The organism is Nitrospira sp. CR1.1, assembly GCA_014055465.1.
Lineage (GTDB): Bacteria > Nitrospirota > Nitrospiria > Nitrospirales > Nitrospiraceae > Nitrospira_A.
Window position 1 is genome coordinate 115,343 of record WIAF01000008.1, and the last position, 57,671, is coordinate 173,013.

The 57,671-nt window shown below is 58.9% G+C and carries 52 protein-coding genes and 1 pseudogene (2 of these 53 running past the window's edge); 23 read left to right on the top strand and 30 right to left on the bottom strand.

Going from position 1 to position 57,671, the window contains the following annotated elements:
* The 8 genes and pseudogenes from GDA65_14580 to GDA65_14615 form a co-directional block, all read left to right on the top strand.
* On the top strand, nucleotides 1-675 hold the final stretch of the coding sequence (locus tag GDA65_14580; protein MBA5863918.1) for a long-chain fatty acid transporter. The gene continues 714 nt to the left of window position 1, outside the view; 675 of the gene's 1,389 nt are visible here — the last part of the coding sequence; its start codon lies off the left edge, out of view; the stop codon is at nucleotides 673-675.
* Nucleotides 676-2,728: 2,053 nt separating this feature from the next.
* Nucleotides 2,729-3,010 carry a hypothetical protein gene (locus GDA65_14585; protein MBA5863919.1) on the top strand — a complete coding sequence of 94 codons (282 nt, stop codon included), beginning with the start codon at nucleotides 2,729-2,731 and terminating at the stop codon, nucleotides 3,008-3,010.
* Nucleotides 3,011-3,434: 424 nt separating this feature from the next.
* Nucleotides 3,435-5,318, top strand: a pseudogene (locus GDA65_14590) (TonB-dependent receptor plug domain-containing protein).
* A gap of 43 nt (nucleotides 5,319-5,361) precedes the next feature.
* Nucleotides 5,362-7,362, top strand: a complete 2,001-nt coding sequence (locus GDA65_14595; GenBank protein MBA5863920.1) for a TonB-dependent receptor plug domain-containing protein — start codon at nucleotides 5,362-5,364, stop codon at nucleotides 7,360-7,362.
* Nucleotides 7,363-7,392: 30 nt separating this feature from the next.
* Nucleotides 7,393-10,515, top strand: coding sequence for a PAS domain S-box protein (locus GDA65_14600; protein ID MBA5863921.1), 3,123 nt, complete (start codon nucleotides 7,393-7,395; stop codon nucleotides 10,513-10,515).
* 9 nt (nucleotides 10,516-10,524) lie between these two features.
* Nucleotides 10,525-11,541, top strand: coding sequence for a hypothetical protein (locus GDA65_14605; GenBank protein MBA5863922.1), 1,017 nt, complete (start codon nucleotides 10,525-10,527; stop codon nucleotides 11,539-11,541).
* Nucleotides 11,541-13,853, top strand: a complete 2,313-nt coding sequence (locus GDA65_14610) for a GAF domain-containing protein (GenBank protein ID MBA5863923.1) — start codon at nucleotides 11,541-11,543, stop codon at nucleotides 13,851-13,853. The genes GDA65_14605 and GDA65_14610 overlap by 1 nt, the downstream gene beginning before the upstream one ends.
* A 244-nt stretch (nucleotides 13,854-14,097) precedes the next feature.
* Nucleotides 14,098-16,830, top strand: a complete 2,733-nt coding sequence (locus GDA65_14615) for a PAS domain S-box protein (GenBank protein ID MBA5863924.1) — start codon at nucleotides 14,098-14,100, stop codon at nucleotides 16,828-16,830.
* A gap of 44 nt (nucleotides 16,831-16,874) precedes the next feature.
* Here the strand turns inward: GDA65_14615 and GDA65_14620 are convergent, their stop codons facing one another.
* The 8 genes from GDA65_14620 to larC all read right to left on the bottom strand — a co-directional run bounded on the left by GDA65_14620 (nucleotide 16,875) and on the right by larC (nucleotide 25,437).
* Nucleotides 16,875-17,636: a 2OG-Fe(II) oxygenase gene (locus GDA65_14620; protein MBA5863925.1), complete on the bottom strand. Its 762-nt coding sequence runs from the start codon at nucleotides 17,634-17,636 to the stop codon at nucleotides 16,875-16,877.
* Between the two features lie 50 nt (nucleotides 17,637-17,686).
* A complete protein-coding gene (locus GDA65_14625) occupies nucleotides 17,687-18,409 on the bottom strand; it encodes a hypothetical protein (GenBank protein ID MBA5863926.1) in 723 nt (240 codons plus the stop codon).
* A complete protein-coding gene (locus GDA65_14630) occupies nucleotides 18,406-20,847 on the bottom strand; it encodes a DNA translocase FtsK (GenBank protein MBA5863927.1) in 2,442 nt (813 codons plus the stop codon). The genes GDA65_14625 and GDA65_14630 overlap by 4 nt, the downstream gene beginning before the upstream one ends.
* A gap of 97 nt (nucleotides 20,848-20,944) precedes the next feature.
* Complete coding sequence (rsmA, locus tag GDA65_14635; protein MBA5863928.1) at nucleotides 20,945-21,751, bottom strand: ribosomal RNA small subunit methyltransferase A; 807 nt, start codon at nucleotides 21,749-21,751, stop codon at nucleotides 20,945-20,947.
* Nucleotides 21,752-21,766: 15 nt separating this feature from the next.
* The gene (locus tag GDA65_14640; protein MBA5863929.1) at nucleotides 21,767-22,093 is read right to left on the bottom strand and encodes a hypothetical protein; all 327 of its coding nucleotides are present in this window, start codon (nucleotides 22,091-22,093) and stop codon (nucleotides 21,767-21,769) included.
* A gap of 12 nt (nucleotides 22,094-22,105) precedes the next feature.
* A complete protein-coding gene (pdxA, locus tag GDA65_14645) occupies nucleotides 22,106-23,149 on the bottom strand; it encodes a 4-hydroxythreonine-4-phosphate dehydrogenase PdxA (protein ID MBA5863930.1) in 1,044 nt (347 codons plus the stop codon).
* A complete protein-coding gene (locus GDA65_14650) occupies nucleotides 23,139-24,152 on the bottom strand; it encodes a sodium:calcium antiporter (GenBank protein MBA5863931.1) in 1,014 nt (337 codons plus the stop codon). Before GDA65_14650 ends, pdxA begins: the two co-directional genes overlap by 11 nt.
* A gap of 58 nt (nucleotides 24,153-24,210) precedes the next feature.
* A complete protein-coding gene (gene larC, locus GDA65_14655) occupies nucleotides 24,211-25,437 on the bottom strand; it encodes a nickel pincer cofactor biosynthesis protein LarC (GenBank protein MBA5863932.1) in 1,227 nt (408 codons plus the stop codon).
* A 205-nt stretch (nucleotides 25,438-25,642) separates the two neighbouring features.
* Here larC and GDA65_14660 point away from each other — a divergent pair, with 205 nt between their 5' ends.
* Complete coding sequence (locus GDA65_14660; protein ID MBA5863933.1) at nucleotides 25,643-26,158, top strand: hypothetical protein; 516 nt, start codon at nucleotides 25,643-25,645, stop codon at nucleotides 26,156-26,158.
* Between the two features lie 37 nt (nucleotides 26,159-26,195).
* On the opposite strand, the gene larB is transcribed toward GDA65_14660, so the two are convergent.
* Nucleotides 26,196-26,978, bottom strand: coding sequence for a nickel pincer cofactor biosynthesis protein LarB (gene larB / locus GDA65_14665; protein ID MBA5863934.1), 783 nt, complete (start codon nucleotides 26,976-26,978; stop codon nucleotides 26,196-26,198).
* Nucleotides 26,975-28,000 carry an NAD(P)H-dependent glycerol-3-phosphate dehydrogenase gene (locus GDA65_14670; protein MBA5863935.1) on the bottom strand — a complete coding sequence of 342 codons (1,026 nt, stop codon included), beginning with the start codon at nucleotides 27,998-28,000 and terminating at the stop codon, nucleotides 26,975-26,977. The genes larB and GDA65_14670 overlap by 4 nt, the downstream gene beginning before the upstream one ends.
* 121 nt (nucleotides 28,001-28,121) lie before the next feature.
* Here GDA65_14670 and GDA65_14675 point away from each other — a divergent pair, with 121 nt between their 5' ends.
* Complete coding sequence (locus GDA65_14675) at nucleotides 28,122-28,487, top strand: zinc-ribbon domain-containing protein (GenBank protein MBA5863936.1); 366 nt, start codon at nucleotides 28,122-28,124, stop codon at nucleotides 28,485-28,487.
* A gap of 32 nt (nucleotides 28,488-28,519) precedes the next feature.
* Here GDA65_14675 and GDA65_14680 read toward each other — a convergent pair whose 3' ends face one another.
* From GDA65_14680 to truD, 3 genes are all read right to left on the bottom strand, one after another.
* Nucleotides 28,520-29,320, bottom strand: a complete 801-nt coding sequence (locus tag GDA65_14680; protein ID MBA5863937.1) for an amidinotransferase — start codon at nucleotides 29,318-29,320, stop codon at nucleotides 28,520-28,522.
* Nucleotides 29,317-30,561: a TIGR00300 family protein gene (locus GDA65_14685; protein MBA5863938.1), complete on the bottom strand. Its 1,245-nt coding sequence runs from the start codon at nucleotides 30,559-30,561 to the stop codon at nucleotides 29,317-29,319. The genes GDA65_14680 and GDA65_14685 overlap by 4 nt, the downstream gene beginning before the upstream one ends.
* A 102-nt stretch (nucleotides 30,562-30,663) precedes the next feature.
* Nucleotides 30,664-31,713 carry a tRNA pseudouridine(13) synthase TruD gene (gene truD, locus GDA65_14690; protein MBA5863939.1) on the bottom strand — a complete coding sequence of 350 codons (1,050 nt, stop codon included), beginning with the start codon at nucleotides 31,711-31,713 and terminating at the stop codon, nucleotides 30,664-30,666.
* A gap of 123 nt (nucleotides 31,714-31,836) precedes the next feature.
* Between truD and GDA65_14695 the strand changes: the two genes are divergently transcribed.
* Together GDA65_14695 and GDA65_14700 are read left to right on the top strand one after the other, a co-directional pair.
* On the top strand, nucleotides 31,837-32,493 hold the full coding sequence (locus GDA65_14695) for a hypothetical protein (protein ID MBA5863940.1): 657 nt from the start codon (nucleotides 31,837-31,839) through the stop codon (nucleotides 32,491-32,493).
* The gene (locus GDA65_14700; protein ID MBA5863941.1) at nucleotides 32,490-33,323 is read left to right on the top strand and encodes a hypothetical protein; all 834 of its coding nucleotides are present in this window, start codon (nucleotides 32,490-32,492) and stop codon (nucleotides 33,321-33,323) included. The genes GDA65_14695 and GDA65_14700 overlap by 4 nt, the downstream gene beginning before the upstream one ends.
* A gap of 32 nt (nucleotides 33,324-33,355) precedes the next feature.
* Here GDA65_14700 and GDA65_14705 read toward each other — a convergent pair whose 3' ends face one another.
* Nucleotides 33,356-34,000 carry a hypothetical protein gene (locus GDA65_14705; protein MBA5863942.1) on the bottom strand — a complete coding sequence of 215 codons (645 nt, stop codon included), beginning with the start codon at nucleotides 33,998-34,000 and terminating at the stop codon, nucleotides 33,356-33,358.
* An 88-nt stretch (nucleotides 34,001-34,088) separates the two neighbouring features.
* Between GDA65_14705 and GDA65_14710 the strand changes: the two genes are divergently transcribed.
* Together GDA65_14710 and GDA65_14715 are read left to right on the top strand one after the other, a co-directional pair.
* Nucleotides 34,089-34,547: a MarR family transcriptional regulator gene (locus GDA65_14710; GenBank protein ID MBA5863943.1), complete on the top strand. Its 459-nt coding sequence runs from the start codon at nucleotides 34,089-34,091 to the stop codon at nucleotides 34,545-34,547.
* On the top strand, nucleotides 34,544-35,302 hold the full coding sequence (locus GDA65_14715) for an MBL fold metallo-hydrolase (GenBank protein ID MBA5863944.1): 759 nt from the start codon (nucleotides 34,544-34,546) through the stop codon (nucleotides 35,300-35,302). The genes GDA65_14710 and GDA65_14715 overlap by 4 nt, the downstream gene beginning before the upstream one ends.
* 59 nt (nucleotides 35,303-35,361) lie before the next feature.
* Here GDA65_14715 and GDA65_14720 read toward each other — a convergent pair whose 3' ends face one another.
* The 4 genes from GDA65_14720 to GDA65_14735 are packed head-to-tail and all read right to left on the bottom strand — an operon-like array spanning nucleotide 35,362 to nucleotide 38,718.
* Nucleotides 35,362-36,222, bottom strand: coding sequence for a hypothetical protein (locus GDA65_14720; protein ID MBA5863945.1), 861 nt, complete (start codon nucleotides 36,220-36,222; stop codon nucleotides 35,362-35,364).
* A gap of 26 nt (nucleotides 36,223-36,248) precedes the next feature.
* On the bottom strand, nucleotides 36,249-37,028 hold the full coding sequence (locus tag GDA65_14725) for an ABC transporter (protein MBA5863946.1): 780 nt from the start codon (nucleotides 37,026-37,028) through the stop codon (nucleotides 36,249-36,251).
* Between the two features lie 29 nt (nucleotides 37,029-37,057).
* The gene (locus GDA65_14730; GenBank protein ID MBA5863947.1) at nucleotides 37,058-38,038 is read right to left on the bottom strand and encodes an ATP-binding cassette domain-containing protein; all 981 of its coding nucleotides are present in this window, start codon (nucleotides 38,036-38,038) and stop codon (nucleotides 37,058-37,060) included.
* Entirely contained in the window at nucleotides 38,029-38,718 is a 690-nt protein-coding gene (locus GDA65_14735; protein MBA5863948.1) for a Lon family ATP-dependent protease, read from the bottom strand. Before GDA65_14735 ends, GDA65_14730 begins: the two co-directional genes overlap by 10 nt.
* 205 nt (nucleotides 38,719-38,923) lie before the next feature.
* Here GDA65_14735 and GDA65_14740 point away from each other — a divergent pair, with 205 nt between their 5' ends.
* The 4 genes from GDA65_14740 (at nucleotide 38,924) to GDA65_14755 (ending at nucleotide 41,788) form a co-directional block, all read left to right on the top strand.
* Nucleotides 38,924-40,036 (top strand): carotenoid 1,2-hydratase, encoded by a 1,113-nt coding sequence (locus GDA65_14740; protein MBA5863949.1) that lies wholly within the window; start codon nucleotides 38,924-38,926, stop codon nucleotides 40,034-40,036.
* A 73-nt stretch (nucleotides 40,037-40,109) separates the two neighbouring features.
* Nucleotides 40,110-41,159: a hypothetical protein gene (locus tag GDA65_14745; protein ID MBA5863950.1), complete on the top strand. Its 1,050-nt coding sequence runs from the start codon at nucleotides 40,110-40,112 to the stop codon at nucleotides 41,157-41,159.
* Between the two features lie 20 nt (nucleotides 41,160-41,179).
* Complete coding sequence (locus GDA65_14750; protein ID MBA5863951.1) at nucleotides 41,180-41,494, top strand: hypothetical protein; 315 nt, start codon at nucleotides 41,180-41,182, stop codon at nucleotides 41,492-41,494.
* Nucleotides 41,495-41,497: 3 nt separating this feature from the next.
* Nucleotides 41,498-41,788, top strand: a complete 291-nt coding sequence (locus GDA65_14755) for a hypothetical protein (protein ID MBA5863952.1) — start codon at nucleotides 41,498-41,500, stop codon at nucleotides 41,786-41,788.
* A 16-nt stretch (nucleotides 41,789-41,804) separates the two neighbouring features.
* Here GDA65_14755 and GDA65_14760 read toward each other — a convergent pair whose 3' ends face one another.
* Nucleotides 41,805-42,284 (bottom strand): hypothetical protein, encoded by a 480-nt coding sequence (locus tag GDA65_14760; GenBank protein ID MBA5863953.1) that lies wholly within the window; start codon nucleotides 42,282-42,284, stop codon nucleotides 41,805-41,807.
* A gap of 107 nt (nucleotides 42,285-42,391) precedes the next feature.
* Here GDA65_14760 and GDA65_14765 point away from each other — a divergent pair, with 107 nt between their 5' ends.
* A complete protein-coding gene (locus GDA65_14765) occupies nucleotides 42,392-42,748 on the top strand; it encodes a hypothetical protein (protein MBA5863954.1) in 357 nt (118 codons plus the stop codon).
* 265 nt (nucleotides 42,749-43,013) lie between these two features.
* Here GDA65_14765 and GDA65_14770 read toward each other — a convergent pair whose 3' ends face one another.
* On the bottom strand, nucleotides 43,014-43,634 hold the full coding sequence (locus GDA65_14770) for a hypothetical protein (protein ID MBA5863955.1): 621 nt from the start codon (nucleotides 43,632-43,634) through the stop codon (nucleotides 43,014-43,016).
* A gap of 253 nt (nucleotides 43,635-43,887) precedes the next feature.
* Here GDA65_14770 and GDA65_14775 point away from each other — a divergent pair, with 253 nt between their 5' ends.
* Nucleotides 43,888-44,571, top strand: coding sequence for a methyltransferase domain-containing protein (locus GDA65_14775; protein ID MBA5863956.1), 684 nt, complete (start codon nucleotides 43,888-43,890; stop codon nucleotides 44,569-44,571).
* A gap of 53 nt (nucleotides 44,572-44,624) precedes the next feature.
* Here GDA65_14775 and GDA65_14780 read toward each other — a convergent pair whose 3' ends face one another.
* The 6 genes from GDA65_14780 to GDA65_14805 form a co-directional block, all read right to left on the bottom strand.
* Complete coding sequence (locus tag GDA65_14780) at nucleotides 44,625-45,410, bottom strand: hypothetical protein (GenBank protein ID MBA5863957.1); 786 nt, start codon at nucleotides 45,408-45,410, stop codon at nucleotides 44,625-44,627.
* Nucleotides 45,411-45,534: 124 nt separating this feature from the next.
* A complete protein-coding gene (locus tag GDA65_14785; GenBank protein ID MBA5863958.1) occupies nucleotides 45,535-45,738 on the bottom strand; it encodes a hypothetical protein in 204 nt (67 codons plus the stop codon).
* A gap of 150 nt (nucleotides 45,739-45,888) precedes the next feature.
* Nucleotides 45,889-47,187 carry an ATP-binding cassette domain-containing protein gene (locus tag GDA65_14790; protein MBA5863959.1) on the bottom strand — a complete coding sequence of 433 codons (1,299 nt, stop codon included), beginning with the start codon at nucleotides 47,185-47,187 and terminating at the stop codon, nucleotides 45,889-45,891.
* Nucleotides 47,188-48,045 carry an ABC transporter permease gene (locus GDA65_14795; GenBank protein MBA5863960.1) on the bottom strand — a complete coding sequence of 286 codons (858 nt, stop codon included), beginning with the start codon at nucleotides 48,043-48,045 and terminating at the stop codon, nucleotides 47,188-47,190.
* A gap of 379 nt (nucleotides 48,046-48,424) precedes the next feature.
* Nucleotides 48,425-48,826: a hypothetical protein gene (locus GDA65_14800; protein MBA5863961.1), complete on the bottom strand. Its 402-nt coding sequence runs from the start codon at nucleotides 48,824-48,826 to the stop codon at nucleotides 48,425-48,427.
* A 288-nt stretch (nucleotides 48,827-49,114) separates the two neighbouring features.
* Complete coding sequence (locus tag GDA65_14805; GenBank protein MBA5863962.1) at nucleotides 49,115-49,471, bottom strand: DUF1499 domain-containing protein; 357 nt, start codon at nucleotides 49,469-49,471, stop codon at nucleotides 49,115-49,117.
* Between the two features lie 471 nt (nucleotides 49,472-49,942).
* Between GDA65_14805 and GDA65_14810 the strand changes: the two genes are divergently transcribed.
* The 3 genes from GDA65_14810 (at nucleotide 49,943) to GDA65_14820 (ending at nucleotide 52,631) form a co-directional block, all read left to right on the top strand.
* Nucleotides 49,943-51,118: an LL-diaminopimelate aminotransferase gene (locus GDA65_14810; GenBank protein MBA5863963.1), complete on the top strand. Its 1,176-nt coding sequence runs from the start codon at nucleotides 49,943-49,945 to the stop codon at nucleotides 51,116-51,118.
* Between the two features lie 95 nt (nucleotides 51,119-51,213).
* Complete coding sequence (gene folK, locus GDA65_14815) at nucleotides 51,214-51,777, top strand: 2-amino-4-hydroxy-6-hydroxymethyldihydropteridine diphosphokinase (protein ID MBA5863964.1); 564 nt, start codon at nucleotides 51,214-51,216, stop codon at nucleotides 51,775-51,777.
* On the top strand, nucleotides 51,774-52,631 hold the full coding sequence (locus GDA65_14820; protein ID MBA5863965.1) for a pantoate--beta-alanine ligase: 858 nt from the start codon (nucleotides 51,774-51,776) through the stop codon (nucleotides 52,629-52,631). Before folK ends, GDA65_14820 begins: the two co-directional genes overlap by 4 nt.
* An 84-nt stretch (nucleotides 52,632-52,715) precedes the next feature.
* Here GDA65_14820 and GDA65_14825 read toward each other — a convergent pair whose 3' ends face one another.
* The 4 genes from GDA65_14825 to GDA65_14840 form a co-directional block, all read right to left on the bottom strand.
* Nucleotides 52,716-53,225, bottom strand: a complete 510-nt coding sequence (locus GDA65_14825) for a hypothetical protein (GenBank protein MBA5863966.1) — start codon at nucleotides 53,223-53,225, stop codon at nucleotides 52,716-52,718.
* Nucleotide 53,226: 1 nt separating this feature from the next.
* Nucleotides 53,227-53,655, bottom strand: a complete 429-nt coding sequence (locus GDA65_14830; protein MBA5863967.1) for a nucleotide pyrophosphohydrolase — start codon at nucleotides 53,653-53,655, stop codon at nucleotides 53,227-53,229.
* Nucleotides 53,652-55,067 (bottom strand): DNA recombination protein RmuC, encoded by a 1,416-nt coding sequence (rmuC, locus tag GDA65_14835; GenBank protein ID MBA5863968.1) that lies wholly within the window; start codon nucleotides 55,065-55,067, stop codon nucleotides 53,652-53,654. The genes GDA65_14830 and rmuC overlap by 4 nt, the downstream gene beginning before the upstream one ends.
* A gap of 94 nt (nucleotides 55,068-55,161) precedes the next feature.
* Nucleotides 55,162-57,671: the 3' portion of a hypothetical protein gene (locus GDA65_14840; GenBank protein ID MBA5863969.1), read on the bottom strand. Its footprint extends 121 nt past the window's final position; 2,510 of the gene's 2,631 nt are visible here — the last part of the coding sequence; its start codon lies beyond the right edge, outside the window; it ends in the stop codon at nucleotides 55,162-55,164.

Consider the following 57,671-nt stretch of genomic DNA (forward strand, 5'->3'; position numbering starts at 1 on the left):
GAGGGCAAGCCCCTCGTCAACATCGGCATGGTCTATCGCAGTCAGGCCACCTTCCATCTCACCGGAAACTTTTTGGTCAATGGCACGTCAATCGCCAACACGGCCGCCACCTTTGTCCTGCCGCAGGTCTTCTCCGGCGGCATCGCCGTCTGGCCGGTGCGCACGCCGGATCGCGAATGGAAGCTGGAATTCGATGTGGACTATGTCGGCTGGAAATCGAACCGGACCCTCGATATCCATTTATCCAACGGCGCCCTGCTTCCCTTTCCACAAAATTGGCAAAGCGGCTATACGGCGATGGTCGGAACCGAATATCGGTGGCTTCACCTGCCCGCCCTGCCGGATTGGGACATCGCCCTGCGGGCGGGATACATGAATCAGCAGACCCAGATTCCTGACCGCACCTTCAATCCAGGCGTCCCTTCGGCCAACTCACATATTCCTTCGGTCGGCATCGGATTCGCCTGCTATGCCAATGGGTCGTTTCTCGGGCTGATACGGTGTGGCGATTTGGGGATAGGTCCGCTCAAACCAAAACTATTCGCCATCGATCTGGCGTACCAAGCCGCGCTGTATGAGGTGCGAACCGTCGCCGGCAATCAAAATCCCACCGTCGACGGACGCTACGATACCCTCATTCACGCCGGCTCACTCTCCTTGCGCTTCAACTACTAAGCAATTGGCCCTTACCTATGTGGGCCGCTCATGGATTGTCCTGACATGCTGGGCACTCGACGGCACAGTGATTGCTCTATTCACGTATCGACAGAAGCACCTTTGGAAACCAGTCACCAAGCGCACCGTGCGCAAGCACATCGCGGCGTGGCGTAGAGCCGGTTCCCGTCGCCGGTTGTGTTCAACCGCCCGTATCTCACGCTTCCTGGATTGTGCCCATCCAGCGCTGAGTAGACCGCCTTCATCTCCACGCCATCTGCCGCGTCTTCGTCCCTAACGGAGACGCGGCACCTTTTTCCTTTGTCTATTCGAGTGACGGGTCTCTGTCGATCTCTTTGGCTCTTTCGAGTTTCGAATTCCTCCGCCTACCCTATCCGCAGCTTTCGAACAAGAAGTTCAATGGGCGAATTCGTATCGCATTCGATACGTCACGAATCCGATCCGATACACCTTTCGGCTTTACGTATACTTGCGCAGGAACTATTCGATCCTACCTTGGCGCGGGATGTCGTGAAAATATCTACAGATCTTCCCTCCGCACGTTCGTAGTTGAAAGTCTTGCCATTCATGGCACAGGCTTTGCGCATCGGGTAGCCCATACTCGCTTCTCTGCGGATGGCTCACCGACGAGCGAACCCACCTCCAGGAGGTGTCATCATGGTCGCACTCTTCTTTCTTCTACTCGGGGGCCTCGTCCTTCTCATCGCTGCCGGTCGCATCTGGATGAATGCAACTCCCGGAACCGTGAAGAAGACCAATTCGTCGGTAGCCGACAACCCAACTGTAGCCGAGCCGCGGCATACGGCCTGAGACAACGCTTTATGCCGAAATGACTACTGACTTCATGGCACTCTTCTATGCCGCGGTGATGGAAAACCTGAATTCGAGTCTGGCTGTACGCGCTAGCACGGTACGTGGTCGACCACGCTGGTGTTGTACCAATCTGAGGGAGAGTTTCCGGCATAATCGCCTTCTGACGGGGGAAAGAAGAGGCCGTGAAACGTCCGCGCTTCAGTGTCGGGCAGATCGTGGCCATACTTAGGCCGGCCGTGATGGGAGCCCGGTCGCGGATCGCATCCGCCATCTCGGACTTGCCGAGCAGACCTTCTATCGATGGAAGCGGCGGGTACGCGGGGCTAGAATCCGGACAGGCCCGCCAATTCGAGCGATTCGACGAGGGGCACGCCAAGCTGAAGCGGTTGGTGGCAGCCATGTGCCTGGACAGAGTGATGCTCCAGGACGTGCTCGCAACAAAATGGTACGGCCCTCGCACCGGCACACCGCCGTGCGGTATTGAGGCACCGCGGACCCGATCTTCGAACGTCTCGCCTGTCGCACGGTCCGCTGTGCAAGGGCCAGTTATCGCTATCGCAGTCGTCACCATCCCCGCACAGAAATCGCGGGCCGCCCCTGGAGAATCCTCTCCTTGATCACGATTTCGCATTTAAAAAGCTGGGGCCTCCCGTAGCTCGATGTAACCGCTTCGGGCCGCCGTGCCGGTGAGCGCATCAGCCAGGTTATTTTCTTCGCGCAACCTTCTTGCTGTACTTCAACGAGACCGCCTCTGCCCGACTCCGGTATCCGATCAGATACGCCTTGCATCTGATCCGATACAGTGAGACCGGCCACTCTCTTTCCTGCACGGTTCCCCCTGCGAGAAGCGAGTGTTCTCTCACCCGAATTTCAAAACATTTTGTCCGTCGCCCGGGAGTCGTGCGTACCACTCGTGGTGGCACGGCTGTTGCTGCATCCGTAAGGTGGAGACACTTCTTAGGGCGGCTGCAGTACAAGACGTTCCCCCTTCGAGATAGAAAGGAGCCTGTCATGGAACTCGTCATGGGCGGTCTCCTGGTAGGACTCAGTGGCATGTTGGCGGTACTGATCGTCGCGGTATGGAAGGACAGCGCCTCTCATCGTGCCGAGACGCATCCGTCACAGCGGAGGATATAGCCGGCTGATTCTCCTTCGAAAACGCGTCGCCTCGTCGAGACGACGCAAGAACGGATCGAGAGGCGTACCCCTCCATACGCCTCTCGCGCAAAGGAGTTGCACAATGAACCGATTCATCTACTTGAGACCGCAAAAGCGGCAACGCATGACCGTCAGCCTGCCGGCAGATCTTTTAGAACGCATGCGCGATGCCGCGTACTGGACCTCCGGGACCACCATGGCCGGCCTCATTTCGTCGGCGATTGAAGATCTGCTCCACCATCTGGAATCGCAAAACGGCCGCCCCTTCTCACCGCGGCTGCAAGACTTGAAACCAGGCCGGCCACGCTCCGGTAAGACGGATCAGCCGTCTGTATCTGAAACCATACAGCCTGTATCCCGTTAGATACGCACAGCACACTCGAACTTGCCAACGCACCCCTCTTTCTCGCAACGCTCACCTAAATCGCGCGGATCTTTTCCGGAATCTTACCCCGCCATTTCTATCCCCACCAGCGTAGAGCAAGCATGCCTTTTGCGTGAGAGGGTCTTGAGCACGGCAGATCTCGCTCCATTTCTCTGTCAGACCACGTCCGATGCCGCCGCTAGAAGGCTCAAGGTATGCCATGCGCACTCGGACCACACGAGCCGAACCCATCATTCAATGTTCATCTTCAGCCACCCAAGCTGAGCATCTTTTGGCTGCACGACCCGCCAGCTCCCGCCGGCATCGCTATGCGCTCATACTGGGCAGAAGTCTCATGAGCCTCTGTTGGGCCATCGCCATCGAGGCTCACAATCCTTTTCCCTCCCATGCTGCTCCGGAAGAGGCCCCGGCAAGCGAAGAGCTTGAACTGCTCAAAGAAGAAGAAACGGTCAGCATCGCCACCCGTCACGAACAGCCGATCTCGCAATCCCCCTCAAACGTTTATGTCATTACGGATGAGGACATCCGACACTCCGGTGCGACCGATCTCCCTTCCGTCCTTCGCCGCGTGCCCGGGCTGGATGTGATGCAGGTCACCGGAGCCGATTTTAATGTGAGCGCGCGAGGCGACAACCAGCTCTTCGCGAATAAAATCCTTGTCATGGTGGATGGTCGATCGATGTACATCGACGGCCAGGGCCTCGTCTTCTGGAAATCACTGCCGGTGACGCTGCCGGAAATCAAACGCATTGAGGTACTCAAGGGACCTGCCTCCGTGGTCTACGGATTCAATGCCTTCGACGGGGTCATCAACATCATTACCAAGTCCGCACAGGAGATGAAGGGTACGACGCTGCAGTTCGGCGGCGGGGAGCTCGGGACCATTTCCAGCGCAGCCATCCAGGCGGGGTCGGCAGGCAAACTCGACTATCGTTTGTCCATCGGGCATGACCAGAACCAGCAATGGCGGAACAATGACGCGCTGGCGTTCCGATCGAACAAATTCAACGTGCAAACACAATACAACTTCTCGGGAGACGCCACCTTGCGCGTCGCGGGCGGATTCATCGATACAAACAGGTTTGACGGCCCCGTCTCAAATGTCCAGATCCCCCACTCGCAATTTAATCAGGGTTATTCTGATGTCCATTACCAATACCGCAATTTCTCCGTGCGCGGCTGGTGGCAGGGCAACGACATCCCCGTCGACTCCGCCACGCACCCGCTCCTCAATCGATTCGTCCGGCAGACGAACGCGACGGGCGGGTCCAATGTGTCTTTCACCACGAACACCTATAACATCGAGGCCCAACACAGTCTCGACTTCAGTCCGACAAACCGGCTGAGTTACGGCGTCAACTACCGTTACAATTCCGTCGACGGCGCGGCTGTCTCGGAATTGGGCCGGGAAGATCGACTCGGATTCCATCTGCAGGATGAGTGGAAGGTCCTGTCCTCGCTCACCCTGGTCGCGGGTATCCGCTACGACCTGCATACCCGAATCAACGGCACATGGAGTCCGCGGGTCGCCCTCATCTACAATCTGACTCCGGAACATACGTTTCGCATCAGCGGATCAGTCGCCTATCGGCCGCCGACGTTGTTCGAATCGAATCTTGACCTGCGCATCTTGCCAACCGCCCCACCCCTGTTCGCACCCATTCCGCTCTTCGGTTCGCAGAAGCTCAATCCGGAACAGATTATTTCCTATGAAGCCGGGTACCAGGGCTGGTGGTTGAAACACCGGCTTCGGACCAGGCTTGATCTGTTCTTCAACCACCTCTCAGACCTGATCAATTTTCAAACCATCGGCGCCACGCGCACACTGGTGAATGGCGGGGAGGCCGACATTTACGGAACTGAAGCAGGGTTTGAATTTCTGGCGACCAGATGGTTGAGCGGATTTGCCAACGTGTCCTACCAAAAAATCGGCCAGACCTTTACCGGCGTCTCGCGTCGAGGCGGACCCGACTGGAAAGCCAACGTCGGCCTTCGCGGCGACTGGGACAGCGGCCTCAATGGAGAAATCGCGGTGCACTACGTCGCAGGCGCGACCTACCCGTTGATTGAACTGTTTACCGCGCTCGCTCCGGTACTGCCGACCGCCACCAGCCCGACGGTGGACAGTTACACCCTGCTCAACCTGCGAGGCGGTTACCGATTTTGGCATGACAAGGCTGAGGTCGCCATTGCCGTTTATAACGCCCTGAACGACCGGCACAAGGAGCATCCGTTGGGGGACACGCTGGGAAGCCGGGTCATGGGGTGGGTCACAGTGCGATATTGAGTCGTGCGTCATGCATTTTAAATTCAACGGAGTGTGGCAGACGATGGTCGCGGCATTCCTGACGGCGAGTGTGAGCCATGGCGCCGCCGCCGAAGCCCCGCCCATGCGGCTTGAGGATTCCCTGGCCTTTTCTGCCAATAACGATCTGGAGCTGCTTAAAGAAGAAGAAACCGTGAGCATCGCGTCACGGTACGAACAACCCATTTCACAGGCGCCTTCGAACGTGTATGTGATCACGGACGAAGACATCCGCATGTCCGGCACGACCGATATCCCCACTTTGCTCCGGCGCATCCCCGGCATGGAAGTAATGCAGGCAAGCGCGGCCGACTTCAACGTCAGCGTGCGAGGCGACAACCAAACCAGCGCCAACAAACTGTTGGTGATGGTGGACGGACGATCCATTTATAACGATCTACAAGGGACCATCAACTGGAAACTCCTACCGGTCACCTTGCCAGAAATCAAACGGATCGAAATCTTGAAGGGACCGGCTTCTGCCGTCTGGGGCTTCAACGCCTTCGACGGTGTGATCAATATCATCACCAAATCGCCTGAGGAAATGAAAGGCACGACGTTACAATTTGGCGGGGGAAGCTACGGGACCATTACGGCTTCCGCGATCCAAGCCGGAACAATAGACAAGTTCGGCTATCGCCTGTCCATCGGCCACAATCAAAACGCCTCATGGAGCAACAGCAACGCCCTAGCCTTTCGCGACAATCTAGTCAATGTCTTGACCGAATATGTCCTCTCATCGGACTCCAAGATTAGAATTTCCGGCGGCCTTGTCGACTCTAACGCCCAAAACCCCGTCGTCAGCCAGGACGTGACGATTTTAGACAAACCTGCTCAAGGTTATGCCAAGATTGAATATGAACGCCCGGATTTCTTCATCAGAGCATTTTGGAATCAAAACACAAGCACTGGGGTCTACCTATTCCAGCCTTCTCTCGCACCTTTCCTGACTTACAGTTCGGGAAACGGGACACCAACCTCGATTTTTACGGCTAACACCTACAATGTCGATGTTCAACATTCGCCTGAAATCTTTTCGAGCAATCGCCTGACCTACGGCGTGAACTACCGCCTCAACACGCTTTCGAGCAATGCCATCACTCAATACACCACAGAAAACCGGCTCGGTTTCTTCATCCAGGATGAATGGAAAATTGCCGCGCCATTTACAGTTGTCGTCGGGGTTCGGTATGACTTGGACACGTTTATCAACCCGAGCATCAGCCCCCGCGTATCTCTATTCTATGCTCCATCCAACAATCATACGTTCCGACTGTCCGGTTCTGTGGCATATCGGCCACCGACCATGCTTGAAAACCAATCGAATGCATTCGTAAACACGAATCCGCCTCTGCTGCCAATCGCCACTACTATCGCGGGAGGGCGAAATCTCTCACCTGAACAAATTGCTTCTTACGACCTGGGCTACCAAGGCTGGTATTGGCGCCATCGACTCCGGATCCGTGCCGACGTGTTCTACAATCACCTCTCAGACCTGATCAGCATTCGCAACCAATCCTCGACACTGGCGGTCTTCAGCAACGACACCGGCTCGGCGGATATCTATGGCGGCGAGCTTGGGTTCGAAGTGCTGGCTACTAAATGGCTCACCGGTTTTGCCAACTACTCATACCAGGATATCCACCAGACGTTCACCGGCCGTGTGCAACGCGCAGGGCCGCACAACAAGTTCAGCGTCGGATTGCGCGGCGAGTGGGACAACGGCGTCAACGCCGAAACCATCTTCCATTACTATGGATCGGCCACATATCCGCCCGGGCAGTCATTTACCACGTTCTCTCAAGCCGGTCTCGTCACCCTCCCGAATCCGAACGTCGGTGCATACAACCTGCTCAACCTTCGAGCCGGTTATCGGTTCTGGCAGCAGAAGGCCGCCGCCGGGTACATGCGCGATGCGGAGGTGGCTGTCTCGGTCTTCAATGCGCTTAATGACGAACACAAGGAGCACCCGCTTGGCGACCTTATCGGCCGGCGGGTGATGGGCTGGCTGACTCTTCGGTTTTAACCTGTGCCCGACAACACTCGGGAGGATGCGATGGCACCGGCAACACTGACTCATTCCATCCTGGTCGTGGACGACGATCCTGATATTGCGCTCGGGCTGCAGGATTTCCTCGATCACGACGGATATCAGGTAAACGTCGCGATGACCTGCGCGGAAGCGCTCGCGCAAGCCCAGGCCCATCACTACAATGCCGTGCTGCTCGACTTGGGGCTCCCGGACGGAGACGGCTCCTCCGTCCTGCTCACACTACAACAACAACAACCCCAACTGCCTGTCATTATCCTCACGGCTTACACCAGCACCGACCGCACGGTCGGATCGCTGACCCAGGGCGCCTTTGCCTATCTGACAAAACCCTATAACCGGGATGAATTGCGCGCCGTCCTGCAACGGGCAGTCGGAGTTCAAGCCCTGGCCGTCAAAGCTGAACATGCCGAGCATGCCCTGCATGAGAGCGAAGCGCGATTTCGATCGCTGGTCGAAGCGGCGACCGACTCAATCGTCCTGGCCGATCACAACGGGCATATCCTGTCCTGGAACCGCGCCGCCGCGCAACTCTTCGGGTATACGGATGACGAAGTCCGCGGAAAGTCCCTTAGCATATTGATGCCGCCCCGCCACCGCGCCGCCCACGAGCGCGGGCTCGCGCGCGTCAGGGACACAGGAGAATCCCGCCTCATCGGCCACCTCGTCGAGCTGGAAGGGTTGCGGAAGGACGGAAGTGAATTCCCACTGGAACTCTCACTGGCCATGTGGAAGAGCGACGATGCCGTGTATTACAGCGGCATCATCCGCGACATTACCCAACGACGCCGGGCAGAGGAAATTCTCGACCGCCTCCGCCATCTCCACGAGGTCATCCTCACGCAGGCCGGCGAAGGCATTTATGGCCTGAACCGAGACGGAATGACGACCTTTGTCAACCCGACCGCAGCGGAATTTCTCGGCTACGAACCGTTCGAGCTGATCGACCAGCCGATGCACGGCCTGCTCCATCATTCTCGATCCGACGGCAGCCCCTATCCGGCCGACCAGTGCCCGATTTACGCGTCACTGCAGGACGGCCTGGTTCATCGCGTGGCAAGCGATGTCTTCTGGCGAAAGGACGGTCGCCCAGTGCCGGTGGAGTATGTCAGTACGCCGATCATTGAAAAAGGTCACACGGCAGGCGCGGTGGTGGTGTTTCGCGATATCTCCGAACGCAAAGAAGCCGAGCGCGCGGTCGAGGAAAGCCAGGAGCGGTTCCGGCAACTGGCGGAACATATCCGGGAGGTGTTCTGGATCACCAATCCGGAAAAAACGCGCGTGGTCTATATCAGCCCCGGGTATGAAGCAATTTGGGGTCGTTCCTGCGACAGTCTCTACGCCCAGCCCGCGTCCTGGCTGGAAGCCATCCATCCTGACGATCGGCCTCGAATAGAACAGGCCGCCATGAGCCGCCAGACCCTGGGCATCTACGATGAAACCTACCGCATTCTGCGTCCTGACGGATCCCTGCGATGGATCTGGGACCGTGCGTATCCGATCCGTGACGCCTCGGACAGGGTCTATCGGATCGTGGGATTTGCCGAGGATATTACCGAGCAGAAGAGGATTGAAGCGGAATTGATCGCCAGCGAGCGCCGATATCGAGCGCTGTTCGACGACAATCCCTCCATGTATTTCATGGTGGATGCGGCAGGGACCGTGCTCTCCGTCAATCGCTTTGGAGCCGAACAGTTGGGCTACGACGTGCATGATCTGATCGGAAGCTCTGTCGTGAACGTGTTCCATTCGGACGATCAAGAAGCCGTTCGCCGGAATCTCTCCGACTGCCTTTCCGATGTGGGACAACCCAAGCGGTGGGAACTTCGCAAAGTCAGGAAAGATGGCGATGTGATCTGGGTGAGAGAAACCGCTCAGGCCGTGCGAGGCGATGACCAGGCTCCGGTGGTCTTGATCGTCTGCGAAGACATCACCGCCATGAAAGAGGCTGAAATTGCCCTTCATGACAGTGAAGAGTTCAAAAACCAGATCCTGCGTAGCAGCGCAGACTGTATCAAAGTCCTCGATCTCGAAGGACGGCTGCAATACATGAATGATGCCGGTCAGCGGCTCCTGGAGATCAGCGATCTCACCAAGTACACCAACAAACCCTGGTCGGAATTTTGGGAAGGTGACGATCGCGATGCGGCGTTAGCCGCCTTGGAAGCGGCCAAGGCCGGGGACATCGGAAAATTCGTCGGACTCTGCCCGACCACGGGCGGACAAGCAAAGTGGTGGGATGTGCAAGTCACGCCCATGCTCGACACGCAAGGATATTCCCGGCGTCTCCTAGCCATCTCGCGCGATATCACCGCCTACAAACAGGTCCAGGAATCCCTGCGCTCCAGCGAGGAACGGCTGGAACACGTCATTCGCGGCTCTCACGACGGATTCTGGGACGGCCACGTGCTGCCGGGACATCCCTGGTATGCCCCGATCACCCCTGTCTGGTGGTCTCCTCGCGTGCGCGAAATGCTGGGATACAATGAGGAAGAGTTCCCTGACATTCTGGACAGTTGGGCGTCCCGATTGCACCCCGACGATCGAGCGGAAGTTTTCGCGCGGCTGACTGCCTGCATGGAACAAGGCATTTCCCACTACGATGTCGAGTACCGGCTCTTGAACAAGCACCATGACTACCAATGGTTTCACGCGCGCGCGGAAGTGGTCCAGCGGGATGCGAAGGGACGCGCCGTCAGGATGGCCGGCGCCTTGCAAGATATTACCGACCGCAAACGAACTGAAGCCCGATTGCGCCTCAGCGAAGAACGATTGCGTATGGCCCTCACCTCGTCGGAGTTCGGCATCTGGGACTGGGATGTGGCCTCGGACCGTCTCTATTGGTCCGAAGACGTCGAGATGCTGTTCGGCTTGGCCCCGGGATCTTTTCCCGGCACCTATACCGCCTATATCGGATTGATCTACCTGCTTGATCGCGGATCTACCCTCACCCGCCTCGAACTCAGTCTTCGCGATCAGACATCCGTCCATCTGCGGCATCGTGTCGTATGGCCAGATGGCTCGATACATTGGCTGGCATGGAGCGGACGGATCTATCGGAATGCCGACGGAGTCGCCACGCGCGTGCTCGGCATCGTTCACGATACGACGGGACGCACGGACGAATGAACTGGCGGCATTCGGCGACCTCACATCGGGCCGGCTGATTCGACGAGGACGCAGATTGTGACGTTCGCATTCCTACACGTGACCTTCGACACCGCGTCTGCTGCACGCCGATGGAACAGTCTGTGCTGGAGTCTCGCCCTGTTTCTGTGGGCGCTGCCGCTCACGAGCCCGGTCTTGGCGGCCGACGTCATCATTCTCAAATCCTCCGATATCGCCGCCTACAATCAGGCTATCAATGGCTTCAAAGCCGCCATTCCACCCGGCATCAATCTGTCTGAATACGACTTACAGGGAGATCTGGAGAAGGGCAGGAAACTGGCTCGAAAGATCCGCGCATCCGATCCTGCGCTTGTATTCGCCGTGGGGTTGAAGGCCGCGAAGGCCGCGCAACTCGAGATCGTCGATATCCCCGTCGTTTACTCCATGGTGTTGGATCCGGGGAAATATGGCCTGAACGCCCAGAACATGACCGGCGTCCTCCTGGAAGTGCCGGCCGAACGGCAACTGTCCATGATCCGGAACCTGCTGCCTCAACTCAAACACATCGGCACGCTCTATGACCCGGCTAAGACGTCGACACTCATTGAGGAAGCCCGGCGTTTGCTGAAACCCAGCGGAACCGAACTCGTTCCGATGCAAATCACCAGTGAACGGGATGTGCCCGGGAGCTTGCGCGCGTTGCTGCCGTCGGTCGATGCCTTGTGGCTCGTTCCTGATTCCACGGTGCTGACTGATGAGTCGCTGCGCTTTATCTTAAATACGGCACTGGAAGGACGGGTGCCGGTGATCGGGTTTTCCCGGGAATTCGCACGAAGCGGGGCCTTATTGTGCCTGTCCGTCAACTATGCCGACATTGGCCGGCAGGCCGGACAACTTACCCGCAAGCTTCTTGACGGCCAGCTCGCGCTGCCCATGAAACCCTGGCACCCGGACCGCATCGAAACCAGCTTGAATCTCAAAACGGCCAAATTCCTCGGCATCGAGATCCCTCGAGAACTCGAGCAAAAGGCCGACGAGCTGTATTGATGAAAGGACCTCTTGTGAAAGATCCAACCCATCTCGCAGCGCCGCCGTTCCTGCCGAACGGGCTGAAACGATTCGTCAGCTTGCGGACGAAGTTCGTCGTATTCTTCAGTCTCATCATCATCCTGACGTGTTCGGCCATGAGTTGGTATTTCATCCACAGCAAACGCGTCGCCATGACCGAACGGGTGCAGGATCTGGGCAGCATCCTGGTCAAGAACCTGGCTCACAATGTCCGCTACGGCATCATTCTCGAAGACCGGGTGATCCTGGAACAGTTCATCGACGGGGTGCTGGGAGTGGATGAAGTCGTCTATGCGCGGATTACCGGGGCCGACGGGCAGGTTCTCGCCGCAAAGAGCAAGGGCAGATTGAAGACTCCGCTGGGTACGGTGCGGGCGGTCGATCAACCGTTTTACCCGGCCTCCGCCATTGCGGCCTCGCTGATCAAACATCCAGTCCCGGAACCGACCGTCACGAGGCTCCGGCTCACCGCCGAGAACACCATCCCGTTCGAGGATGCGGACTCTGCGCTTCGCGTTTCGACTCCCGGCATCCGCGAAGAGACCTTTTACGATTTCGCCCTTCCGGTGCTCAAACGCGCGGAGCCTCGACTGGAAGCGCTTGCCCTTCAAGAGGAGGAGACGCGCAAGACCCGCGCCGCTCAACCGGCGCCGCCTGCCTTTGGGGTGGTCCAAATCGGCCTGACCGAGGTACCGATGCAACGAGAACTGGCGGAGGCGCTACGCACCTTCCTCCTCCTCACCTTGGGCATCATCACGGCCGGCATTCTCTCCACCAATCTTCTGGCTCGCCGCATCATTACGCCCTTGCGCAATCTCGCCGCAGGTGCGCGCAAGGTTGGAGAGGGCGATCTCTCCACGTTTGTCGTGCCGACCACACAAGACGAAGTCGGCCAGCTCACCGCCCTCTTCAACGTCATGACGAAGTCTCTTCAAGAACGTAATCAGGCCATCTCCGCAAACCTTGCCACGATCCGCCGTCACGTCACCCAATTGACGACCTTAAACCAATCCAGCGCGGCTATTACGTCCACCCTTGACCTCGATCGTCTTCTTTCAACGGTGCTGCAGCTGCTCAGCGAAAATCTGGGTTTCGCCAGGATGGTCCTATTTTTGTGGGATAGCGAGCGCGGCATCGCCACGGTCGGACAAATGCTCGGCATGCCGCCAGAGGCCGAGGAAGCCGCGCGGCGTCTGGTCATACCCGTGCATGAGGACGGCGGTTTCGCCGCGGAAATCCTGCTCCACGGGAAACCCGTCCTGGTGCCAAATATCGACACCGTCGCGGACCGCATTTCTCCGGCCGTCTTGCCCTGGCTTCGCCAGGTAGGGTTGTCGTCCTTCGTTGCGGCTCCGCTCCGCAGTCAGCAGCGCATTCTGGGCTATCTCGGCGCCGATCGCGGAGCACAGCCTTGCACGCAGGAGGATCTTGATCTGTTGGTCACCATTGCCAGCCATGTGGCCGTCGCCGTGGACAATGCGCGGGCGTATACCAAACTGGCCACCCTGACGGAACACCTCGAACGACGCGTGCAGGAACGCACCCATGAATTGCAAACCGTCAATGAACGCCTGCAGGACCACGATCAGCGGCGTTCGAAATTCGTGTCCGTCGCCTCTCACGAATTACGCACACCGATGACGTCCATTAAAGGGTTCGTCGAAAACATGCTGGATGGACTGACCGGGCCACTCTCCGAACGGCAAGAACACTATCTGCAACGCGTCAAGCATAACGTGGATCGACTGACCAGGATCATCAATCAATTGCTGGATTGGTCGCGCCTGGATGTCGGACGAATCGACATCAAACCGGAGCCGTTGTCCATCGATGCATTCGTCCGGGATGTGGTGGAGAGCTTTCAGACACTGGCGGCGGAAAAATCCATTACGCTGGACGTTCTGCCCTGCGAGCAGCCCCTCACGGTCTACGCCGATCGCGACAAACTTGAGCAAATTCTCTGGAATCTCGTTGGCAACGCGATCAAATTCACCGGGCATGCCGGACGCGTCTCAGTCCGGTGCAATGCCCATGATGCACACTTCGCCCAAATCACCGTCGCGGACACCGGCTGCGGAATTGCCCCTGACGAGTTGGCACTGGTGTTCAACGAATTTTCCAAAGTGGAATCGGCCATGCCGGCGTCGCAAGGCGCTCAACTCGGCCTCTTCATTACCAAAAGTCTCGTCGCCCTGCACGGGGGCCAGATGTGGGTGGAAAGCCAATTGGGGGCGGGAACCCAATTTTCCTTCACCTTGCCGCTCCCGACCACCCCACCGTCTCAACGGTAGGCCGGCTTTTCATCCGATTGCGATATCCCTCGCACCCCTGTATCCGATCCGATAATAGCCGCATTGTTTTGAACAACCCTTCCCAGACTGTTACCAATCATACACCCTTGCGGGTTTCTCTCTTCGCCACAGAATCAATGAGTTGATCGCGCGCGTACAGTTGAATCAGCCTCGCCCTCGCGGCACGGGTATTGCGGTCGCATCAATTGACGCGCGTTTATTCACAAAGCGGAGTGGCCAGATCGTGCATACCGCCGTACTCATTGTCGATGACGATCAGGATATCCGGGAATCACTCACAGACATGCTGCGGCATGAAGGCTATCTGGTAGAGAGTGCCGGGTCGGGTCATGAAGCGCTGCACCAGGCAAAACAGAGACAGTACGGCGCCGCCATCCTGGACATTCATCTACCGGACCTCAACGGCCTTTCAGTCCTGAAAGTGTTAATGGAGTTGGACGCTTCACTTCCTGTGATTATCCTGACCGGAAACGCGACATCCGAGAATACCATCGGCTCACTCGCCAAAGGCGCCTTTGCGTATCTCACCAAACCGTACAACGCGCAGGAACTCAAGGCCGTCATTCGTCGAGCCGTTTCGGTGAAAGGGCTGGCTGTCCGTGCCGAACATGTCGAGGAAGCCCTGCATGCCAGCGAGGAACGATTTCTCGCGCTGGTAGAGTCGGCAACCGATGCCATTGTTTTGGCCGATCACTGCGGCCATATCATTTGGTGGAATGGTGCGGCGGAACGGATGTTCGGATATTCCAAGCGGGAGGCGCTGGGACAATCCCTTGCCCTCCTCATGCCGGAACGCTTCCGTGCGGCGCACGGCGCCGGCATCATGCGTTTGTCCAAAGGGGAGGTTGCAAAACTGATCGGGAGAACCGTCGAACTGGTCGGACTGACCAAAGCCGGAGACGAGTTCCCCATCGAACTCTCCCTGGCTTCCTGGCGCGCCAAGGAGGGCACATTTTTCAGCGGCATCATCCGCAACATTACACGGCGCAAAAAGGCGGAAGAATCCGTCGTGCGGCTCAGTCACCAGAACGCATTAATTCTCGATGCCGCCGGGGAAGGGATCTTCGGCCTTGACCTTGAGGGACGCGCCACCTTTGTCAACGCCACGGCAGCGCGAATGCTGGGGTGGACTCCCGCTGAACTGATCGGCAAATCTTTAGCCCCTTTGCTTTCCAGACTCCACAGCGGCTCCGCCGAGCAGGTCTCAGACCCCTTGTGTCTTTCCGCCGCGATTCGTGATGGAGCTGTGCACCGGGTGCAAAACGATGTGTTCACGACCAAGAGCGGAGAGTCGTTCCCGGTCCAATACGTCACCAGTCCCATCCACGAACAGGATCGTCCGGTAGGCGTGGTGGTGGTCTTTCAAGATATCACCGCCCGGAAGCAGATGGAATGCTTGCAACAAGCGCAACTCTCCGTCAGCCATCTCCTCGCTCAGTCCGGCACCCTCGAAGAAGCCATGCCACAACTGCTCCGCGTGATCGGGGAGATGGGACCGTGGGAGATGGCGATCTTGTGGCATGCCGAACTGATGCGCCACAGGCTAGCCTATAAGGGCGCGTGGATCCGCCCATCCTGCCGATGGGATGAATTCGTCACGATTTGCCGCAACAGCGAATTCCCGCCGGGAATGGACTTCCCAGGGGTCGTCTGGAGCACGAAACTTCCGCTCTGGATTCCTGACGCCTTAACGGATGCCCGCTTCACCCGCGCCCCGACCGCGGCGCGGCTCGGGATACACGGAACCTGCATCATTCCCATCCGCACCGGAAATGTCATCCACGGCGTACTCGAATTATATGCCGACAAGCCTCGTCCGCCTGATCGCCAACTCATTCACATCCTGACGGACACCGGCATGAAGATCGGTCAATTTCTCGACCGCGCGCAGGCCGGCACCGCCTTACGAGCCACGAACCGGATGACACAGAATTTGCTGGCCAGCCTGCCAGGCGCGATTTTCTTGTGCGGGCGTGATTGGCAAATCCAGTATGCCAATAGCCTGGCGCATCACTACTTCGCCCTTTCGGGAGCGTCCTTAGTCGGCCGGCCTCTGTTCGACTGCCTCGCGCTCAGTGAGGCTGCGAGTCAGCAGTTGGTCAAGGAATGGGCGGCCCTCAATGCCGACTCACCGCATCAGACTCCCGAGCGCGAGTGCGAAGTCGCCTCACGGCTCTATCGTTATCGCTTCTTCCCGGTCGCCACTCCCGAACCCTCTCAAGATCAGATCGGCATGGTGCTGTGGGACGTCACCGACGATACACATCTCCAGGATCAACTCATCCAATCGGAGAAGCTCGCCAGTCTTGGCACAATGGTGTCGGGGATGGCGCACGAGATCAACAATCCAGCCCAAGCCATCCTCAGCATGGCCGAACTGATTCAGGAAGAACAAGACCCTGCGATGGTCAAGGAATTTGCCGCGGATATCGTGGGCTACGCCCGCCACGTGTCCAACGTGGTCCGGGACTTCGCCGGGTATGCTCGTTCGGGCGGCCGGGACGGCGAAACGGAGATCGATGTGGCTGGGCGGCTGATGGAAGCTGTCAAAATGGCTCGCCGTGGCCCCCATTTCGGCGACGTAGACGTCGTCACGCAATTCGACGCCCCCGCGTTTCTCCGCGCGCGCAAGAACGAAATCGATCAGGTCTTCGTCAACTTGATCAATAATGCCACGCAAGCCATGAACGGGAAAGGCCGCCTGACCTTAGGCGCGGCTCAAGATGGTGCGTGGATCGATGTGACCATTTCCGACACCGGCCCGGGCATTCCGGCTGCAGTGCGACCGCGCATTTTTGATCCGTTTTTTACCACCAAGGCGCCAGGAAAAGGGACGGGATTGGGTCTCAGCATTGTGCATAAGATCGTGACTCGGCATGGAGGGACGATTACGCTGGACAGCGCCGAAGGGAAGGGCGCCACGTTCAGACTGCGCTTCCCCGCCCTGTCACAGTGACGGAGACGAACCACAAACCGTCAAAGAAGCAGGTACGGCGAACCCTATGCGCGGGACCTGGAGGAATAGGCGCGTTTAAACACGGATCGCAACCCGAAGTAGGCGAATGAATCCTTGAGATTGGAATAGAGGCGTTTAAACGCACCCATGTCGGGATTGGTCACATACTCCAGAGTCAGGACAATCCGTTCTTCGTGATCGCCGAGCGGCGTCACGGCGTGCCAGAGCTTGTCGCCGTTGAAGATCACCAGGTCGCCGGGAGCCGTCGCCAGTTCCATATGCACCGGCTGCTTGCCGGGAACGTCTTTGAATAAATCACAGACGAGGCGGCAGTGCTGCGATTGATCGAGCAATCCCAGCAGGATCGTATACCGGGCGCCTTTGTAGTAAGAGGTATCGTAGTGATACCCGATGTGGTCGCCGGCTTCCGTGTAATAATACAATGCGCAGGAATGCGGATCGTTGTCGGGACACAGGAGGAGATTCACCTTGGTCAACCGGTTGAGCATAGCCCGAAAGGCATCTGAACGATACAGGTCGATGAACTGCGGCGCCTGCTCCCGCACTGTATAATAGCTGACACTGCCGCCCTTCTTATGTCCCGGAATGTAATTGCGGTTCAAGCCGGATTTGAGCGCCTGCGCCTGTGACGTCAGCTCGGCCTCGACAAACTCACTCGGCAAAAACTGAGGAATGTACAGGAACTCGTTCTGCGCCCAATAGTCCCGCTCTAACCGTTCGAGGTCCAAGGCCGCAATCGCCCGCTCAACTGCTTCGGTAACACTGCTTGCACAGGCCTGGTTCATGCTCCCCTCACCATGTCTTGATTCATCGTTGTCCCGCCGCCGACCTAGGTTCAGGGTCGGCTCAGGACCGGCGCCCTGACGATTTCTACATCGGCCGGCGCCTTGAAATCAAATAGGTCGTCTTTTAATCCACTGTTCGGCTTCAACTCTGAGAATTCAAAGGTGGCGATGTTCCCGCTGACCTCGTGCAGCGCGATGGTCTTGAGAAAATAGGTCTTCGGCTGCACCTCGATCACGATTTTCTGAATCGCCCGCTCCGGTTCGGCACGTCCCTGCTTGGGGGTCAGCGATACTAGGAGAATCCCCCCGGCTCCCCGCTCCTTATTGGGCATCGGTTCAATATCGAATTCCTCATCCAGCTTGGCCACTCCCTGCAATAATTGCAGCGGCGCCTGGGAAGCCGCCATATAGGTCAGCTTACCCACCAGCACTTGCTTGTGCTCCGGCACGTACATCTTCACATCGTCCTTGTTGACGTAGATTTCTTCCGTGGCCGGCTCGATATAATCCCACCGCAACCGCCCGGGCTTCTTAATGTAAAAATGGCCGGTCGAAATCACGGGCGTGGAAAATCCTTCAATCCTCGTCTTTTGCGAGAAGGACGCCTGCAGGTCCTTGGTTTTCTCGTAGCGGGCTTGAATTTTTTTGACGATATCCTGGACTTCCTGCACCGCCTGAAGGTCAACCGCCGGCTCATCCGGCTTCACAAGTTGAGCCGCAGCCGGCACGGCATTCACCACGAGCACCGCAACGAGCAAGAATCTTCGCATCATGCCTCATCTCCGCCGACCGGGCCTCGACGCCCCAGAACCTCGCGACGCCCATCCCGTCCGGCCGCTCCCACAACGCCGTCCGCCTCCATCTGTTCGATCATGCGGGCCGCCCGAGGATACCCCACGCGCAAGCGCCGCTGGATCAACGAGGCGGAGGCCTGCCCCGTCGAGAGGACCAGGTCCTTGGCCTGTTCATACACTTCGTCTTTCGCCTGCTCCTCCTCCGCCTCTTCGATTTTAAGCGACTGCAGTTCGCGGCAATACGAGGGCAAGGCCTGCTTCTTGACAAATTCGACCACCCGCCGCACGTCGTCATCAGACACAAAAGAACCGTGAATACGCATCAACTTTCCGGTCCCCGACGCGAGGTACAACATGTCTCCACGGCCGAGCAGCGCCTCCGCACCGTTCGCGTCAAGAATCGTGCGCGAGTCGGTTTTGGATGACACTTGAAACGCGATCCGCGCCGGAAAGTTGGCCTTGATGAGGCCGGTCAACACATCGACCGACGGCCGTTGGGTCGCGAGCACGAGGTGAATCCCTGAGGCGCGCGCCATCTGGGCGAGACGGGCAATCTTATCTTCCACGTCCTTCGGAGCCACCATCATGAGATCTGCCAATTCGTCGATCATCACCATGATATAGGGCAGCGGTTCCGGCGGAGTCGGTGCGACAGAATCCCTCGGGCCATTCTCCCCGGCGGGTTCCGCGTTCTCTCCCTTCGAGAGCCGTTCCTCCTCGGAGAGAAACGTCAATTCCACCTGTTCAGCCTTGCCGGAATGCCAGACATCGGACACCGCCCCCTGCACCTCGGAGATTCGTCTATTGTAGGCATCGATGCTGCGCACCCCGGCTTCGGCCAACAGCTTATACCGCCGTTCCATTTCCTGGACGACCCATCCCAGCCCGCGCGCCGCGGACTTGGGGTCTGTAATCACGGGGCGAAGCAGGTGCGGAATCCCGTCATAACTTTGAAACTCCAGCATCTTGGGATCGATAAGGAGCAACTTCACTTCATCCGGCCGCGCGCTGAACAGAATGCTCAACAACATCGTGTTCAATCCCACGCTTTTTCCGGCTCCGGTGGCGCCGGCCACTAGCAGGTGGGGCATCGTCTGCAGATCGGCGCAGACCGCCCCTCCGAAAATATCTTTCCCCAGTGCCAGACTCAGTTTGGACCGCGACCTGGCGAAGGCGTCGCTGGTCACGACTTCCTTCATGGACACCATTTCCCGGTGTGGGTTCGGCACTTCAATGCCCACGACAGATTTTCCCGGCAACGGAGCCACGATGCGCAAACTGATGGCCTTGAGCGCCAGTGCCAGGTCATCGGCCAGGTTCACGATGCGCGCGACCTTGGTGCCGGGCGCCGGTTCGAATTCATACATGGTGACGACCGGCCCTGGGCGCACTTCGGTGACGCGCCCCTCGATCGCAAAACTTTTCAAAGCCTTGGTCAGGATTTCAGATTGCAGTTTCAGCTCGTCGTCGCTGAGACGGGCGATAGGACCGGAGGGATCACTGAGTAATTCTTGCGGGTCCGGCAAGACATAGCCATCTGAGACGGACGGGCTCGTCGCCACCGCTGCAGCCGGTTCGTCATCGGGCGTAGCGCGCTTTTCCACTTTCATCGGCGGCTGAATTTTTGGGGGAATCATGGGAACCGCAATCTGCTCAACCGCCTCGGCCACCACCTGCACCTCGCGATCGAGCCCCGGCTCTTCCATCTCGCGTACCGGCCTTGCCACCTTCACACGAGACCGCTTCGGTTGAGTCGCCGGCTCTTCCTGCTTCACCCGCCACTCCGGCATGAGTCCGGCCATGCGCTCGCGGACGGTGCCCCACCAGTCAGGAACCCGTTGTAGCAACGCCGTCAACGACAGGGGCACCGTAAACAGCAGGGCCACGATCAGCCCGGCGAGAACGACAATATGCGCACCGGTTGTAGCGAAATACCTGCGCGCTCCGTCGGCCAACACCTGGCCGATGATGCCGCCGGCCAAGCCTCGATTCACCCATCCGCTGGAAATCGTCGGGACAGCCGTCACTTCCAGATGCAAGAGCGCGCTCAAAAACACCATGGCGGCCAGTCCGCTGCCGGCATTTCTGAGTCGCATGGTGAGCGGAATGGGTGTGAAACAGCGGGCCCCGAGGAGCCCGAGCAGAATGGGAAAGAGATAGGCGGCCCCACCGACCATGAAAAAACATGCGGCCGCCGACAGCGCTCCGACCGACCCGATCATGTTTTTGGGCTGATTGCCGGCAGCTCCGGATGCCGCGATCGATTTGGCGTCGCCGGGAACAAACGACACCAGACTGAGCAGGATCAGGAGACCGACTGCGATCAGGAGAACCCCGATCACTTCGCGCTTCACATGAGAGGAACGGGAAGGGGCTGAGCGGGCGTCACCGCGCTTTGCCGTGGTGGATACACCCATGCGGCGGATCGTAGCACAGGGAAAACGCCTTTTCAAACAAAGGGGCAATGTTGCGCAGGCCGATCAGCCGCTGCCCATGCGCGTAGGAATTGCGTGATCAAGCCGATTCGCCATCGCCGACCGCAGAGGCGAGGGCGCGATAGTCATCGAGGGTCAGCGTCTCTGCCCGAGACTGCACCGGAACACCGATAGCCTGCATCGCGCGGGAAATCCGCCCGGACGGATATCCCTCATCACGCAACGAATTCACCAACGTCTTCCGCCGATGGGCAAAGGCCGCCCGCACCAGACGCCGGAACCGCTCATAATGAACCGGATCGATGCCATCCCGGGGCTTGAGTTTAAGATGCACGACCGCCGACCCGACGGTCGGACGAGGGCGGAAACAATTGGCAGAAACACGAAAAGCGACCTCCACCTCTGCCGCTTCCTGCGTCAAAACCGACAGCACTCCATAGTCCTCGCTGTTCGGTTTGGCGGCCAATCTGAGGGCCACCTCGGTTTGCAGCATCAGCACTAGACGGTCGAAGTGGGCACGGGCATCCAGTAATGCGAACAGAATCGGCGTGGAGACGTAATACGGCAGGTTCGACACCACCACCGTCCGCGGCGGCAGGCTGTCGAAGGGGAACTCCAAGGCATCCCCGATTCGAAGGTCGAGGTTGCGGCAATGACCGAGCGTCTCCTGAAGTTGAGGCCGCAGCTGCGGATCGATCTCGACCGCAATGACACGCCCGGCCTCAGCACACAACCCGGCCGTCAACGCGCCCCGGCCCGGCCCGATTTCCAAGACCGTGTCATCCGGACGAAGCGCCGCCAGGGACACGATTTTGCGGATAATGTTCGGGTCGATGAGAAAATTCTGACCAAGCCGTTTCAGGGCTGGGGGAAAGGGCGCAGCCATGGTTCACGCGGCTTTCTATCCGGCGGTGCGAGGAGCCGTCGTCCGCAGGCGTTTCGCGAGCGTGACAAGATACGACCGATAACATTCCACTTCGTCGCTGAACTCCTCGATCAAATCGTTGGTGAACGCCATGCCCGGAGTTGTTCGCGTCAGGCCGTCCGCCTCGGCCGGCCCGGCATGTTGCTGCAGCAGGGCCACCGTACGAATTTTCCATTGTCCCACACGTTCCGTGCCCAGGGTGGTGTTAAAGTCCTGAATGGTCCTGGTCGCGATCGCGTCCAACTCCTTCACCTGTTGATCGATGATGGCTGCCGCGGAAGATCCTGCATTTGATATGGACATGTCTCCTCTTTCCTATCGGGACGGTTGGTGAACGGGAGACCAGGATTGTGCCAGACGGGCCGCGACCTTCACCGCCTCCAACAAACTCCCGTGCTCAGCGACCCCTTTGCCGGCAATATCGTAGGCGGTTCCATGATCGACCGAGGTTCGAATGATCGGCAACCCTACCGTCAGATTCACGCAGGCGCCGAACGCGACGAGCTTGAGGGGAATCAATCCTTGATCATGATACATCGCCACCACCCCATCGTAGTCGCCGCGCGCGGCCTTTCCAAACAGGGTATCGGCAGGCAACGGATCGCTCGCCTTGATGCCGGCAGCCCTGGCTAACTTGACGGCCGGAGCGATGCTGGTCGTCTCTTCGTTCCCGAACAGACCATGCTCCCCGGCATGAGGATTCAACGCCGCCACGCCGATCCTCGGGCGCGCAATGCCAAAATACTTCGTCAACCCGAGATGCGCCAAACGAATGGCCTTGCTGATCCGCTCCTTGGTCAGCAGTGGAGACAAGGCGTTGATCGCGACATGAGTGGTGGTAAACATAATTTTCAGCGGCCCGCCGACAATCATCATACCGAACTCTTTGGTCCCGGTGAGATCCGCCAACAGTTCGGTGTGCCCCGGGTAGTGAAACCCGGCCATATTCATCGCTTCTTTATTGATGGGAGCCGTGACGATTCCGCCTACGCTCCCCGCCTGCGCCAACTCGACCGCTTCTTTGATGAATGCGATGGAAGCCGCACCGGTCACTTCCGACGCCACGCCCATGCGAAATTTCGGCAGCGGACGTTCCAACGGATCAGCCACAGCGACCTGTCCGGACTTCAATCGCGAGCCGCCGCCCGGATCAAACGCCACTACGTCCAAGGGCAAATCCAGCCACTTGACCGTTCGTTCCATGACCGGACGGGAGCCGATGACCACCGGCCGACAAAGCCGCGTCAGCGCCTTGTCGGCCAGCGCCTTGGCAATGACCTCAGGCCCGATCCCGGCCGGATCTCCCATGGTGAGACCCAAGAGAGGACGGACCGACCGTTGTGAGAGCTTACGAGCCATGGGCATACAAGAATAATGTGTAGCCAAGGTACAGGAGCGCGCTGCCGCTGAGCAACCAGGGGCGCCAATGCCCGGACCAGACTGCCTGCAACAGGCTCAGACCCATGGCAATGACGGCGAGGACCATCGTCGCCAGCGCCGTGGTCCCCAGGGTCCATTCGGTTCCGAGCAATCCGACAGAGACGGGGATTGAACCCTGGAACACCATCGCACCGGTCACATTTCCGACCGCCAGCCGATCCTTTTTCCGGTACAACCACAAAAAACTATTAGACATCTCGGGTAACTCCGTGGCCAGCGGGGCGATCAACAACGCAAGGATAAGCGGCGAGACCTGCAGTTCGGCGGAAATGGAATTTGCCGCCGTGACAAACAGGTGGGCTCCGCCGACCAACCCCAGCAACCCGACGATCCCTTGCGCTCCAATGACCAGATATGAGGGTTTGGCGGAGCGGCGGGAGAAAAGCAGCGGTTCCAGGTCACCACCCTCCTCGCCTTCTTCGTCTTCCGCCGAAAACTTGAGTTTCATGTAATACACGTACATGGCCAGTAGCACAACCGCCACAGCGACATGGAAGACCTTCGAAGGGATCATGGCGCAGGTGAGCGCCAGCACATAACTGACGAGAAAAAAGCTGATATCGACCCGGACCTCGCCATAATTGAGCTTGAAGGTCGCCGTCCGCTTCCCCAGCTTTGCGTAGAGCACCAGCAGCAGCGCCAGGATCGGCAGCACCAACGTGCTGAGCATAAACGGCGCCCCGAGAATGGCCCCCAGACCGACTTCCATCTGCTCGCGCCCCGCCCCGAAAAAGATGGCGATGATCGGAATCGAGGTTTCAGGGAGCGTCGTCCCGACGGCAGCGAACACACTCCCGACCGCGCCTTCCGAAATATTCAGGCGTTTTCCGAGCCACTCAATGCCGTTCGTAAAGAGATGGCACCCGGCGAGGGTGATGACGACGGAGGCGACAAACAGTCCCACGTAGAGCAGAACTGTCACCGGCGGCCCCGCAGGTCAATGGGAGAGGGGGAGAAGGGAACAGACACGATCTCGTCAATCACGTGCGCCCCTTTCTTGTGTGGCTTGCGCCGCGGGTCTGCCGATACACCAGCATGGCCTCGTCTAGCACGTCCTTGACAGGACGACCACTCTGTTCGGCCACGCGTTTACAATCTTCATATTCCGGAGCGGCTTTGCTCTGCCCCGGCCGCGTCTCTGCGAGTTTGATGCGCACATCAGTCCCGTTGACCCGCACGGAAGCAAACCGGCGCGGCAACACACGCCGCTGCACCTCGCGAGTCCGGACGCCGAGCGCCGTCGTTTCGGCAAAAAGCACCGCCAGGACCGCCTCTGCCTGTTCCCGAGGCACGAGGACGGACAGGACATTTCCCGGCCGGCCCTTCTTCATGATGACCGGCGCCAGCGTCGCGTCGAGAGCCCCGGCGGCAAACACCCGGTCGAACACCGTGTCGTACACTTGCGGATTCACATCGTCGAGATTCGTTTCCAGCTCAACGATCGTGTCCACCGCCCCGCTCAGAGCCGGCTCTTCGCCGATGAACACGCGCAACACATTCGCCCACTGCGCCGGATCGGCAGTCCCCGCGCCATATCCCACTTGACGCACCTGCATGGAGGGCAGGCCGCCGAATGCTGTCGTCACGGTTCTGAGCAGGGCCATCCCGGTCGGCGTCGTCAGCTCCCGCTCAGGACCTTTGGCGTAAATCGGCACTCCGACCGCTAACGCGGCTACGGCAGGTCCCGGCACAGGCAACGCGCCGTGAGCCGACTGAAGCATGCCGGACCCGACATTGACGGCGGAGGCCGTCACACGCTGAATGTCGAGCAGGTGCAGGCCGAGGATCCCGCCGACCACATCCACAAACGAATCGATCACGCCCACTTCATGGAAATGCACATGCGCCGGCTCGACTCCGTGGGCCTTTCCCTCAGCGTCTGCCAGGACGTCGAATACGGCCTGACTCCGTTCTTTCACCACTGGCGGCAGGCCGCTTTTCCGGAGAATGCTGGCGATTTTCGCCAGGGTCAACGGGGCGCGAAAACCTTTATCAATCAGCACATCGACCTTGGTCGCCGTGAGGGCTCCGCGCTCGACCCGCTTGCGCGCGAGCCGATACCCCTCGATCTTCAGCGAAGCCAGTCCGCGCACGAGATCCTTGAACGGCAACCCCGCATCGACCAACGCGCCCAATGTCATGTCGCCGCTGATGCCGGAGAAACAATCGAAATGCAGGTGCCTCGCCACGCCACTCCTACGGTTCATGATTCCACGCAAACGAGCGGCATCTTACCGGAGCCGCACCCAGACAGCAATCATTCCGCTCGTTCATTGACAGCCCTGCCATGCTGTGTTATCCCCAATCAAGAAACGCATGCCATCGGACCACCAGCCACCACCTGCGACACCGACACCCATGATCAATTCAACACCAGCTCCCCGGAACACCGGCAGGCGTGTATCGGCGGGAATGAGATTCGGCCTGCTGCTCCTGCTCAGCGGCATTTGCCTGCTTGGGGAGCAGAGCGTGATTCTCGCCAAAACCAAAGGGAAGAGCAGCGTCCCGCGCCCTGAGCCGGACTTGAAAATCCTCTCGCTGCAGGCTGCGCCGATGCCCTATCGGCCGCAGGATGGCCCGTTTCATTTCGTCGCCACCGTGCAATTGCCGAAGGAAGTCGACGAACACCTCATGCTGGAAGTGTCCGCACTCGTCACGTCCGCCTCCATGACCTCGCTACGCTTCCTCTCGATTCGACAGCCGGTGAATCAACATGTGCAAACGACTCCAAGCGCGAATGGAGATACCCCGCAACGGCATGTGCACGTCGACCTGGAGTGGGACGGACTGGATCACAACAAACAGCAGATTCCGGTCGGATCGTATGGGTATGAAGTTCGAGTCAAGCTGTTGAGTAACGGAGAGAAAGGTCAGCGCACCCAAATGCTCTCATGGCCAAAACGCGGCAAGATTGTGGTGAAGGACTAGCCGAGTGCCTTTCCTGCGATACGAGCGCATTTCGTGATTAGCGCCTCGCCCCTGTCGGCCGATCCCCATCCATCTCGCCCACCATATTGATGCGGTGAGCCAGGCAGCCGGCGCCGAACCCGTTATCGATATTCATCACGCCGACACCGGCCGCGCAGGAATTCAGCATCGTCAACAAGGCGGCCAACCCGCCGAAATGCGCGCCATACCCACGGCTGGTCGGCACCGCGATGACCGGTTGCCGCACCAATCCGCCGACCACGCTTGGAAGCACACCATCCATCCCGGCCGCAACAATGATGGCCCGCGCGTCATGTAACCGCTCTTGTTGGCCAAGCAACCGATGCAACCCGGCCACTCCCACGTCATACAAGGTGTCGGTCTTGCTGCCCATGATATCGGCCGTCACGCGCGCCTCTTCGGCGACGGGAATATCGGCGGTTCCGGCGGTGACAATGAGGACAGACCCTCGACGCACCAGCTTGGGCGGCACAATCGCCACGACCCGCGCCGCCTCGTGATAGGTCGCTCGTTTGCTGACCCGCAGCAACGCCCGAGCGGCAACAGGCTCCACCCGCGTGGCCAACAGCGCATTATTCTTCCGCAACAAAGTCCTGGCGATGGCCACCACCTGCGACACGGTTTTTCCTTCGCAAAAAATGACTTCCGGGAAACCCTGTCGAATGGCGCGGTGGTGATCGAGCGAGGCAAATCCTAAATTTTCATACGGGAGTGTGCGCAACCGGTGCAGTGCATCCGGCACCGCTGTGGCGCCCTGCTGAACGTCTGTCAGTAACGCCCGCAACTGGTCTTGATTCATGACAGGGCCTTTTCTTCCTTGGCTTCGCGTTCCATCAGGTCACCGACTGCCTGACGGCAAGGTTTGTCGGCAAAGAGTACGGCGTTGACCTCCTGTACAATCGGCATGTCTACACCACACTGCTGGGCCAGACCCAACGCGGCTTTGGCGGTACGCACGCCTTCCGCCACGGCCTGCATACTGGCCAGAATGCCGTCCAACCGCTCGCCTCTTCCTAACCGCACCCCGACCGAATGGTTGCGACTCAAGGGCCCGGTGCAGGTCAGGATGAGATCTCCAACTCCGGACAATCCGTAAAACGTTCGTGGATCCGCACCCATCGCCATTCCAAGCCGGATCATTTCAGCCAGGCCACGGGTGATCAGCGCCGCGCGAGCGTTATGGCCGAGTTCAAGCCCATCCACCACGCCGGCCGCAAGGGCCATGACATTTTTCAACGACCCGCCGAGCTGGACCCCAATCAGGTCGTCATCCGCATAGACCCGAAACGTCGGCGTCATGAACAGGCTCTGAATGGCCTTGACGGCTCCGGCATCCTGGCCGGCGAGGCACAGCGCCGTCGGTTTTCCCTGGCTCACCTCGCTGGCGAAACTGGGACCGGACAGGACCATCAATGAATTCCTCATATGTGCAGGCAGAACATCCTGCATCACCTGCGTCATTAGTTCGAGCGTGGTTTCCTCGATGCCCTTGGTGGCGCTGACGAAGGGAACCGATTGCGATAGGAGGGGGCCGATCCGGCTCAGGACCAATCGTGCCACATGCGAGGGCACGGCGAAAATGACACAATCAGCCCCCGCCAGGGCGTCAGCCAACTGGTTCGTGGCGGTTAAGGTGGACGGCAGCCGCACCCCCGGCAAGAAGACGACATTTTCACGCTGCCGTTCGACGGCCTGCACGACCTCCGGTTCATGCGCCCACAAACACACGGAGATCTGTTTCTCAGCCAGATGACGGGCCAACGCCGTTCCCCAGGCGCCGGCGCCGATGACCGCTACGCGTTGACTTGATGATCGCGTCATGGACGCGGATTATAGGAAGGGGTCTGGAAGGGTGTCAACGAAGCCATCCGGCACATTCGCCTGATCACTGGAATTTCGTTTGCGCAGACGGTAGGCTGCAGGTCCACGAGGAGCCGCGATCATGAAGCCCTGTCCAGCCTGCGGACGCGCCCTGCCCGAAATCAATCGTTACTGCACCTACTGCGGAGCCGGCGTGGCCCGCGACACGGAGGGAGCAGCGACGACGCGCGCGTCCGGCTCCGGCTCAGCGAGAGAACAGCTGAATCTGAACATCTTATATGGCATGATCACCGTCCTGATCGTGTCTCTCATCATGCCGCCCTGGGAAACGCCGCCCTCACAACCGGCAGCCTTTCTCGGCTTTCATTTCATTCTTTCACCGCCGCAACCAGGGGCCATTGTCAGCCGTTTGTTGCTCACGATCGAACTCACCACGACGGCCATTGCAGGTCTGTACTTATCGTTTTTCTTCCGGTCAAAGCGGTAAGCGAAGGGCGCTCAGGCTGGTCACCTACGCTGTTAATCCAGAGCCAGGGTCAGGCATTTGGCGGCGCCGCCTGACTTCATGAACTCACCCAACTCCACGTCATGCGTGTAATACCCGCGGGATTCCAGAAGCCCTGTGGTGCTGGGACAACCGGCCGGAATGACGATGTGCTTGCCGATGCAGACAGCATTGCAGGCGAATCGAATCGCTTCCGCCTCCGGCACCACAAGCCGCTGTTCCTCAGGTATCCGTTGCGCGATGGCGGCCAGGCCATAGGCATCGAATGCGGGAGGAAAGTACAACAACTCGCCGCCGCTGAGGGGACAAAAACACGTATCGAGATGATAGAACCGGCCATCGATGAGTTCGAGCGGAATGATTTCGCGCTGGAAGATCTCGCTCAGCTTCGGAAACGACCGGATATCCGATCGCTGGCGATATCCGCCGAACCAGGTGTCTGGAAATCCCAGGAGGTCGCCGGCTCCTTCAAAATAGAGCGACTCCTCGAGCGTCACTACATCATACCCATGCTCGTGAAACCATTGCGTGAAATACACTTCCTCGCGCCGGCGCTCGGGATAACGAAACCGGCTGATCACGGCGCGGCGACCGTCAACCACCCCGGCATTGGCCGTAAAGACCAGATCCGGCAATCCGGGAACAGGCTGCATCAGCTCGATTCCTGCTCCGACGTCCTGCTCCAACACGTTCACCAGCCTCTGCCATTGGCTCGCCGCGCGCGACGGAGCCACGGCATTCTCACGACGCATCCAGGGATTGATTTCGTAATCGATCTGAAAATATTCGGGAGGACAGACCAACAACCGGCTCATAGACGCCACCCGAGTTCACGCGCCAGTTCTTTGAGAAAGGATGCGGCGTCCATCACAATGCCGACCGCTTGAAAACTGCCCCGGTCCGCCAGTTTTGTCGGCACGGAAGGATTCACATCGACGCAGACGGTGGGCACGGTGGCCGGCAACAAATTGCCGGTGGCGATGGCGTGCAGCGTGGACGCCACCAACAGAGCCAGGCCGACGCCCTGCACTTCGGCGCGCATCGCCTGCTGCGCCTGCATGGAGTCCGTCACCACGCCGGGCAGGGGGCCATCATCCCGGATGGTGCCGGCCATCACCATTCTCACGTCGTGCCGTACGCAGGCTGCCATGATGCCCTCGGTGATCATACCGGAGCGCACCGCCTCATGAATGCTGCCGATCGCGCGAATCCGGTTGATCGTCCGCAAATGATGCTCATGTCCATGCGGAACGGACCGACCGGCGGTCAAGCCATACCCGAGAGACGTGCCGTACAAACTAGCTTCCATATCGTGCGCGGCCAGCGCATTGCCGCAGAACAGAGCTTGAATAAAGCCGGCTTCGATCAGCCAGGTCAGCGCCTCCCGCCCGCCGGCATGCACGATCGCCGGCCCGCCCGCCAGGAGCACCTTCGTGCCCGGATGCCCCTGCCGAAAGCCGGCCCGCAATTTCAGCATCCGTTGCGCGATATCGGCGATGACCGGCTGATGCGGTCGTTCTGAAGACACCACCGATTCCATGAAACCGAACACATCGCGCTCGGCAGGGCGGGTCAAGGGCAGAACCCTAATGCCTTCTCTCCCCGTCACGATCAAGTCGCCGGCCTGTACCGCGCCCATTGGCAGCGTTCTGGCGCGAGCCTTCGCCGGATCGACACAAATGCCGAGGTCCATCTCCATACCCTCGACCTCCACCCAATCGCCATCGAGCCGGATCTGAGTCGGCAAATGCGTCGTGGCATAGAACTGATCGGGGAATATCCCTGCCGCCGGGGCCGGCTCGAACCGGCAATCGGTGTCCCGCTCGACGGCGGCGCCATGGGGTTGAATGGCCTGGAGAATCTCGGCCAACTGCCGGCTGGACCGGGCACGCACGACAATTCGCGCTTGCGAAGGCGCCTCTCTCGTCGTCCCTATGTTCACATCCTGCAGATCGAAGGCGCCGCCCATCATCAGAATCGTGTCCAGCACTTTGGCCAGGATCAACGAATCGATGATGTGGCCTTGGAGAAATACCGTTTCCTGCGATGCTGACATGACCGGGTCCTCTGAACTCGAATCGGCAATCTAGAGGGACGCAGCGTGAGTCACACGTGCGTATCCTGATTCTACCATTAGTCCGAATGGATGACCCGTTCGCTAGGAATTCTTCACAACCTCTCGCAGCACACTGGTGGCATAGGATCCCGGCGGGAGCCAGAACGAGAGCGTCAACACCGAACCGTCCAGCGACCAGGCCAGGTCATTGAGGCGAACACGCAGCGCGCGCCGCTCACCGCGGAATCCGCATTCCGCACCGGCTTTCGACAAGAGATCCGGCGTGCTGCCCAATTCGGCAATGACGGCCCGTTCAATGTCTCCCGGCACACCTGTCGCCCATGGCGCCCGCGACCCGAAGAGTGGTCCCGTCGGGCTGATTTCGAATCGATCCGCCCGCAGCTGCTCCACATCCGGCTGTTCCACCGGGAAACAGGCGCCGTTTTCAGACTTCATGGCCCAATCACCGAGCAACACCCGGTCAATAGTCTCGATCCGCCTGGCAACGATCTGGTTGAACACATACGACTGATAGGCATTCATGAACCAGATGCGTTTGGAGCGAGGCATCTTGTTGCGGCGCGCCGCATCCTGCAGTAACTCGGCGCCCAGCTGAAAATTTGTCCCCGAGCGTCCTTGTCGTTGCGGACCGAAATAATTGGGCACCCCGCGCCGCACCAGCTCATCAAACAGCCGGCTCAGCAAGTCCTCGCTCCCCTCGCGAACATCGCGTACGACCAAACGAAAGTGATTGCCGGCATGGTGCCCCTTGCGCAGTCGATTGCGATGGCGCCCCAATACCTCTACGCTAAGCAATCGCTCGTCTGTCGCTAAGGCCGCGACCGCGTCGGCCTTCACGCCCTGCAACGACACCATCTGCGTGGTGACCGCTTGTGCATCCTTGAGGCCGGCCACGCCGATCGTCTGCGCCTTCACATGGAGTTGGGACGAGAGTCGCAACACCAGATCAGGGGTAGACAGACCCCGCTTGGTGATTTTGATATACAAGTGTTCCCCCTCGCCGCAGGGCAAATACAGAGGGCGCTCGTCCACGCAAAAATCTTCCGGCGTGCTGCGGATGCGGCCGCCGAGAGCCGGAATGGAAGCGGTCACGTAGGGCACCGTATCATCGAGCCAAGAGGGAGTCGGCATGAATGTCCTTCATCGTTTCAGAGCGATTACACTTCACGTCATTTGGATAGTCACGGGAGCCACCCGTGTTATACTCATCTCAGGCGAGCTCCGACGCCCACTATCCCACTGGACGTGATCCTCATGCGAACCGGCCTTGCCAAAACGAGCTGTGCGATCTTGTTTCTGTTGTGCGCGATCGCACCCGCCTCGTCAGCGACGGCGGGCTCCCGGGCAATCGGGATCGATGTCTTTGCGCAGCTCACCCAACACATCAAACGCCAGGCAGACACCGACAAGCAGGCCTTTGCGATTGCCAGTCAATGCATGACGTTGTTTTACAAGCAACAGCGGCACAAGCCTGCCCCGCCCGCCGTGCAACAGATTGCCTGGATTCCCGCGGAGTCCTCTGCATTCGCCGCCGCCGACTCAGACGCGCAGGAGGCGGATTGCCGCAAGCGGTATCCCGACGGACTCGATGCGGTACGCACCGACTTTCAGCGCACCCAGGCACTGCTTTCCCTCAGTCTGACCTTTTACGAATTCGCTCTCGTCGGTGACGGCGACGACAATTCCCTGTACAGCGCGCGTGAACTGCACGACATTCTCGTAGCGTTGAACCTGGCCGCCGAACCTTCTCTGGGAGCTGCTGCCCATCTGCGTTCGCTCACCGCCCAATTTGATTCCCTGCACGACGCCCGTGGCATGGAAGCGCTCATGACAGGGATGGGCAAACTCTATGATCAGGGCTATCGTGTCACCACCGCGGACAAAGCGCATCTGAATCGAGTGATGGAATGATCTCCGCGGTGATGCGATGGCAGGAGCTGGTGCGCGTCTGGATCGGTCACTGGCTCAGCCGCCCCTTTCACCATTTCTTCAATCTGATACCGGGAGTGGAAATCGGTCTGTCCACGGCGACCGTGACCAGGCTTCCGCTCACCCATGCTCCCCTGGCCGGACGACGGGCCGTACACTTGAGCGATCTGCATCTGGACCGCTACCGTCCACGGCATCGCGCCCTGGTGCGCGCCGTGGCGGACCTGAAGCCGGATTGGATCTTCATCACCGGCGATCTGGTCAATGTCCGGGACGGACTCCCGCATGTGCTGCGCTTCCTCACGGAACTGCGACGGCTGGCCCCCGTCTTCGTGACCCTCGGAAACCACGATCACTACAGCGGTATCGGTGTCGATGAGTTCGCCGAACAATTCGATCGCCGCAAGGTCACACTGCTGCTCAATCAGGTCACGTTCATTCGAGTGGCAACCGGCGAACTGGCCATCGCCGGGCTGGATGATCCGTCACTCCATCGCGCAGATCTTCGCTGCATTCCTTCGTCGCAGCCCGGTCGGTTCACGCTGGTGCTGGCGCACGCGCCGAATATTCTGGATCAACTGACGCCCAAGCAACACACCGATCTCACGCTCTGCGGCCACAGCCACGCCGGCCAATGGCGGATTCCCGGCATCCCGACATTCTGGTTGCCGCCCGGTTGTCACGGACGGACTCACGGCCTGTACGAGAAGGGCGGCCACCGTCTGTATGTCAATCGCGGCCTGGGTTGGTCGGCCCTTCCCATGCGAGTGAATTGCCCGCCCGAAATTGTGCTGCTTGAGTGGGCCGCATAAACGCCGACGCGCCGGTTTTCCGCGCCACCTGCTCAACGAATGCGCTCCAACGCTTCGCGAGCCCGGCTCCGCACCGTTTGATCCCAATCTTCCTTACTGACATAGGCCAACTTGTCTTTGGCCGCAGTCGCGCGCAGACGACCGAGTCCCAGGGCGGCACTGGACCGCACATAGGCATGGTCGTCCTCCAACGCCGCCAGAAGGTGTGGCACGACCGTATCATCCCCGATCACCCCCAGGTGGCTGGCCGCCATTCCTCGCACCTGATGCTGCTTATCGCCCAAGGCCCGCTTGAGCGTCGTCAGAAACAATTCCTGAAAGCGCGGTGCAATTGCCTCAAGGCCGACGCGCCGGTACTCATTGACTTCAATGACCGCAAACGCGAGCTGCAGCCGTTTGTCGGCGGAGGTCTGGCTCTCGAACGACTTGATCAACCGGGCTCGCGCCTGATTCCGCTTGCGGCGTTTCCGAATGTTCCCGACCAGCAGCCATACCACGGCCGAGACAGCCAGCACCAATGCCGCCAGGGGAATGGCCTGATCGATGATCAGATCCTGCGTATCCGGCGACAGGCGTTTCCACACCCATACCCCGGACACCACTACCCCCAGCAGGAGAAAAATGGCGGTCAGATTGGCTTGGCCGGATTGCGTGTGACGAGCCATGGCAGGCGACATGATAGGAGGACGGTCCTTGCGGCGTCAACGCAAGTCCCGTGAACCACTCTTGACAGCTACCCTCACGGATGTCTAGTCTTCGCCCGCGATGGACCTTCCGGACCTGAAAGACGAACCCCACCTCAAAGTGCTGCGCCCTCTGGTCGAAGCCTATCTCGCATTTTCGCGCGCAGATAGCCGCCATGTGCGCTCCCTGCGGCTCACCCCGTCGCAATTCGACGTGATTGCCACCCTCGGCGACACCAAGGGCCTGACCTGCGCCGAACTATCGACCGCCACATTGGTGACCAAAGGCACACTCACCGGGGTGCTGGACCGGCTGGAGGCCAAAGGGCTGATCCGGCGCACGCCGGTCGCCGACGATCGGCGATCCACCCGCATCTGCCTCACCGGCAAGGGCAACCGGCTGTTCCGAACGACCTTCGCCGCCCACGTTGCATTCCTCCGTCCCTTCTTCCAACGCGCGCTCTCGGCGGCGGAAGCCGATCAATTGCGCACTCTGCTCTTGCGTCTCCATCGGAGTTTTCAGGAGAAACCGGACGCATGATCCGCCTCACGGTGCTGGGGTCGGGAACCAATGTTCACCCCACGCGCGCGGCCGCCGGGTACCTCATCCAAACCGATCAGACGTTTCTGCTGGACTTCGGTCCGCGCACGCTCTCCAACTTGATCAAAAGCGGGGTCGATCGCCACACCGTCACGCACATTCTGTTTTCCCATTTCCACGCGGACCATTTCGCGGATTTTATTCCGTTCTTCTTTGATGCGGTGATCTTTTGCAAGTATCAGGGCGGGACCAGGCCGCCGCTGACGCTCATTGGCCCGCATGGTACCGCCACGTTGATGCGGGCCATGATGACGACGTTCCCGAGTTTCGATCGGGCGCCCTTCCGAGTTACGGTCCGCGAGGTGTCCGATCGCAGCTTCCGGATCGGCGAGACACGCATCACCCCCGCCACCGTCGCCCATGCGCCCAAATTACACTGCGTGGGGTACCGGATCGAGTATCAGAATCGCGTGGTGGCCTATTCAGGGGACTCGTTGTATTGCGAGAGTCTGGTTCGGCTCTGCCACGAGGCTGATCTCGCCGTGCTCGACTGCTCTTTTCCCGAGAACCGGCCAGGAGCCGGGCATCTACATGCGGGCCTTTGCGGCCGCGTGGCACAGGAAGCCGGCGTCAACCAGCTGATCCTGTCGCATTTTTATCCGATTGCTGAACGGTTTGATGTTCGCAGGCAGGCGAAACACCATTTCCCGGGACGGGTCAGAATGGCGCGGGACCTGCTCAAGCTGCGGAGCTAACCGAGACAAATTTTCTGCACGAGGCGAGAACGCAGCTGGCGGACTTTTTCAGCATCCTTCTAAAGCCCCTCTTCGCGCTGTTCACACCCCAATATCTCCACGAACCGCGGCAAGCGGTGCTTTTTGAGAGGCTCGTCGAGTTTATTGTAGATGGCGAGCAGGTTTTTGATCATGCGGGCCAAAATCGCTCTGGTCGGGCTTTTCTGCAGAAAACGGTCTTCGAACCCGTAGCCGGCTTCGGTGAGAAAGCGCGCGCAGTTTTTCTCTGTCAGCAACGCGCCGCCGTTGAAACAATCGATGAAAATTTTGTACCGGTCCGAATCGAACTTCACCAGGAAATGGCCGGGCATCCCGATCCCGTGCACCGGCAACTGCAACCGCTGGCCGATTAGGAGATAGACTGTCGAGAGACTGATCGGGATACCCGTCCGGCGATCGATCACGCAATTCAGATAACTGTTCTCGACTTCGTAATAGTTCTTGGTGTTTCCCTTGAATCCGGCTTGCGTGAATAAGTAACGGTTGAGTGCTCTGACCGTCTCTTCACCGGAGACACGGGAGCCGATCTGTTCCCGGACATCCTGCGCCATACGATCCAATTGGCGCCGGTAGGCCTGCACATCCAGCGTTGGATAGGCATAGCGCGCGAGGATGAACGCGCCGGTTTCCAGGTCCACCTGGTCATCGGGTAACGCGATCAGATCGCGGAGCTCCTCCTCCAGCCTCGTCCCGCGGATTTCCTCCAAGACGGTGACGATGCGATCGGCCATCTCCGGCTGCTCAATTTCCGCCTCCTGGAGCAGCGGGACGGCGCAGTCGCCGTAGTCAATCAATTTCCCGCTAATCGTTTTGACGATCCGCTCATCCTCGTCACTGAGGAGCCGGATCAAGGCGCGGATTTGACTTTCGTTCACGAACATGGAGGATCCTCGGTGCGTAACCCTGCTCACCCGATCGCCCGCCGGAAGGCCCGCGCACCACCATAGAGACAGATCGCATCGAACAACACCATCACGCCGATCACCATTCCGACATGGGGCAAGGCCTCAGCCCACCCCTGAAGAATGAGCGGACGGACAGCATCAATGGCCCAGGTCATGGGATTGAACTGGGCGAGAAATCCCATCCAGCCCGGCATGGCCGCCAACGGCACTAAGGCTGAGCTCAGGAAAATCATCGGCAGAGAGAGGAAGCCGAGAACGGAAAAGAAATCGCCATGGCTCTTGACGGAAAAGGCCATAGCCATCGAGATGGCGGTTAAGCCCACCCCGAACATCATGCCGATGAGCAAAATCGTCGCCACCCCCGCCAAGCCGGTGACCGGCTGCACGCCGAAGAGCCAGGCCACAGCCAGGATGACCAACACCTGCAGCGAGGTGATGGTGGTCACAAAGATGAACCGGCTCAGGATGACTGAGGTTCGATGAATCGGCGTGGACATCAGCCGCTCCAGAAAACCGTTTTCCTTGTCGAAGAGGAGATCGACGCCGCCGGCCAATCCGTTATTGAGCACGGTCATGACCACGACCCCGGCGGTCAGAAAGCTGATGTAGCTCGACGATTGGGTCACCTGCATGTCCGCCGCGCGTTGAAACAGGTTGCCGAAGAAGATCAGCCAGAACAACATCGGCTGCACCAGCGTAAACAGCATGCTGAACTTTTCCCGGCTCAGCCGCCGCACCCAGCGCATCGTCAATGCGCGAATTTCCTGCGAATATTCTTTCATAACCCGGTCCGTACGCTCCTCGGCGACAATTATGAGTCTTCGGCCTTCGGCTGATCGTCCTTGATAGACCGCCCGGTGTGGGCAATAAACACGTCATCCAACCGTGGTCGATGGTAGTCGATAAACTCCAGCTGGCACGTCAGGCGATTGGCTGCTTCGAGGATAGCCGGCAAGGCCTTTTCCGGAGAGTCCACACGAATGTCCAGTCCGTTCTGCCTGGTCGTGACGGCACGAATGGCCGGAAGGTCCCTCACGGCAGCGGCCAGCTTCTCGACGCGATCCTGTTCGCGCACCGTCAACGACACGAGATCTCCGCCCAACCCGACTTTCAATTCACCGGGAGCCCCCAGGGCCTTGATCCGTCCCCCGTCGATGATGGCGATCCGGTCGCACAGCTGATCGGCCTCATCCAGATAATTGGTCGTCATCACCACGGTGATGCCCCGCTCCCGCATCGCCCGCACATGGTCCCAGATGCGCAAACGACTTTGCACGTCCAGCCCGAGCGTCGGCTCGTCAAGGAAGAGGATTTTGGGATCGGGCAGTAACCCGCACGCAATGTCCAGCTTACGCTTCATGCCGCCGGAATAGGTCTTGGCAGGGCGATCAGCCTGCTGCTCCAGTTCCACTAATTTTAACAGTTGAGGAATTCGCCGGGCTGCGTCTTCCGCCGAGAGATGGTAGAGGTCGGCAAGCAGTTCAAGATGTTCCCGGCCGGTTAGAAACCGATCGATGGCTCGCTCCTGGGGTACATAGCCGATGGTCTGCCTGACACGGTCCGCATCTTTCACTGAGTCCAGGCCGAAAATCTTGGCCGATCCCGAGGTAGGGTTGAGCAGGGTGATCAGAATGCGAAGCGTGGTGCTCTTGCCCGCGCCGTTCGGTCCGAGCAGGCCGAAAATCTCTCCAGTGTAGACCTGGAACGAGAGGTCATCGACAGCCCGCACCTTGTCGTACGTCTTCCCGAGGTGGGACACTTCAATAGCGACCGGCCGCGACATCAGCCCCATCCTTCGGCGCCGTGCCGTTCTGCCAGTTTGAACTGAATCAAATCGCTGAGGCGGCGGGCTTGCTGCGGCACATGCTCCGCTTCCAGCAAAAACTGTTTTTCCAGCGGAGTACAGTCGAGATAGGTCGAAAGCGAATTCACGAACACCTCGTCGCTCACATCGGGCCGGATCAAACTGTGCAACGGTGAGGCCTCCTCTTCAGCTTTCAGATATTCATCGAGCACCCGCACCAGGTACCGGCGCAAGGCCTGGTCGAGAGACAGGGATCCGTCGCGAGGCTTCAAGGTGATGCGGGCTTCGCGATAGCTTTTCTCAAAGAATTCTTCATGGATTTCGTAGCGTTCAAGGCCTTGCAACAGGATGTTGGACCGGCCGTCGGGCAGCACTTGTACGCTCGCCAATCGCCCGACACAGCCCACGGAAAAAATCGGCGGATTGCCCTCGTACTGTTCCTCCCAGCCCTCCTTCAACAACGCCATGCCGATACATTGCCCTGCCGCAGCCGCATCCGCTACCATCTGGCGGTACCGCGGTTCGAACACGTGGAGCGGGAGATAGGTCTTGGGAAAGAAGACGACGTTCGGAAGAGGAAATAACGGAATGCGTTCCGGGACAGGAAATGGTTGAACTTTTCCCGACAATTCCCGGTTCGACGGCTCACGTTCAGGCTCAGGAAACATGGCTCACGATAGCTGATGCTTTGCAAAATTGTCAACGCTGCCGCCAGGCCGCATCGCGTGACGAATCATCATAAAACGTGCATGAATACTGACGTTTTGACGACTGTCCATCAAAAAAGACAGTGGGACCGGACGAGTCCATGCGAAATGGCCTGAAGGAGCGGATACTGATTTCGCCATGACGAGAGGACGCCTCGCCTGCTCGATGTTCCTCCTGACCCTGGCAGGACTGCCCTCCCTCACCGCGCAGTCCGTCGCGACTGAGGAGGCCCCTCACGCCTTCGACATGGCCGTGCCGGGATATCACTATCGGTTTCCCGATGACCATGGAGCGCACGAACGGTTCCGGACTGAATGGTGGTACTACACCGGTCATCTCACCGCAGCCGACGGCCGCCGGTTCGGATTTGAACTGACTTTTTTTCGACGGGGCATTCCTCCTGATCAGGTTCACACGTTGCCATCCAGGTGGTCCATTCAGCAACTCTATCTGTCCCATTTCGCCCTGACCGATTTGGGCGCCGGCCGCTTTTATTACGCCGATAAAGTCAGTCGCGAAGGACTCGGGAAGGCCGGAGCAGAGACAGGCCGGTTGCACGTGTGGGTGGACCGCTGGTCCCTGCTGATGGATGATCGGACGACACCGAGCCATCGGCTCCAGGCCGACACCGACGACTTTGCGATCGATCTCGATGTCGTTCCCGAAAAACAGCCGGTCGTGCATGGGCGGGACGGCATCAGCCGTAAAGGCGCCGATGCCGGGCAGGCCTCGCACTATTATTCACTCACCCGCCTCGCGACCGGAGGGCAGATTCGAATCGGCGCCGACACCTTCGCCGTCACCGGCCTCAGCTGGATGGATCATGAATTCGGCTCGGCCGATCTTGGGCACGATGTGGTGGGATGGGATTGGTTCAGCCTCCAGCTCAGCGACTCCACGGAACTGATGTGGTATTCCCTGCGACGCGCCGATGGATCGAGCGACCCGGTCTCAAGCGGCACCCTGGTCCTGGCCGACGGGCGCGCACATCCACTCGACGCGCAGGATCTCGCCATTCAACCACTGGCCTACTGGACCAGTCCGCGATCCAAAGGCCAGTACCCGCAACGATGGCGACTCACTGCGCCTTCCATAGGAATTGATTTGACGGTGGAGTCGCTCCTCGCGGATCAGGAATTGGATACGGCCCGCAGCACTCGCGTGATCTATTGGGAAGGGGCGGTGTCTGCCTCAGGCCAGGCGCGAGGCGCGCCCGTAACAGGACGCGGCTATGTGGAAATGACCGGGTATGCCGAACGCTTCACCCCGCGCCTGTGAATGTCCCTCACATTCACTCGCTGTCGCACCTTGACTCAGTCGCTACGCTGTGATTAGGTCTGCGACCACCGTGATGTCCTTATGCACTCGAATGGCGAGCCTGCTCCGGCAATCAGTTTGCCTCATCAGCTTCCTGCTCCTGGCCTGCGGCAGCCGTGAATCGGCCGTGGTCTCAATCGCGCTCCACCCGTCGAACCCCAATATTGTCTATGTGGCCACGAACGATGCCGTACATAAGACCCGGGACGGCGGCGCGACCTGGGAACAGTTTCCGGCGTTCACCGCTCGCCGCGTCACGACCCTGGCAATAGACCCGAAACTCCCTGCCACAGTCTACGCCGGCACCATGGGCGACGCGATTTACAAGAGTCCCGACGGCGGCCAGCATTGGCTCCCCCACAACGTCGGACTCAAAGAACACGTCTCGTTCATCAATGAAATCATCTTTCATCCCCAGAACACCGAACTGCTCTACCTCGCCACAACCGTCGGCGCCTTCATCTCCAAAAACGGAGGGCGGGAATGGGAAGAACGGATGGCAGGGATGAAGGAAGTGCATATCGTGACCTGCATCACCATGGATCCCCAACATCCCCGCGTGTTGTATGCGGGAACCACAGGCGGCACCTATCGCAGCGAAGACGGCGGCACGAGCTGGCAAAAAAAGAATACCGGGCTCATACCCGAGGATGTGCTAAACGCCGCCATGGCGTTGGGCGTGAATGTGCTGGCGGTTGATCCGCGGAATTCGGAGATGGTCTATGCCGCCACCACCAAGGGATTGTTTCGATCCGGCAATCGCGGCGAGCATTGGGAACAGATCGGGGAAGGATTATCAAACCAATTCATCAGTACGCTGGCGTTGCATCCCACGGACGCCAATATCTTTTACATCGGTGGGACGGATGGCGTGCGGAAAACCATTGATGGCGGAAAAACCTGGCAACCGCACAATGAGGGACTGACAACCTTGAATATCCGCACGATCAGCCTCAGCCCGAGTGATCCCCAAGTGCTCTACCTCGGCACCAACGGAAGCGGATTATACCGATCGTCCGACGGGGGCCAACATTGGGCACCGGTTCCACTCACCGGGCCAGGCAAACCCGTCCCCGCGCCATAAAGAGGCCCGCTGGATCACCGATGCCGACGCTGCTGCTCATCCGCCATGGAGAAACCGACTGGAATCGATCGGGACAAGTCATGGGGAACCAGCCGATCCCTCTGAACCGCACCGGCGAACAACAGGCCTGCGCCTGTGCCGACATGCTGGCGCAGACCCCGATCGCAGGCATCTACACCAGCCCTGTCTTGCGCGCCGTGCAAACCGCCGAAATTGTCGGTCGCATGCATGCAGTCCCGGTGCATCATACGCCGGGACTGAGCGAGATCGGCGTGGGTGATTGGATCAATCGGTACTGGAAAGAGTTAGATGAGGACCCGGCCAAGCGGGACTGATATCTGCACCCGGACCGGGCCCGCCCTTCAGGCGGTGAAACGCTCTGCGACGTGCAACAGCGTGCCGTTACAGCAGTCGAGCAGGCGCTGCAAATGGCGCAAGATGGACCCTACGTGTTTGTGTCCCATGGCGACGTCATTCGGGCGCTGCTGGCCCATTATCTCCGGCTCGATTTGAATGCGCTGCGTCATGCACGTATTGACCATGCGGGGGTAAGCGGACTCGAAGTGACCGAATCCGCCACCCACCTGCTGTTCCTCAACCATCGACCCGGCCTACACAGGCTGGCGTGAACCGCTTACCATCCCTTTACTGGTGAGCGGCAGTTCCCTCCGAACCTTTCCCGTAATAGCGGCTGCCATACCGCTTCAATTCTTCGGACAACGCGGTCCATTCCTCGGCCGTCAATAAGGCTTTCATCTTGAACCGGAGCCCCAGGATTTTTGCGGATGAACGCATCCGGTTGTTATTCAGTTCGTCGAGGATCTTGGTGAACTCCTCAGGCGAAGCCGAATAGTTCGCATTCAACTCATAGAGCGCGCGATGAGACTGGCGGTGCTGTTCCCGGGCCGACTTAATCTCGGCGATCATCTCTCCCATCACCACATTCACCTGCTTGACGGTTTCCGGATTCTTGACATGTTTGTCAACCAGCCCGCTCACGTCCTGAGACGCTTTGCTCCAGTAGTAATCTCCTTTGGCATGCTCATAACTTCCATGATGGTGGGAACAACCGGCCAGACCGGTCACCAGCACTCCGACGAGAAGAACCAGGGATCGATACCTCATCACACCCTCCATTGAAAAAATGACCGCCTCGCACGAAAACGCGTTGCGCCGCAGCTCGTTCCTCCCGTAAGCTTCCCGGAACACCTGACAGGGCAAGGAGTACCGGCATGGGGGAACAGCAGGCATCTCAACGCGGAACAGGGCCGGTCGAATCACTCCGGAATGAATTCCGTCAACACCTCGATGTGTTTTACAGCCGCCTCAAACTGGCGGCCCCCTATGACAGCGTCGAAAAGGCTCTGGGGACCCTCACCGCCATACTCAAAGCCTTGCCGCCGGAGGATCTCCAAGGTCTGGGCACGGACACGACCCGACGATGGACCCATTTCCGGCAGGCTTTTGTCGAGTCGGGCCTGAGCCAGAAACATCGCGGAATCATCGCAGGCCTGGCACGATCCGGCACCCCGCCGGACCTGCCGCCGGAATTCGACTATCTGCTGGATCTGTATCGCACCAGAGCTTAGCGCCCATCTTCACGATGGCGTACCGGACTCCCAACGCCCCCTTATTGGAATCACTCTAGCAGGATGCGGAAAAAGTCCACCAGCGGCGTTCTCGCCTCGTTCAGCGGCTCAACGTACGACAAGAATACGATTCCCGCTTCACTCGCTGCGGCCTTGCTGGATGGCCTTGTTGCGCATCCTGCCTACTATCCTGATACCAACACGCCACGTGAGCTGATCGCGGCGTAGCGTGCAAAAAATGAGTTTTTCCGCAGCCTGCTAGAGGCTATGCTGCGCCTTCGTTTTCCATCGCCACGGCTCTGAGTTCCGTGTAGACGAGCATCAGCCGGGTATTTTCGATGCGATAGGCCACCGTGACCGTCAACAGGCCGAACGCGACGACGATCAACCCCACACCAGTCACGCCGACTCCCAGCAGCACACTTCCCAATGATTCGAGACCTCCTTGAAGGACGTAGCTGATCAGGAAGCCCAGCGTTCCGAACCCCACGAGACTGAACCAGAGAAACGTCAGGATCGAGGATGACCAGGGCGTGCGCTTCGTGCACACCATGCGGAGCCCTTCCGGATCCGATGCCAATTCAATGCAGCCCTTCAACGGCCAGGCCGTGCGGAAACGCATGGAGAACAGGCGATGAGTGGGCCGGATGATCATCCGATTCGCCTCTGGGAACACCCGCGCGACTCCATGAGGCAAACTCAAGAACCCATTCGTGTCGAATGCGCGGAGCAGCTTCGGGAGGGTCAAGGCGACAAACCGATCCTGCACCTGCCCGATCCCGTAGCCGTAACGGCTGGCATCGGCCGAGAGGCGGGTAAAGTACATCCAATCGCCGACGATTAATCCGATAAACAAGACGATGGCAAAGGCGCCGGCGAGCATCATAGCCGAAACTTCCCACAGGGCTTTACGGAGAATCAAGCCCGAACAGCAGGTAACCGCGGGAAAAACCGGAGGAACCTGTTGACTCACCCTCGGTGCATTGGCTACATTATGCCCGTTCTTATCCGGCGGGTGAGGACGAGTCATCCGGATTGCGTTTCCGCCTTCATAGATTTTTCCACGCTACACTTCTTATCGCCGTCACTTCTGCACTGCAGGGTGTGCGGGGGGAGAAGCGTGGTTTTGCGGAGGGACGATGGATATCGCCAAAGTCGAACGTGTGTACACGAATTATTCCGGCGTCTACGATCATATCTTCGGAAAAATCTTTCATGAGTCGCGCGAAGCCTGCGTGCGCAACCTCCGAATCCGTCCGGAAGAAAACATCCTCGAAGTCGGCGTGGGAACGGGAATTGCCCTCGAATATTATCCCAAAAACTGCAACATTACGGGCATCGATCTCTCCTCAGGCATGCTGGCCAAGGCCAGACAGCGCCAGTCCCACTATCATTTGGACCATGTCCGCCTGATGTTGATGGACGCTGGAAAAATGGACTTCCCCGACGACAGCTTCGACACAGTCATGGCGGCGTACGTCGTCACCGCGGTGCCGGACTATCGCAAAGTCGTCAATGAAATGATCCGTGTCTGCAAGCCGGGCGGGCGCATCATCATGCTGAATCACTTCAGCAACGGAAATAAGCTGATCGCCGCCGTGGAAAAGGTCATTTCCCCACTGTGCAAGCACATCGGTTTTCGTACCGATCTCTCATTGAACACCGTGCTAGAAGGCACCGACCTCCACGTGGCCCGCAAAGAAAAAGTCAACCCGATGAAGTTCTGGCACCTGGTGGAATGTGTCAACCGGAAGGGTGCGAAGAGCAATGGGAACGGGAGCTTGAATGGGAATGGAAATGGTCGGCACGGACACGTGAGTTAACGCTCGCGGGTCGGCTGAGATTCGGAGCCGGCCTATGGCTCACCGCCTGAAACCTACGTTCCTGACCACTCCTCAGTTGAAACCACGGTCTCTCCAGCCAGACAGGTACCGGCATAACGTTGCGTCACGACTTCGGTGACCAGCCTCAGCAATCGGCCGCTGATTCGGCCGGTGGCGAGTCTCGGCCGCAGTCTGATTCCAAACCCGGCCCCGTCGACCGGTTCATACGCCCGCACGCTCAGCGCTGCCGTTGAACCGGCACTCGCGTCGGCTGCGGCCACTAACTCTCCCTCCCAACACAGAGTCCGCGGAGTACCGGACCGCCGCGCCGTCGATTTCCATATGCAGGGCATCCCCGCCTGATCAAGTTCGTTCAGCAACCAGGCCACCGTCGGAGGATCGCCGGATTCAGCTTGGAAGATCCACTGTGCGGCCCCTGTGGGTACCCCCATATCACAGTGCGGCACTGACACTTCCTCCAGTAGGGCCTCTTCACAGACCACGTACAAGTTCCCCTGCGGATCGAACCAGAAACGCAGTTGCCCCTCATGTAACTCAACCTGAATCGTGCCAAGAGCAGCACAGTCTCCGCCGTCCTGCTCAAAGATAGAAAGGTCGGACACCCCTTGCAGGGTAAGTTTGGCAATCCGGAGGATCCCTTGCAAGTGATAGCGTATCGCCACCGTCACGACGCTCCCTGCCGACACATCCTGGCCCGACGCTTCGTCGAAGATCCATCGTTTGGCCAGGTGCACATCTGTCACCCGACCTCCACGAAACCCCCGCGTGTGCGTCAGCAACCAGCGAACGTCGTCCGCCGTCTTCACTGAATGTGTCATGGCAACGTGAGGCCCTCAGCAGGGTGCCGCCTATCGACACCCCACCTAGCTACTGTATCACAGCGACGGTGTGGAGAAATGCCCGAACTGCTGTCGTGAACGATGGCACAGGGGCGGGAGAACACTAAAACAGGACTTGCTGCTGCCTGGCCTCTGCCAATTGACGCTCCAGTTCCTCCACACGTTCCTGGAGACGCTGATTATCGAGGCGAAGCAGATCGAGGCGATCCAGCAATTGCTCGCGTTGAATATTCGTCCATTTCAGCGTGCGCCTCAAACCGGCCAGTTCGAGCTGTGCCTGCTGCCCGTCTTCAAACCCGGAACCCATGCGTACGCCTCAGTCGATTGCCATCCGGAGTGACAGGGCAAATCGTAGCGCACTCTTGGTCAGTTGCGGAGTGATAAGTGATTTGTCGACGAAGGGGTGGCCGGGAGTGAGCGCGTATCGCGCGTCTGGAAAAGAAGCTTCTCGAGTGCCTTATTTTTTGCGAGCACGAAAGGGCACGGTGCTGCCGAGGAGGTCGTCGCTGGATTCCCAGCGATAGCGAACCAGCACGCCATTCGCTTCCCACCCGGGCGGGCACAGGTTCCCCGTGCCGTAGTAATCGGCATCGAGTACTGGAAACGGCACGACATTCTTGATCCAGTCCTGGGCATGACCATTGGACTCGATATACGACTGCAAAAAGTACGCGCCGCCGGTTAAGGGCAGATCGGGCAGAATGAAATCCACGTACCCGGTTCCGCGCAGGGTCAAGGGCGTCGGATCCACGATATCCGTCGACAGGACGAACAAATCCTGTCCCTTTCGCCCATTGACGGAAATACTGACACGACAGTTGCGGAATTCTTTCCCTTCCGCACAGCGGTAGTGCATCCGGATGATCACATCTCGCCCGGTTATGGCTGAAGCTACCGAATGCCGGTCCTTGTCCAACAGATCAATCTCCGTGAGCAGGATCTCTCCAAGACCGACCCGGTCTGGACGGGCGCCGATCACCATGGTCGCCTGACTACGAATCGCATCGGCATACTCTTCGACCACTGTCTGCGTTTTGCCGATTTTCGCGATCCGGCCCTTGTCTAGCAGAATAGCCCGTTCGCAGAGCCCTTCGATGATGCTCATATTGTGACTGACGATGAGAACCGTGCGCCCGGTTCGGCTCACTTCTTCCATTTTCCCCAGACACTTTTGCTGAAAACTCGCGTCGCCGACCGCCAACACTTCATCGACGATCAAAATTTCCGGTTCGAGGTGCGCGGCGACCGCAAACGCCAATCGTACATACATCCCGCTCGAGTACCGTTTTACCGGGGTATCAATGAAGTCTTCCACGCCCGAGAAGGCGACGATCTCATCGAACTTTCGCCGGACTTCATCCCGGCGCATGCCGAGCATCGCGGCGTTCAAGAAAATATTCTCCCGCCCGGTCAACTCTGAGTGAAAGCCCGTTCCCACTTCCAACAGGGAGCTGACACGCCCATAAATATCCACGATGCCTTTCGTGGGCTGCGTGATTCGGGACAGGATCTTGAGCAAGGTGCTCTTTCCGGCTCCGTTGTGTCCGATGATGCCCAGCACTTCTCCCTGCTTGACCTCGAACGAGACGTCCTTTACCGCCCAGAATGACGGATCGGGCTCAGACCGGCCGGAGCCCCATTGCGCAAGGGACTTGAGGCGATGCATGACCTGATCGCGGAGGGTATTGTGCTGAACGGCTGCTCCCAGTCGATAGTGTTTGGACAACCCTTCTGCTCGAATTGCAACAGTACTCATTTAAATCACGTCCGCGAATGTGCGTTCCATCGAACGGAAATAGATCAATCCGCCGATAAAGACAACCACGACGATTCCCAAACTGGGAAGCACCATCGAGAAGTCCACCTGAAATCCGGGAATCAGCGCCCATCGAAATCCCTCCACGACACTCACCACCGGATTGAGTGCGTAAATAGCGCGCCAGGATTCCGGCACCTTGCTCACCGGATACAGGATGGGTGACACAAACATCCCCAGTTGAATGAACATGGGAAGAATATGGCCGACATCCCGGTACCTGACGTATAGCGCCGAAACCCAGAGGCCGGCGGCCAGGGCGATCGTTGCGCCCAGACCGGCGAACAGCGGCAGGAGCAGAATTCTCCAGGTTGGCATAACTTCGAACCAGGCCATGAGGCCGAGAAACGCAACAAATGCCAACAACAAATCAACCAGCGGTGCAATCGTCGCTGAGAGAGGCAGGATGAGCCGGGGAAAATATACTTTGCTGATGAGTGGGGCTTCTCCGACTAAGCTGGTCCCGCCCCGGCTCAAGGCCTGAGAAATATAAAACCATGGCAGCAGACCGGCATAGAGAAAGACGGGATAGGGAAACCCATCCGAGGGGATCTTCCCCATCACACTGAACACAACCGTAAAAATCAGCATAGTGGCCACAGGCTGAAACATGGCCCAAGCTACACCCAAAACCGTCTGCTTATATCTGACGGCCACATCACGCCAGACGAGTATCTGAATGAGTTCGCGATACTGCCAGAGGCTGGGCAAATCCAATTCCAGCAGACCCTTGGCCGGCTGAATTCGCACATGGGGCAACACCAGTGGGTGTCGTTGCTCGATATTGACGACAGACATCTCGCTCTATTGATTCCTATAGGCTCTGCACGTACACACCATCATCGAAAATGACCGGAGAATGCCTCCTCAGACAGGCGCCGGCCCTCCGCCCGACAACACAACTGATACTAACTCGTACAGAATGCTCTGTGTTATGTCAAATGTATGACGCCCGGTCAAGCTTGCAGATCGAACCCAGCCCGTTTCAGTATTCAACATATTCCTGTCCTGGCTCTGTCACCGAAGGTCACTTTTTGCGCTGTGGATGATCGAAGAGACCCCTGTTGTCAGAAACGCGGAAGGCACTGGTTCGTTGACTCCCCAGCCTCAACTGGACAATCGATGCAACGGAATAACGAAGGACTTACCAACCGCTTCAGCCGGCAAGGAGCCGCGGCTATGGCGCTGAGAGGGGAGGCGTTGGCGCGGGACGCAGTTCTTCTTGTGAGAGATACCGAATCGCTAAACCAGACATGTGAAGCATCCAACCTTGTCCGCCGCCGGCCCCTTGGGTAAAACTCCACGCGTCCATCCGGAACGGATTCCAATACCCGCTGCGGTAGGAATTACTCGATACTCCGCCCGGGACGCCGGTGCCCATAGTCGATTGAAACGTGGGGCCTCTGTCCGACAATCGACGGACATCCGCATCTCCTAGCACAACAGCGTCTGCACCCAGTTCCTTCGCACGCTCCAGGATTCGGTCGCGCAAGGTCTCTTCACTGGCATATTCACTCGTGGCGACAATACGGGCGATCTGCACGTGACCATGGTTCGGTTCGCGTTGTAACGTGCTCACGGCCTCTGTTCCTGGTCGGGGCTCAAATGCCTTGGTGGTCAAGGGATCAACTTGCACGGAGACACAAGCGCTCGACAAGGCCACACACAATACGACCGTGAGGTGGATCGCTTGTCTGGTCACAATGGAGCCTCGCATTTTCATGGGTAATGAACGACAGCCGGTCCTTGTCGCCTTCACTCAGATCTATCTTGACGGCTCGGATTAACCAAATCAACCACAATCATCCCGCACATGGGTGTCTCTTTTGATTCTCACATCCGACAGCGCAACCTGTCCGATTTCGCACTACACTTTCCCTTCCACGAGGGCGCGAATCTCCTCCATCCGCCGTCGATTCACGCCAAGATCGCTATAGCCGGTCCTGGAGGCCGACCGGAATTGAATTAACTTGCTCCCCTCATCAAAGACAAATTCCACATCATCGACAAATCGCAGCAGGAAGCTGGTGAATTCATAATGGAGATAGCGCTCCGTCTCCTCGACGAGTTTGGTGCGAGGCAAGAGACCCACGATGGTCTTTAGCGCTTCTTTTGCACCAGCCAGACTTTGGTGATACCGATAGGGCGCCATCTGGCGACTCTGATCCGTTGCCTGCGTCGAGACGCAATTAGGACTGGATGGGCAAGGCGCGAGTACTTTCATGGCGGGGCGATCGACAATCGTCAGTGAATAGGTCTCAAGGAATGCACCGCACGGTCCGGATGTACAGTGAACTCTAATAAGCCACGCGTCCTCTGTCAACCGCTCCACCGTTGTCGATCACGCATCAATGCCGGCCCGATGGCAGAGCGCGCGCCCCCTTGTTCATCCGTCGAACGGTCAGCCATGCGTGTCAACCTGGCACCGCATCCATGGCCTCACGACACTGTAGAATCGTACATTTGTCGAACCTTTCCGGAATGAAGCCGGCCTGTCGTGAGTGCGGGTCACGTTCGCGGCCGCGCTTTTCCTGGCCTTATGAGCGAAGCCGCGCCTTCGGGCACTCACTCCGTTGATTGCGAGACTAGTCCTGGGGTACGCTAGCCCCTTCCGATTCCCAGTTGACGGCTACCAGCCGCCGCCTCTCATACACCGCTGAGCCCGCCGCTCAGGTCAACAAAGGAGTGCTCTCGCATGGCCGGTTTTCCGATTGAAGTCGCAACCCGCATTAAGACGCTGCCTCCTTATCTCTTTGCCGCCATCGATAAGATGAAACAAGAGGCGCTCGCGCGCGGGGTCGATATCATCAACCTTGGCATCGGGGATCCTGACCTCCCGACACCGGCGCCTATCATCGAGAGCCTGTATCAAGCGGCAAAGAATCCGAAACACCATCAATACCCTTCTTACGAAGGCATGCTCTCGTTCCGCAAGGCCGTGGCTGACTGGTACAAGCGACGGTTCAATGTCACCCTTGATCCGGCCAATGAGGTCCTCACCCTGATCGGTTCCAAAGAAGGGATCGGGCACGTCCATCTCGCCTTTATCGATCCAGGCGACATTGTCCTGGTCCCCAGCCCCGGCTATCCGGTGTATCCGGTCGGGACAAGCTTCTGTGGCGGCGTCTCGCACATCATGCCGCTCACGAAAGCCAACGGTTTTCTGCCCGATCTCAACGCCATCCCGAAAGATGTCGCGAAGAAGGCCAAACTGATGTGGCTGAACTCGCCGAACAATCCAACGTCCGTCATCATGAGCAAGGATTATTTCAAGCGCGTTGTAGAGTTTGCGCAGGAGAACCAGATCATTGTCTGCCATGATGCGGCCTATTCGGAAATCTTCTACGACGGCAAGCGGCCTTCCAGCTTCCTTGAGGTCGACGGCGCGAAAGAAGTGGGAGTCGAATTTCATTCCCTCTCTAAGACGTACAACATGACCGGCTGGCGTATCGGATTCGCGGTCGGCAACAAAGATGTCCTGGCCGGGCTCGGCCGAGTGAAAAGTCAGCTGGATTCGGGCGTATTCGAAGCCGTGCAAGCGGCGGGCATCACGGCGCTGGGGCTGGATGACTCCGTGACGGACGGGTTGCGAAAAATCTATCAAGAACGGCGCGACACACTCGTACCGGGGCTAAAAACACTCGGGTTGGAAGTCGATCCGCCTCCCGCGGCCTTCTATATCTGGGTCACGGTTCCGAAGGGATATACGTCGGCCTCCTTCACCGCCCATCTGTTAGAAAAGGCCGGCATCGTCACGACACCGGGCAACGGCTTCGGCGCGCCTGGCGAAGGATATATCCGCATGACGGTCTGCACGACGAAAGAGCGGCTGGCGGAAGCAGTAGAACGGATTCGCAAGGCGGGATTCTAATTTGCGTGTTGAATTGTGAATCGTGAGTTGTCCGAACGATATCGCTAACTCATAACTAAGAACTCAACACTCAGAATTTTTCCCAGTTTCAGACTATGGCCACCGCATTTATCGGTTTCGGCTCCAACCTGGGCAATCGGATCGACTTTTGTGATCGAGCCGTCACCCTGCTCGGCCTCCTGCCGCATTCACGACTGGACTCCGTCTCCTCGTTGTATGAAACCGAACCGATTGAGGATGGAGCGGCTCCGGGACCGACATGGTTCCTGAACGGCGCCGTGCGGATCGAAACGAATATTACGCCCAAGAGCCTGCTCGACATCTGCCGTGAAATCGAACGGGCACTCGGACGAGATCAAGACAATCGCAAGGGGCCGCGCACACTCGATCTGGATCTGCTGCTGTACGATGACTGTGTGCTGAATGAGCCGGGCCTCATCGTTCCCCATCCTCGCCTCCACCAGCGTCGATTCGTTCTCGCGCCCTTGGTGGAGCTGGATCCCGATCGACGCCATCCTCTGCTCGGGCAAACTCTCCGAGAACTTCTGGAAACACTCGCCGATCCTTCCATTGTCCGCCTGCTCGATCCCCAGCCGAACTCACGTTACGGATCGAGGCCAGCGTGCAGTCCACCCCCTGTGCAAAATCCTCACACGTGAAGATCATCCGCACGACTTCAGCCATGGCCAACTGGAGCCGTGGCCTGCATCGAGAAGGAGTGACGATCGGATTTGTCCCGACCATGGGGGCCTTGCATGAGGGGCATCGCGCGTTGGTTCGAGCCGCTCGCTTGGCCTGCGATGCCGTGGTCGTCAGCATTTTTGTCAATCCGACACAATTTGGTCCGACAGAAGACCTGGCGAAATATCCACGCCAATTTCGGCTCGACCGTGCACTGTGCGCGAAAGAAGGAGTCGACGCGATCTTTGCCCCGACCGCCACGGCTATGTACCCGGCCGGTTTTCAGAGCATTGTCGCGGTTCCGGGCCTTGCACGGCGCTGGGAAGGCGAGGCGCGCCCACACCATTTTCAGGGCGTGGCCACGGTGGTGACGAAACTCCTGTCTCTAGTCCACCCCGACATCAGTTGGTTCGGACAGAAGGACTTTCAGCAAGCCGCACTGGTCCGGCAACTTGCAAAGGACCTCAACCTCCCGGGCACGTTGAGGGTTCATCCGACGGTCCGTGAACATGACGGGCTGGCGCTCAGTTCACGGAACGTGTACCTCTCTGCATGCCAACGGGAAGCCGCACCTGTACTCTATCGAGCACTGCAGGCCGGAGCTGCCGCTGTTCGCAGCGGCGAACGGCGAGGGGCACTCATACAACGCCTCATGACTCAAATGATCAAGACAGAGCCATCAGTCACACCGGAATATCTCGCCGTCTGTGATCCTTCTACTCTGGAACCGTTACAGACAATCCAACGCCGCGCCATTCTCCTTGGCGCCATTCGCCTCGGAACAGTCCGACTCCTCGACAATATGCCGGTGACGGTAAGCCCCAAGTCCTAACCGGGGGTTAGAGGGAATTCCACTGGCCCGCGGTCAGGCGGACCCCTTCCTCAAAGAAAGCAGGTCGACCCTGTCTTGTTGAGATTATACGGAGATGCGGGGAGGCGCTTGTTGGCAGGCAAGGAGTTCAAGGATCAGCTGACCCATGCGCTGCTTGTCTCCAGGTTGGAACTCCAGAAATTTCATCCCGATCGACTGGGGCTGAATCGAGCTGATCATCGCCGCATCCACCTTGATGTCCGGTTGTCCGGACAGGCCGTGCAGCAGGAATGTGACGAATGTGCCACGGGGCAGCGTCGTGGTCCCCTGCATTGTACAGCCGCCCATTGAAATGTCGGTGACCAGGCCGCCGGCCGCCGGCTGATCAAGAATCAGGGTCGCCGCAAAATTGGCGGACAGCCGGCGATACTCACGGCGATCGAATTCCTGCGTAGTTAGCCGGTTCCCCGGCCTGCGAGCCTGAAAGCGAGTCGTGCAAAGCTGGCAACGAACTTGAAAAATAGACAGCCGGTTTAACGTCTTTCCTATAAGACTTGTCCCGGAAGTCACTCTCACACAGGGCGTGCCGCAGGCCGGACAATACAATTCTTTCATACTACGCTTCTGACTCCCGCATCCCGGTCTCCACAGCCGGGGCGGAGCCTCCGTTTCCGGACGACTGTCTTGCGAGCAGTGGCTTCACGTCAGCCGGAGAATAGGTCGGGGGCTTCACCCACTTTCCATCTTCCCGCTTATAGCCGCCGACTTTGCTCAAATTCGATCGATGGACCTCGCGGAAGACCGGATCCATGTCCACCCCGTAGGACACCGCCGTGCCATATACGACATACAACAAGTCAGCCAGTTCCTTCGCCACCCCCGGGAGGTCCTGTGCGGCCATGGCTTCTTGGAGTTCGGCAAATTCCTCCTGAATCAGACGCACCCGCAACTGCCGGGTGGCCTCAGGAGGGATCGACGGACTGTCACCGATCGGAATGTCGAACTTACGGTGAAACTCGGCGACCATGTCCTGGGCTTCCATCATCCTCCCGTCCTCATATCTTCAGCGGCAAACGGACATCCTGTCCTCGGCTCGATGCCGGAGGCTTCCAGCACCGCGATGTCCTTCTCAGATGATATCCCGAGATCTTTAAATTTTCTAGCGGCGGGCAACACCCTCGATTCCAACGATCCCACTGCCTTGTTGTAGGCGCCGACACTTTTTCCGAGCGCCTGACCGATCTCATTAAGGTGATCGGCGAGGACCGCCATCCGCTCGTAGAGGTCCTTCCCCAACCGGCCCGCCTGTTCGGCATGTTCGGTCAATTGCTCCTGTCTCCACCCGTAGGCGACGGCCCGCAGCAGCGCCATCAGAGTGGCCGGCGTGGCCAGGACGACTCCTTGCGCAAAACCATCCTCAATCAGCGTGGGATCCTGCTCAAGCGCGGCGCCCAGAAACTGCTCGCCGGGCAGAAACAACACGACGAATTCCGGTGTCTGCCCGAACTGCGTCCAATAGGCCTTCAGGCTGAGCGCATCCATCCGGGTTCGCACCTGGTTCGCATGGCGACGCAAGTGCGCCACCCGCTGCTGGTCATCCTGGGCTTCGTAGGCGTCGAGATAGGCCGCCAACACCGTCTTGGCATCCACCACGATCTGCCTGCCCGCAGGCAAATACACAACCATGTCGGGACGAAGCAGTCCTTCCATTGAGTCGACCGAGTCCTGCTCTATAAAATCACAATGCGCCACCATCCCCGCCAGTTCAGCCACACGACGGAGGGTCATTTCCCCCCAGCGTCCGCGCACCGCCGGAGCCCGTAAGGCTTTGACCAGATTGCCGGTTTCCTGTTGTAGCCGCTGATGTGATTCAGCCATGAACTTCAATTGCTGGTCCAGCCCGCCATATTCCCGCTGACGAACCTGCTCTGCTTGCTGCAGTTGCTCCCGGTAGCGTTGGAGCGATTCTTCGAGTGGCTTCACCAGTTCGCCGATAGCCTGATGACGCTGAGATAACTCCCCTTTGGCTTCTGCTTGTAACGTTTCAAATGAGGCGCGGGCGAGGGTCAGAAAGGCGTCATTGTTTTGCTTCAGGGCCTGTCCCGATAAGGCTTCGAAAGATGCGTGCAACTCCTGCCGCGCCTGGGTGAGCAATGTTTTCTGGTCGTCCACGCTTCGGCTGATCACTTCCATGCGCGTTTCGGCTTTCGTCCGGCCTTCTTGAGACTCGGCCAGCGCCTGCCGCAACTGCCCTACTTCGGACTGCTCCTGTTCCAGCCGCTGTTGCAACACCACAGCCAGGGCGTCAGCCCGCTGGGCCCGCTCTCCGCTTTCGAACAACTGTGCCTGAGCCCGGGATTGCGTACGAGCCGTCACCCACCATCCAGTGACCAAGACGCCGACCCCGAGGCCGGCCACTCCGCCCGCGACAAAGGTCGCGGAGGTGAGATCGATCATGACGCATCCCCGCGAATACCGAGCATCGCCGTATTCCTCTCACCCGACCGTGGTAGGGAAATCGCGTAGATGGTACGAGAAACCAAATGAAACGTCAAGGCAGCGCACGACTGACTGTGCCTGTCACACTCACAATTGTCACCTGTTCATTTTCGCGCAAAAGCCTGGTGGCATAGGGCACATTGACCAGGACTGGAAGGCCGTACTCCCGCGCGATAATGGCCCCGTGCGACAGCGTGCCTCCCATTTCAGCAATGAGGCCGGCTGCGATACCCAATAGGGGCGCCATCCCCGGATCGATGACCGGAACGACAAGAATGTCGCCGGGCTGCACTCGCCTCCAGTCATCTGTAGAGTAGACGATGCGGACCGGGCCGGTGGCCGTTCCTGCGCTGACGGCAATGCCGCGGAGCGATTCATCCCCTGCTGGGCCCGTCAAGGGAGTTCCCTGTTCAAGAACCGCGTCCCAATCGCGAATGGTGTCTGGAACCTGTACCTCCTTATCACGTCTCAATTCTTCCCGACGCTCTCGTACAAGCCGTCGCCAATCGCGTGGGGTCTCCTCGCTCAATGCCGCTCGCTCATCCATGGTCAGATAGAAGATGTCGTCACACTGGGTCAGGATTCCTTGTTCGACCATTCGCTCGCCGAATTGAAGAAGGAGATGGCGCACGGCCGTGGAGTAATACAGCAAGTGATGGCGATTCGCCTCCCGGAGCGCGCAGAAACGGCTGAGCCGTCGATACCACCAGCGAAAAACAACCCCTCGGTGGCGCCGCCAGCCGAACCGCCGGTCAATCTCGGCAAGCGCCTCTTCACGTCGCTGCGCCTGCTGAGAAATGACCTGGTCCGGCGGAACGGCCCTCTCCGCACGCAGTTGCGTCTGCAACAGGATCAAGACCGCACCGGGCTCATCTGCAATGCGCGGGGACATGATGTCCGACTCTCCGACTGCGCGATGTCCATAGTCCGCCAGATATTCCTCGAACCGCCGCAGAAACCCGCTTCCCACAAGGGCCTCACGGAATCCGGACGCTTCCCACCCTTCAGAAAGGAACCACTGCCGGACAATGGCCTCGCTCCTGGCGACCTCGACCAATTCCGCGAGGCGCACAATGTGCTGCGCGCTGATCACGCTCCCCTGGCCTTGCAGGGAAGCATTCAGCAACTCGCGCCAGTCTTCTCCTAACCAGCCTGGCAGAAAGGTCCCCATGGCCTGAAGGCTCTGCGCGACCCCTCCGGCTATCCCAAACGTCACCTCGTGCGCATCAAGCCATCGCCCCAGCCGGTCAAGGGTCTCCGCCAGTTCCTTCTGGGACAGGGTCCGGATACGGCCGGAGTGGTAGGTCTCCGCCATGCCTTTCATGACGGCAAAATTCTGCGGCCCCTCCCGCACAACCCTCCGCCATTCCCGCATCATAGACAACCCGGCGCGGACCAGGGCAAGACCACTCAGGGGGCGCACCGACGGCGTAAATCCAACCGGCTCCCCGCCCATCTGTTCAGTTAGGAAGGCTGGATTCCCACGGAGCTGCGTGATGAGCGTATACAACAACGTGACATTGAGATAGGGGCGGCCATGCAACACTCGAACGGACGACAGTCCGTCAGGAACCGTGCAGCCGAGACGCCGATAGGGGCCAATGATATAGGCATCCATGAACCGCTCTAGAAACGAGAGGCCCAATGGACTCGGCAATTCCGGCATGGTTTCTTTCAAATTCGCCCGCGTCCACTCGCATTCATCGTTGGTCAAGGCCGAGGACGGTTGGACCGCGGTGATCGGGCGCGCCTGTACCACCCACAACCGTTCATCATCCCACACCCATTCGAGGTCAGTCGGAGATTGAAATGCCGCTTCGATCTGCTTCGACAATAGGGCCAACTCGAAGAGTTGCGCATCGGACAATGATGACTGATCCTGCGCGGAATCGGAGAGCCTCTCGGCTTGGACTCCAGTACGTGTGGCCACTAACTTTTCGTGTTTCCTGGCCAGGAGACGTCGCCGAATTCGAAGCGGCCGCCCCTCAGCCTCTGCCACTTCAACCATATACTGGTCCGGAGTCACCTCGCCGCTCACCAGGGATGCGGCGAGACCGGGCACCGCGTTAATGACGATCTGGGAGGTGCGTCCCGTGACGGGATGGATCGAGTAGGCCACGCCTGCCACAGTGGCTCGCAACAGCGGTTGGATCACCACCGCCATTGATGGACAGGATGGTTCGCCTCTCGTCCGGAGGGCATACTCGATAGCAGCATCCGTCCACAACGACAGCCAACATTCACCGATTCCTCTCAACAACTCCGGAGACGGCAGGCCGAGAGATGTGCGATAGAGCCCCGCCGCACTCGCGTGCTCGACATCCTCGTTCGTCGCCGACGACCGCACCGCCCATCTGGTTGCCGGATCGTGCGTCAACCCGGCAAGCCACCGTTCCAAATCAGTCTGGAATCCTGTAGGCCATATCTGCCCCTGCAGCCGCTCTTGAATTCGCGCGAGTTCCCGGCTTCGATCCTCCTGGGATGCCTGCAACACCCTCCGCCACACTGCTTCGGCATCGATCCCCGCCGCAACCAAGGCATGCCGATACGCAGCAGCGGTGA

What these genes read in the sequence shown, in the direction of transcription:
- GDA65_14585 (MBA5863919.1), top strand. Translation starts at nt 2,729, where the DNA reads ATGAACCGATTCATCTACTTGAGACCGCAAAAGCGGCAACGCATGACC.
- GDA65_14595 (MBA5863920.1), top strand. Translation starts at nt 5,362, where the DNA reads ATGGTCGCGGCATTCCTGACGGCGAGTGTGAGCCATGGCGCCGCCGCC.
- GDA65_14600 (MBA5863921.1), top strand. Translation starts at nt 7,393, where the DNA reads ATGGCACCGGCAACACTGACTCATTCCATCCTGGTCGTGGACGACGAT.
- GDA65_14610 (MBA5863923.1), top strand. Translation starts at nt 11,541, where the DNA reads ATGAAAGGACCTCTTGTGAAAGATCCAACCCATCTCGCAGCGCCGCCG.
- GDA65_14620 (MBA5863925.1), bottom strand. Translation starts at nt 17,636, where the DNA reads ATGAACCAGGCCTGTGCAAGCAGTGTTACCGAAGCAGTTGAGCGGGCG.
- GDA65_14625 (MBA5863926.1), bottom strand. Translation starts at nt 18,409, where the DNA reads ATGATGCGAAGATTCTTGCTCGTTGCGGTGCTCGTGGTGAATGCCGTG.
- GDA65_14630 (MBA5863927.1), bottom strand. Translation starts at nt 20,847, where the DNA reads ATGGGTGTATCCACCACGGCAAAGCGCGGTGACGCCCGCTCAGCCCCT.
- rsmA (MBA5863928.1), bottom strand. Translation starts at nt 21,751, where the DNA reads ATGGCTGCGCCCTTTCCCCCAGCCCTGAAACGGCTTGGTCAGAATTTT.
- GDA65_14640 (MBA5863929.1), bottom strand. Translation starts at nt 22,093, where the DNA reads ATGTCCATATCAAATGCAGGATCTTCCGCGGCAGCCATCATCGATCAA.
- pdxA (MBA5863930.1), bottom strand. Translation starts at nt 23,149, where the DNA reads ATGGCTCGTAAGCTCTCACAACGGTCGGTCCGTCCTCTCTTGGGTCTC.
- larC (MBA5863932.1), bottom strand. Translation starts at nt 25,437, where the DNA reads ATGAACCGTAGGAGTGGCGTGGCGAGGCACCTGCATTTCGATTGTTTC.
- GDA65_14660 (MBA5863933.1), top strand. Translation starts at nt 25,643, where the DNA reads ATGAGATTCGGCCTGCTGCTCCTGCTCAGCGGCATTTGCCTGCTTGGG.
- larB (MBA5863934.1), bottom strand. Translation starts at nt 26,978, where the DNA reads ATGAATCAAGACCAGTTGCGGGCGTTACTGACAGACGTTCAGCAGGGC.
- GDA65_14670 (MBA5863935.1), bottom strand. Translation starts at nt 28,000, where the DNA reads ATGACGCGATCATCAAGTCAACGCGTAGCGGTCATCGGCGCCGGCGCC.
- GDA65_14675 (MBA5863936.1), top strand. Translation starts at nt 28,122, where the DNA reads ATGAAGCCCTGTCCAGCCTGCGGACGCGCCCTGCCCGAAATCAATCGT.
- GDA65_14680 (MBA5863937.1), bottom strand. Translation starts at nt 29,320, where the DNA reads ATGAGCCGGTTGTTGGTCTGTCCTCCCGAATATTTTCAGATCGATTAC.
- GDA65_14685 (MBA5863938.1), bottom strand. Translation starts at nt 30,561, where the DNA reads ATGTCAGCATCGCAGGAAACGGTATTTCTCCAAGGCCACATCATCGAT.
- truD (MBA5863939.1), bottom strand. Translation starts at nt 31,713, where the DNA reads ATGCCGACTCCCTCTTGGCTCGATGATACGGTGCCCTACGTGACCGCT.
- GDA65_14695 (MBA5863940.1), top strand. Translation starts at nt 31,837, where the DNA reads ATGCGAACCGGCCTTGCCAAAACGAGCTGTGCGATCTTGTTTCTGTTG.
- GDA65_14700 (MBA5863941.1), top strand. Translation starts at nt 32,490, where the DNA reads ATGATCTCCGCGGTGATGCGATGGCAGGAGCTGGTGCGCGTCTGGATC.
- GDA65_14705 (MBA5863942.1), bottom strand. Translation starts at nt 34,000, where the DNA reads ATGTCGCCTGCCATGGCTCGTCACACGCAATCCGGCCAAGCCAATCTG.
- GDA65_14710 (MBA5863943.1), top strand. Translation starts at nt 34,089, where the DNA reads ATGGACCTTCCGGACCTGAAAGACGAACCCCACCTCAAAGTGCTGCGC.
- GDA65_14715 (MBA5863944.1), top strand. Translation starts at nt 34,544, where the DNA reads ATGATCCGCCTCACGGTGCTGGGGTCGGGAACCAATGTTCACCCCACG.
- GDA65_14720 (MBA5863945.1), bottom strand. Translation starts at nt 36,222, where the DNA reads ATGTTCGTGAACGAAAGTCAAATCCGCGCCTTGATCCGGCTCCTCAGT.
- GDA65_14725 (MBA5863946.1), bottom strand. Translation starts at nt 37,028, where the DNA reads ATGAAAGAATATTCGCAGGAAATTCGCGCATTGACGATGCGCTGGGTG.
- GDA65_14730 (MBA5863947.1), bottom strand. Translation starts at nt 38,038, where the DNA reads ATGGGGCTGATGTCGCGGCCGGTCGCTATTGAAGTGTCCCACCTCGGG.
- GDA65_14735 (MBA5863948.1), bottom strand. Translation starts at nt 38,718, where the DNA reads ATGTTTCCTGAGCCTGAACGTGAGCCGTCGAACCGGGAATTGTCGGGA.
- GDA65_14740 (MBA5863949.1), top strand. Translation starts at nt 38,924, where the DNA reads ATGTTCCTCCTGACCCTGGCAGGACTGCCCTCCCTCACCGCGCAGTCC.
- GDA65_14745 (MBA5863950.1), top strand. Translation starts at nt 40,110, where the DNA reads ATGTCCTTATGCACTCGAATGGCGAGCCTGCTCCGGCAATCAGTTTGC.
- GDA65_14750 (MBA5863951.1), top strand. Translation starts at nt 41,180, where the DNA reads ATGCCGACGCTGCTGCTCATCCGCCATGGAGAAACCGACTGGAATCGA.
- GDA65_14760 (MBA5863953.1), bottom strand. Translation starts at nt 42,284, where the DNA reads ATGAGGTATCGATCCCTGGTTCTTCTCGTCGGAGTGCTGGTGACCGGT.
- GDA65_14765 (MBA5863954.1), top strand. Translation starts at nt 42,392, where the DNA reads ATGGGGGAACAGCAGGCATCTCAACGCGGAACAGGGCCGGTCGAATCA.
- GDA65_14770 (MBA5863955.1), bottom strand. Translation starts at nt 43,634, where the DNA reads ATGATGCTCGCCGGCGCCTTTGCCATCGTCTTGTTTATCGGATTAATC.
- GDA65_14775 (MBA5863956.1), top strand. Translation starts at nt 43,888, where the DNA reads ATGGATATCGCCAAAGTCGAACGTGTGTACACGAATTATTCCGGCGTC.
- GDA65_14780 (MBA5863957.1), bottom strand. Translation starts at nt 45,410, where the DNA reads ATGACACATTCAGTGAAGACGGCGGACGACGTTCGCTGGTTGCTGACG.
- GDA65_14785 (MBA5863958.1), bottom strand. Translation starts at nt 45,738, where the DNA reads ATGGGTTCCGGGTTTGAAGACGGGCAGCAGGCACAGCTCGAACTGGCC.
- GDA65_14790 (MBA5863959.1), bottom strand. Translation starts at nt 47,187, where the DNA reads ATGAGTACTGTTGCAATTCGAGCAGAAGGGTTGTCCAAACACTATCGA.
- GDA65_14795 (MBA5863960.1), bottom strand. Translation starts at nt 48,045, where the DNA reads ATGTCTGTCGTCAATATCGAGCAACGACACCCACTGGTGTTGCCCCAT.
- GDA65_14805 (MBA5863962.1), bottom strand. Translation starts at nt 49,471, where the DNA reads ATGAAAGTACTCGCGCCTTGCCCATCCAGTCCTAATTGCGTCTCGACG.
- GDA65_14810 (MBA5863963.1), top strand. Translation starts at nt 49,943, where the DNA reads ATGGCCGGTTTTCCGATTGAAGTCGCAACCCGCATTAAGACGCTGCCT.
- folK (MBA5863964.1), top strand. Translation starts at nt 51,214, where the DNA reads ATGGCCACCGCATTTATCGGTTTCGGCTCCAACCTGGGCAATCGGATC.
- GDA65_14825 (MBA5863966.1), bottom strand. Translation starts at nt 53,225, where the DNA reads ATGAAAGAATTGTATTGTCCGGCCTGCGGCACGCCCTGTGTGAGAGTG.
- GDA65_14830 (MBA5863967.1), bottom strand. Translation starts at nt 53,655, where the DNA reads ATGATGGAAGCCCAGGACATGGTCGCCGAGTTTCACCGTAAGTTCGAC.
- rmuC (MBA5863968.1), bottom strand. Translation starts at nt 55,067, where the DNA reads ATGATCGATCTCACCTCCGCGACCTTTGTCGCGGGCGGAGTGGCCGGC.